54 protein-coding genes (2 of these 54 only partly in view) are annotated in these 55,994 nt (G+C 70.2%); 20 read left to right on the forward strand and 34 right to left on the reverse strand.

The annotated features are described in order from the left end of the window. The 3 genes in view from allB to NLX83_RS20005 are tightly spaced (each overlapping or abutting the next) and all read left to right on the forward strand, a layout consistent with a single transcriptional unit that may run on beyond the window. Positions 1-1,068 carry the 3' portion of an allantoinase AllB gene (gene allB / locus NLX83_RS19995; protein WP_254236596.1) on the forward strand. Its footprint begins 240 nt before the window's first position, so the window shows 1,068 of its 1,308 coding nt (coding positions 241-1,308); its start codon lies beyond the left edge, outside the window; the stop codon is at positions 1,066-1,068. Beyond that, positions 1,065-2,183 carry an allantoicase gene (gene alc, locus NLX83_RS20000; RefSeq protein WP_254236597.1) on the forward strand — a complete coding sequence of 373 codons (1,119 nt, stop codon included), beginning with the start codon at positions 1,065-1,067 and terminating at the stop codon, positions 2,181-2,183. Before allB ends, alc begins: the two co-directional genes overlap by 4 nt. Further along, positions 2,180-2,749 carry a nucleotidyltransferase family protein gene (locus NLX83_RS20005; protein WP_254236598.1) on the forward strand — a complete coding sequence of 190 codons (570 nt, stop codon included), beginning with the start codon at positions 2,180-2,182 and terminating at the stop codon, positions 2,747-2,749. The genes alc and NLX83_RS20005 overlap by 4 nt, the downstream gene beginning before the upstream one ends. Before the next feature lie 140 nt (positions 2,750-2,889). On the opposite strand, the gene NLX83_RS20010 is transcribed toward NLX83_RS20005, so the two are convergent. Further along, complete coding sequence (locus NLX83_RS20010; RefSeq protein WP_254236599.1) at positions 2,890-3,222, reverse strand: DUF3817 domain-containing protein; 333 nt, start codon at positions 3,220-3,222, stop codon at positions 2,890-2,892. Beyond that, the gene (locus NLX83_RS20015) at positions 3,219-3,596 is read right to left on the reverse strand and encodes a hypothetical protein (RefSeq protein ID WP_254236600.1); all 378 of its coding nucleotides are present in this window, start codon (positions 3,594-3,596) and stop codon (positions 3,219-3,221) included. The genes NLX83_RS20010 and NLX83_RS20015 overlap by 4 nt, the downstream gene beginning before the upstream one ends. Before the next feature lie 241 nt (positions 3,597-3,837). Between NLX83_RS20015 and NLX83_RS20020 the strand changes: the two genes are divergently transcribed. Continuing rightward, a complete protein-coding gene (locus NLX83_RS20020) occupies positions 3,838-4,119 on the forward strand; it encodes a hypothetical protein (protein WP_254236601.1) in 282 nt (93 codons plus the stop codon). 206 nt (positions 4,120-4,325) lie between these two features. Here the strand turns inward: NLX83_RS20020 and NLX83_RS20025 are convergent, their stop codons facing one another. Next, positions 4,326-5,693, reverse strand: a complete 1,368-nt coding sequence (locus NLX83_RS20025; RefSeq protein ID WP_254236602.1) for an aminotransferase class I/II-fold pyridoxal phosphate-dependent enzyme — start codon at positions 5,691-5,693, stop codon at positions 4,326-4,328. A gap of 132 nt (positions 5,694-5,825) precedes the next feature. On the opposite strand from NLX83_RS20025, the gene NLX83_RS20030 reads away from it, so the two are divergent. The 6 genes from NLX83_RS20030 (at position 5,826) to NLX83_RS20055 (ending at position 13,632) form a co-directional block, all read left to right on the forward strand. Beyond that, positions 5,826-6,668 (forward strand): nitrilase-related carbon-nitrogen hydrolase, encoded by an 843-nt coding sequence (locus NLX83_RS20030; protein ID WP_254236603.1) that lies wholly within the window; start codon positions 5,826-5,828, stop codon positions 6,666-6,668. 5 nt (positions 6,669-6,673) lie between these two features. After that, positions 6,674-7,981 carry an aspartate aminotransferase family protein gene (locus tag NLX83_RS20035; protein ID WP_254236946.1) on the forward strand — a complete coding sequence of 436 codons (1,308 nt, stop codon included), beginning with the start codon at positions 6,674-6,676 and terminating at the stop codon, positions 7,979-7,981. Beyond that, positions 7,978-9,381 carry a dihydropyrimidinase gene (gene hydA / locus NLX83_RS20040; protein WP_254236604.1) on the forward strand — a complete coding sequence of 468 codons (1,404 nt, stop codon included), beginning with the start codon at positions 7,978-7,980 and terminating at the stop codon, positions 9,379-9,381. The genes NLX83_RS20035 and hydA overlap by 4 nt, the downstream gene beginning before the upstream one ends. 7 nt (positions 9,382-9,388) lie before the next feature. Further along, complete coding sequence (locus NLX83_RS20045) at positions 9,389-10,879, forward strand: CoA-acylating methylmalonate-semialdehyde dehydrogenase (RefSeq protein ID WP_256564026.1); 1,491 nt, start codon at positions 9,389-9,391, stop codon at positions 10,877-10,879. 9 nt (positions 10,880-10,888) lie between these two features. Further along, positions 10,889-11,887: a TIGR03842 family LLM class F420-dependent oxidoreductase gene (locus NLX83_RS20050; protein ID WP_254236606.1), complete on the forward strand. Its 999-nt coding sequence runs from the start codon at positions 10,889-10,891 to the stop codon at positions 11,885-11,887. A 479-nt stretch (positions 11,888-12,366) separates the two neighbouring features. Further along, entirely contained in the window at positions 12,367-13,632 is a 1,266-nt protein-coding gene (locus NLX83_RS20055; protein WP_254236607.1) for an MFS transporter, read from the forward strand. Here NLX83_RS20055 and NLX83_RS20060 read toward each other — a convergent pair. From NLX83_RS20060 to NLX83_RS20110, 11 genes are all read right to left on the reverse strand, one after another. Continuing rightward, on the reverse strand, positions 13,596-15,101 hold the full coding sequence (locus NLX83_RS20060; RefSeq protein WP_254236608.1) for an alkaline phosphatase D family protein: 1,506 nt from the start codon (positions 15,099-15,101) through the stop codon (positions 13,596-13,598). The genes NLX83_RS20055 and NLX83_RS20060 overlap by 37 nt on opposite strands. A 1-nt stretch (position 15,102) precedes the next feature. After that, positions 15,103-15,486 (reverse strand): peptidase inhibitor family I36 protein, encoded by a 384-nt coding sequence (locus NLX83_RS20065; protein WP_254236609.1) that lies wholly within the window; start codon positions 15,484-15,486, stop codon positions 15,103-15,105. A gap of 120 nt (positions 15,487-15,606) precedes the next feature. Then, positions 15,607-16,458, reverse strand: coding sequence for a M23 family metallopeptidase (locus NLX83_RS20070; RefSeq protein ID WP_254236610.1), 852 nt, complete (start codon positions 16,456-16,458; stop codon positions 15,607-15,609). Positions 16,459-16,758: 300 nt separating this feature from the next. Further along, positions 16,759-17,718 carry a sensor histidine kinase gene (locus tag NLX83_RS20075; protein WP_254236947.1) on the reverse strand — a complete coding sequence of 320 codons (960 nt, stop codon included), beginning with the start codon at positions 17,716-17,718 and terminating at the stop codon, positions 16,759-16,761. A gap of 26 nt (positions 17,719-17,744) precedes the next feature. Beyond that, on the reverse strand, positions 17,745-18,455 hold the full coding sequence (locus tag NLX83_RS20080) for a response regulator transcription factor (protein WP_254236948.1): 711 nt from the start codon (positions 18,453-18,455) through the stop codon (positions 17,745-17,747). 108 nt (positions 18,456-18,563) lie between these two features. Continuing rightward, positions 18,564-19,127 carry a carboxypeptidase gene (locus tag NLX83_RS20085; protein ID WP_254236611.1) on the reverse strand — a complete coding sequence of 188 codons (564 nt, stop codon included), beginning with the start codon at positions 19,125-19,127 and terminating at the stop codon, positions 18,564-18,566. Positions 19,128-19,150: 23 nt separating this feature from the next. Beyond that, complete coding sequence (locus NLX83_RS20090) at positions 19,151-21,721, reverse strand: sugar-binding protein (RefSeq protein WP_254236612.1); 2,571 nt, start codon at positions 21,719-21,721, stop codon at positions 19,151-19,153. A 61-nt stretch (positions 21,722-21,782) separates the two neighbouring features. Further along, entirely contained in the window at positions 21,783-22,589 is an 807-nt protein-coding gene (locus NLX83_RS20095) for a carbohydrate ABC transporter permease (protein WP_254236613.1), read from the reverse strand. Further along, positions 22,589-23,461, reverse strand: coding sequence for a carbohydrate ABC transporter permease (locus NLX83_RS20100; protein ID WP_254236614.1), 873 nt, complete (start codon positions 23,459-23,461; stop codon positions 22,589-22,591). The genes NLX83_RS20095 and NLX83_RS20100 overlap by 1 nt, the downstream gene beginning before the upstream one ends. Continuing rightward, on the reverse strand, positions 23,448-24,704 hold the full coding sequence (locus NLX83_RS20105; protein WP_254236615.1) for an extracellular solute-binding protein: 1,257 nt from the start codon (positions 24,702-24,704) through the stop codon (positions 23,448-23,450). Before NLX83_RS20105 ends, NLX83_RS20100 begins: the two co-directional genes overlap by 14 nt. Positions 24,705-24,790: 86 nt before the next feature. Beyond that, on the reverse strand, positions 24,791-25,918 hold the full coding sequence (locus tag NLX83_RS20110) for a carbohydrate kinase family protein (protein ID WP_308209341.1): 1,128 nt from the start codon (positions 25,916-25,918) through the stop codon (positions 24,791-24,793). Positions 25,919-26,062: 144 nt separating this feature from the next. On the opposite strand from NLX83_RS20110, the gene NLX83_RS20115 reads away from it, so the two are divergent. Further along, complete coding sequence (locus tag NLX83_RS20115) at positions 26,063-26,815, forward strand: DeoR/GlpR family DNA-binding transcription regulator (protein ID WP_254236616.1); 753 nt, start codon at positions 26,063-26,065, stop codon at positions 26,813-26,815. Beyond that, positions 26,812-28,149: a 6-phospho-beta-glucosidase gene (locus NLX83_RS20120; protein WP_254236617.1), complete on the forward strand. Its 1,338-nt coding sequence runs from the start codon at positions 26,812-26,814 to the stop codon at positions 28,147-28,149. Before NLX83_RS20115 ends, NLX83_RS20120 begins: the two co-directional genes overlap by 4 nt. A gap of 245 nt (positions 28,150-28,394) precedes the next feature. Here the strand turns inward: NLX83_RS20120 and NLX83_RS20125 are convergent, their stop codons facing one another. The 5 genes from NLX83_RS20125 to NLX83_RS20145 all read right to left on the reverse strand — a co-directional run bounded on the left by NLX83_RS20125 (position 28,395) and on the right by NLX83_RS20145 (position 35,365). Then, positions 28,395-30,557 carry a 3-hydroxyacyl-CoA dehydrogenase NAD-binding domain-containing protein gene (locus NLX83_RS20125; protein ID WP_254236618.1) on the reverse strand — a complete coding sequence of 721 codons (2,163 nt, stop codon included), beginning with the start codon at positions 30,555-30,557 and terminating at the stop codon, positions 28,395-28,397. Positions 30,558-30,579: 22 nt separating this feature from the next. Continuing rightward, positions 30,580-31,791 carry an acetyl-CoA C-acetyltransferase gene (locus tag NLX83_RS20130; protein ID WP_254236619.1) on the reverse strand — a complete coding sequence of 404 codons (1,212 nt, stop codon included), beginning with the start codon at positions 31,789-31,791 and terminating at the stop codon, positions 30,580-30,582. 234 nt (positions 31,792-32,025) lie between these two features. Beyond that, complete coding sequence (locus NLX83_RS20135) at positions 32,026-32,868, reverse strand: oxygenase MpaB family protein (RefSeq protein WP_254236620.1); 843 nt, start codon at positions 32,866-32,868, stop codon at positions 32,026-32,028. A 210-nt stretch (positions 32,869-33,078) separates the two neighbouring features. Then, positions 33,079-34,221 (reverse strand): acyl-CoA dehydrogenase family protein, encoded by a 1,143-nt coding sequence (locus NLX83_RS20140; RefSeq protein ID WP_254236621.1) that lies wholly within the window; start codon positions 34,219-34,221, stop codon positions 33,079-33,081. A gap of 1 nt (position 34,222) precedes the next feature. After that, on the reverse strand, positions 34,223-35,365 hold the full coding sequence (locus tag NLX83_RS20145) for a CaiB/BaiF CoA transferase family protein (protein WP_254236622.1): 1,143 nt from the start codon (positions 35,363-35,365) through the stop codon (positions 34,223-34,225). A gap of 79 nt (positions 35,366-35,444) precedes the next feature. Between NLX83_RS20145 and NLX83_RS20150 the strand changes: the two genes are divergently transcribed. Then, positions 35,445-36,164, forward strand: a complete 720-nt coding sequence (locus NLX83_RS20150) for a MerR family transcriptional regulator (protein WP_254236623.1) — start codon at positions 35,445-35,447, stop codon at positions 36,162-36,164. Here NLX83_RS20150 and NLX83_RS20155 read toward each other — a convergent pair. Continuing rightward, the gene (locus NLX83_RS20155; protein WP_254236624.1) at positions 36,161-36,781 is read right to left on the reverse strand and encodes a VC0807 family protein; all 621 of its coding nucleotides are present in this window, start codon (positions 36,779-36,781) and stop codon (positions 36,161-36,163) included. The two genes, NLX83_RS20150 and NLX83_RS20155, sit on opposite strands and share 4 nt — an antisense overlap. A 111-nt stretch (positions 36,782-36,892) precedes the next feature. Between NLX83_RS20155 and NLX83_RS20160 the strand changes: the two genes are divergently transcribed. After that, positions 36,893-37,354 (forward strand): hypothetical protein, encoded by a 462-nt coding sequence (locus NLX83_RS20160; protein ID WP_254236625.1) that lies wholly within the window; start codon positions 36,893-36,895, stop codon positions 37,352-37,354. Here NLX83_RS20160 and NLX83_RS20165 read toward each other — a convergent pair. The 5 genes from NLX83_RS20165 to NLX83_RS20185 all read right to left on the reverse strand — a co-directional run bounded on the left by NLX83_RS20165 (position 37,323) and on the right by NLX83_RS20185 (position 44,088). Continuing rightward, on the reverse strand, positions 37,323-38,321 hold the full coding sequence (locus NLX83_RS20165; protein ID WP_254236626.1) for a LacI family DNA-binding transcriptional regulator: 999 nt from the start codon (positions 38,319-38,321) through the stop codon (positions 37,323-37,325). The two genes, NLX83_RS20160 and NLX83_RS20165, sit on opposite strands and share 32 nt — an antisense overlap. 62 nt (positions 38,322-38,383) lie before the next feature. Then, complete coding sequence (locus NLX83_RS20170; RefSeq protein ID WP_254236627.1) at positions 38,384-39,871, reverse strand: FGGY-family carbohydrate kinase; 1,488 nt, start codon at positions 39,869-39,871, stop codon at positions 38,384-38,386. Beyond that, positions 39,868-41,142, reverse strand: coding sequence for a four-carbon acid sugar kinase family protein (locus tag NLX83_RS20175; protein ID WP_254236628.1), 1,275 nt, complete (start codon positions 41,140-41,142; stop codon positions 39,868-39,870). Before NLX83_RS20175 ends, NLX83_RS20170 begins: the two co-directional genes overlap by 4 nt. 354 nt (positions 41,143-41,496) lie before the next feature. Continuing rightward, positions 41,497-42,282 carry a response regulator transcription factor gene (locus NLX83_RS20180; protein ID WP_254236629.1) on the reverse strand — a complete coding sequence of 262 codons (786 nt, stop codon included), beginning with the start codon at positions 42,280-42,282 and terminating at the stop codon, positions 41,497-41,499. Between the two features lie 477 nt (positions 42,283-42,759). Then, positions 42,760-44,088 carry a helix-turn-helix domain-containing protein gene (locus NLX83_RS20185; protein WP_254236630.1) on the reverse strand — a complete coding sequence of 443 codons (1,329 nt, stop codon included), beginning with the start codon at positions 44,086-44,088 and terminating at the stop codon, positions 42,760-42,762. Between the two features lie 27 nt (positions 44,089-44,115). On the opposite strand from NLX83_RS20185, the gene NLX83_RS20190 reads away from it, so the two are divergent. Continuing rightward, positions 44,116-44,433: a hypothetical protein gene (locus NLX83_RS20190; protein WP_254236631.1), complete on the forward strand. Its 318-nt coding sequence runs from the start codon at positions 44,116-44,118 to the stop codon at positions 44,431-44,433. Between the two features lie 111 nt (positions 44,434-44,544). Here the strand turns inward: NLX83_RS20190 and NLX83_RS20195 are convergent, their stop codons facing one another. Beyond that, positions 44,545-45,210, reverse strand: coding sequence for a DedA family protein (locus NLX83_RS20195; RefSeq protein WP_254236632.1), 666 nt, complete (start codon positions 45,208-45,210; stop codon positions 44,545-44,547). 655 nt (positions 45,211-45,865) lie between these two features. Between NLX83_RS20195 and NLX83_RS20200 the strand changes: the two genes are divergently transcribed. After that, on the forward strand, positions 45,866-48,172 hold the full coding sequence (locus NLX83_RS20200) for a SulP family inorganic anion transporter (protein ID WP_254236633.1): 2,307 nt from the start codon (positions 45,866-45,868) through the stop codon (positions 48,170-48,172). Positions 48,173-48,218: 46 nt separating this feature from the next. Here the strand turns inward: NLX83_RS20200 and NLX83_RS20205 are convergent, their stop codons facing one another. From NLX83_RS20205 to NLX83_RS20230, 6 genes are read right to left on the reverse strand one after another with little or no spacing between them, the layout of a single operon-like run. Further along, positions 48,219-49,091, reverse strand: coding sequence for an alpha/beta fold hydrolase (locus tag NLX83_RS20205; RefSeq protein ID WP_254236634.1), 873 nt, complete (start codon positions 49,089-49,091; stop codon positions 48,219-48,221). Beyond that, positions 49,091-49,828, reverse strand: a complete 738-nt coding sequence (locus tag NLX83_RS20210) for a metallophosphoesterase family protein (protein WP_254236635.1) — start codon at positions 49,826-49,828, stop codon at positions 49,091-49,093. The genes NLX83_RS20205 and NLX83_RS20210 overlap by 1 nt, the downstream gene beginning before the upstream one ends. Next, complete coding sequence (locus tag NLX83_RS20215) at positions 49,825-50,085, reverse strand: BON domain-containing protein (RefSeq protein WP_254236636.1); 261 nt, start codon at positions 50,083-50,085, stop codon at positions 49,825-49,827. Before NLX83_RS20215 ends, NLX83_RS20210 begins: the two co-directional genes overlap by 4 nt. Beyond that, complete coding sequence (locus NLX83_RS20220) at positions 50,024-50,659, reverse strand: nucleotidyltransferase family protein (RefSeq protein WP_254236637.1); 636 nt, start codon at positions 50,657-50,659, stop codon at positions 50,024-50,026. Before NLX83_RS20220 ends, NLX83_RS20215 begins: the two co-directional genes overlap by 62 nt. Before the next feature lie 10 nt (positions 50,660-50,669). Beyond that, complete coding sequence (locus NLX83_RS20225; protein WP_254236638.1) at positions 50,670-51,062, reverse strand: hypothetical protein; 393 nt, start codon at positions 51,060-51,062, stop codon at positions 50,670-50,672. Continuing rightward, the gene (locus NLX83_RS20230) at positions 51,059-52,033 is read right to left on the reverse strand and encodes a TIGR03557 family F420-dependent LLM class oxidoreductase (protein ID WP_254236639.1); all 975 of its coding nucleotides are present in this window, start codon (positions 52,031-52,033) and stop codon (positions 51,059-51,061) included. Before NLX83_RS20230 ends, NLX83_RS20225 begins: the two co-directional genes overlap by 4 nt. Positions 52,034-52,120: 87 nt before the next feature. On the opposite strand from NLX83_RS20230, the gene NLX83_RS20235 reads away from it, so the two are divergent. After that, entirely contained in the window at positions 52,121-53,056 is a 936-nt protein-coding gene (locus tag NLX83_RS20235) for a baeRF2 domain-containing protein (protein WP_254236640.1), read from the forward strand. On the opposite strand, the gene hisS is transcribed toward NLX83_RS20235, so the two are convergent. Next, positions 53,053-54,321 carry a histidine--tRNA ligase gene (hisS, locus tag NLX83_RS20240; RefSeq protein ID WP_254236641.1) on the reverse strand — a complete coding sequence of 423 codons (1,269 nt, stop codon included), beginning with the start codon at positions 54,319-54,321 and terminating at the stop codon, positions 53,053-53,055. The genes NLX83_RS20235 and hisS overlap by 4 nt on opposite strands. A gap of 134 nt (positions 54,322-54,455) precedes the next feature. Between hisS and NLX83_RS20245 the strand changes: the two genes are divergently transcribed. Both NLX83_RS20245 and NLX83_RS20250 read left to right on the forward strand, forming a co-directional pair. After that, complete coding sequence (locus tag NLX83_RS20245; RefSeq protein WP_254236642.1) at positions 54,456-54,983, forward strand: GNAT family N-acetyltransferase; 528 nt, start codon at positions 54,456-54,458, stop codon at positions 54,981-54,983. Between the two features lie 24 nt (positions 54,984-55,007). Next, on the forward strand, positions 55,008-55,424 hold the full coding sequence (locus NLX83_RS20250; RefSeq protein WP_254236643.1) for a hypothetical protein: 417 nt from the start codon (positions 55,008-55,010) through the stop codon (positions 55,422-55,424). Between the two features lie 98 nt (positions 55,425-55,522). On the opposite strand, the gene NLX83_RS20255 is transcribed toward NLX83_RS20250, so the two are convergent. Beyond that, positions 55,523-55,789 carry a DUF3039 domain-containing protein gene (locus NLX83_RS20255; RefSeq protein WP_254236644.1) on the reverse strand — a complete coding sequence of 89 codons (267 nt, stop codon included), beginning with the start codon at positions 55,787-55,789 and terminating at the stop codon, positions 55,523-55,525. A 62-nt stretch (positions 55,790-55,851) separates the two neighbouring features. On the opposite strand from NLX83_RS20255, the gene NLX83_RS20260 reads away from it, so the two are divergent. Next, positions 55,852-55,994, forward strand: partial view of a pseudouridine-5'-phosphate glycosidase gene (locus NLX83_RS20260; protein ID WP_254236645.1) — the 5' portion only. 778 nt of this gene lie beyond the right edge of the window; the window shows 143 of its 921 coding nt (coding positions 1-143); its start codon is at positions 55,852-55,854; its stop codon lies beyond the right edge, outside the window.

Here is a 55,994-nt window from a genome sequence, read left to right on the forward strand (position 1 = left end):
ACGCGAGCGGCGGCGGCAGGCGGTGTCACCACGCTGATCGACATGCCGCTGAACTCGTTACCGCCCACGGTGAGCGCCGCGGCGTTGGAAACCAAACGTGCTGCCGCACAAGGGAAGTGCTACGTCGACGTGGGCTTCTGGGGCGGAGCGATCCCGGGCAACACCCACCACCTCGCCGACCTGCACGAGGCCGGGGTCTTCGGCTTCAAGTGCTTCACCTCACCGTCCGGAGTGGACGAGTTCCCCCCGCTGTCCTGGGCAGAGCTGCCCGAAGTGCTCGCGGAGCTGCGGCGGATGGACGCGCTGCTCATCGTGCACGCCGAAGATCCCGCCGAGCTGGCCGAAGCCCCGGACAGCGACGACTACGCGGGATTCCTCGCGTCGCGCCCACCCCGCGCGGAGGACAGGGCGATCGCCCGGCTCGCGGGGTTGGCCGAGCGGGCGCGGGCGCGCGTGCACGTGCTGCACCTGTCGTCGGCGTCCGCGCTGGCGGAGATCCGCTCGTCCTCGATCACCGCGGAGAGCTGCCCGCACTACCTGACCCTCGACGCCAAGGAAATCCCGGACGGCGCAACGGCTTTCAAGTGCTGTCCGCCGATCCGCGGCCGGGACAACGCCGACGAGCTGTGGCGTGCGCTGGCCGACGGCACGATCACCTGCGTCGTGTCCGACCACTCCCCCTGCACCACGAGCTTGAAGGAAGGCAGCTTCGGCACGGCGTGGGGCGGGATCTCCTCGCTCCAGCTCGGGCTGCCGGTGATGTGGACCGAGGCCCGGCGGCGCGGCCACGAGCTGGCCGACGTCGTGCGGTGGATGAGCTCGGGCCCCGCCGAGCTGGCCGGGCTGACCGGCCGCAAGGGCGCCATCGCGGTGGGCGCCGACGCCGACCTCGTCGCGTTCGACCCCGAAGCGGAGTTCACTGTGGACGCCGGGGAACTGTTGCACCGCAACCCTGTCACGCCGTACGCGGGCCGAACCCTGCGCGGTGTGGTGACCGAGACCTGGCTGCGCGGCACCCCGGCAGGCCAGGAACCCGCTGGAGAACTGCTCAGGAGGGACACCAGGTGACCGACCAGCCAGACCTCCCCGACCTCGCCGCCCGCTCGCTCGGCGGTTCGGTGATCGCGGCCAACGACGAGTTCTTCGCGGAGAAGGAGAACCTGATCAAGTCGGAGCCGCCGACCTTCCGGCCGCACACCTTCACCCCCAAGGGGCAGGAGTACGACGGCTGGGAGACCCGGCGGCGGCGCGGAGAACCCGGCTCCGACTGGGTGATCGTGCGGCTCGGGGCGCCCGGTGTGATCCGGTCCGTGGTGGTGGACACCGCGTTCTTCGTCGGCAACTTCCCGGAGAGCTGCACGGTCGAGGCCACGGCGATCGAGGGCTACCCGGCGCCTGGGGAGCTGGACAGGCACACCTGGGTCGAGCTGGTGCCGCGCAGTCCGCTCCAGGGCGGCACCGCGAACACGTTCCAGGTGTCGGACCCTCAGCGCTTCACCCACGTGCGGCTGACCATCCACCCGGACGGCGGCGTCGCGCGGTTGCGCGTGCTCGGCGAACCGCTTCCCGACCCGCGCGAGCTGGTCGACATGCCGCTGGACCTGGTGGCGCTGCTCAACGGCGGCCGGACCACGGCGTGCAGCGACAGCTTCTTCTCCCCGCCCAACAACATGTTGCAGCCCGGCGAGTCCAAGTTCATGAGCGACGGCTGGGAAACCGCGCGGCGGCGGGGCGAGGGCAACGACTGGGCGGTGTTGCGCCTGGCCGGGGCGGCCGTGCCGAAGGTGGCCGAACTGTCCACATTGCACTACAAGGGCAATCCCCCGCACGCGATCACCTTGTCGGGAAGCGAGGACGGCATCTCGTGGTTCCCGTTGCTGGAGCGGACCGAGGTTCAACCGGACACCCGGCATCGCTTCCGGCTCACCGGAAACGCCCCCGTGACGCACGTCCGGCTGGACATCCACCCCGATGGCGGGGTGGCGCGGTTCCGGTTGTGGGGCAAGCTGACCGAGGACGCCGGGACCGGTCTGGCGTTGAGCTGGTTCAACCTGCTGCCCGCCGAACACGCGGTCGCGGTGCTGACCGGCGACTGTGGACTGACGGAGGCGGCGGCCGCCGAGGTGGTCGCGGCCCGCCCCGTCGCGGAGCTACCGGAGGAACTGGCGTTGATCCTGCGATGAACCAGGCGGCCGGGATCGTGTTGGCCGCGGGCGCGGGCGTGCGGTACGGCGGGCCCAAGGCGCTCGTCGAGCTGCACGGCGAGCTGCTCGTGGAGCGCGCGGTGCGGACGCTGCGCGAGGCCGGCGTCGACCCGGTGGTCGTGGTGGTCGGGGCGCGGGGCGACGAGGTCCGCGCCCGCGCTTCGCTCGACGGCGCGCTGCTCGTGCACAACCCGGAGTGGGCCAGCGGTATGGGCTCCTCGCTGCGCGCCGGGCTGATGGGCCTGATCTCCTGCCGGGCGGCCGCGGTGCTCGTGCTCCCGGTGGACATGCCGGGCGTCACCCCCGCCGCCGTCCGCCGGGTGACCGAGCTGTCCACGCCCGACGTGCTAGCCGCGGCGTCCTTCGACGGCGTCCGGGGCCACCCCGTCCTCCTCGGCCGAGCCCACTGGGCCGCTGTGGCCACCTCCGCGACCGGCGACCAGGGCGCCCGCACCTACCTGCGCGAACACCCGCCCGTGCTCGTGGCCTGCGACGACGTCGCCTCCGGCGCCGATGTCGACCGCCCCGAGGACCTGCCCACCTAACGCCCCAGCCGCTTTTCCCGTTTCGTACTCTTACCGGCCTTTTGGAGCGCGCCAATTCCCGCTATGAGTACGAAACGGGATTGGTTTGGACCACGCCGGCCCACGATGAGGGGCACGCGGGTGTGGCGCATGGACACATCTTAGAGCTTCTCGCCCGCGTTGACGCGGCGCACGACCTGCTTCTCGGCGTAGAAGGAGACGAAGGGGATCGTGCCCGCGATGAGCACCAGCAGCGTGCCCTTGGCCGACCACTTGCAGCGCTGCGCGAGGTCGAAGGCGGCCACCAGGTAGATCATGTAGAGGAAGCCGTGCGCGGGCGCGACGATCGCCGACGGCGCGGTGATCTCGGTGGTCAGCCGCAGCACCATCGCCGCCAGCAGCGCCAGCAGCGCGAAACCGACGATGTACGCCATCACCCGGTACCGCACGAGCGCCTTGGCGTGGGTCGGCTGCGTTTCCTGCTGCTGCGTCATCTCGTCTCCTGGTCGCGGAGTTCGCGGAGGTAGCGGTTGTACTCGTCCAGCTCGGGGTCGGCCTCGTCCGGCGCCGCGGTCACCACGGGCCGTCTCCCGTAGCTCGTCGGCTTCGCCGGGGCGGGCTCGGCGGGCTCCTGCGGGGCCTCCCCGCGGTCCTCGGCCAGCTGCATCCGCACCGTGCGCACCCACATGTAGACGCCGAAGAGCGCGAAGAGCGGCCACTGCAGGGCGTAGCCGAGGTTGAGGTAGCTGCCGCCCGCGGACTGCGAGCGTTCCCACTGCCACCAGCCGAGCGCGCAGCAGATGACCACCCAGAGCACGGCCAGCACATGCAGCACCAACCAGCGGGGAGTCAACAGCCTGGCGAGCACAGGTCGACGGTACACCGCCCCATCGGGGGAACGCGTGACGGTGTGCTGCCACCGCGACTCCCGTCCGGTGACGATCCACCCCACGATCGGCCCAGCGCCGCACACAGCGTCGAGATCGGCACCCCGCGCGTACCCCCACGGCGGCGTGAAGAACTCCTGCGGGGTGCACTTCGTTGCGGCACAAGGATTCCCGGGGTGAGCTGGAAGAGATCGAACCCGCTGACCGCAGGAGGTCCCCGTCGTGTCCCGCACCTCACGAGTGGCCCAGCTCACCGTCGCCGCGCTCGCCGCGCTCGCGTTGCCCGTCGCGATCGCCCCCTCGGCGTCGGCGGATGTCGGGCACTGCCTGAAGTACCTGGAGCGCGTGGGGATCGACACCGGCCGCACCCACGACAACGCGTGCTGGCACGGCGAGCGCGGATTCGACTCCGACTACCACTTCGAGCGCTGCGTGGACGAACTGCTGGAGATCGGCGTCAAGGCGTACGACGCCCGAAGAGCTTGTGAGCGTGCGACATGGTGACCGAATGCGTTCGCGCGGGGGCTGAACACACCGCATCGATGACGACAGCGCCCGCGCCGCGGTGGATCCGGCCGTGGCCCCGAGACCCCTTACCCGCGCGGTGAAGCACCACTCGACCCCGCGGCCGCCCCGCGTTGAACGCGGACGAGCGGCCCTCGCAGCGGCGGGCGGCCAAGCCACTCCTCACGTGGTGCCGCCCGCCGCTTTCACATTGCTGTCGGGGTGTACGGGGGATAGGGGCGGGCGGCCTCGGCCAAGGCGTCGGCGACCACGTCCACTTCGGACAGTGGGAGCACCGCCGTGGTGATCCGCAGGTGGTTCGACCCGGTGGGGCGGACCAGGAACGGCGAGCCGGGGGCGGCGCCGATGCCCTGTGCGGCGAGGACGACGAGAGCTTCTCGTTCCCGCTCCACCTCGACCCACAGGTTGATGCCGTCAGCCCCGATCGACCGCACTCCCCGAGCCTCCAGGGCCGCGCGCAGTGCCTCCCGGCGCGCCGCGTAGGCCGCCCGCGCCCGCGCCACCGCAGCGATGCTGCCCGGATCGGTGAGCATGCCGACCAAGATCTCCTGGAGCAGCCTGCTCGACCACGCCGCGCCCAGGTGCCGCCGCGCGACGAGGGGCCCGACGAGCGCAGCAGGACCTCCCAGAGCGGCTAACCGCAGGTCAGGACCATGGGACTTGGAGAAGCTCTGGATGCGCACCACGCGCTCCGGCAGGGCCGTGGCGAGGCTCACCGGCGCGGCCATCGCGACGTCACCGACGTGGTCGTCCTCGATCACCACCACTCCGGGGGCCTCCGCGAGCAACGCGGCGAGTTCGGCTGCCCGGCGGGCGGAGGTGCTGGTGCCGGTCGGGTTCTGCGCGCGGGGCTGCATCAGCAACGCGGTGGGCTCCTCGGCCAGCGCGGCGCGCAACCCGTCCGGGCACATCCCCTCGGCGTCCATGGGCACGGGCAGCGGGGTGGCGCCGACCGCGTCCAGCAGGTCCAGGAACGGCGGGAACGTCGGGTTCTCCACGATCACCCGGTCGCCGAGCGCGACGAGCTGGCTGAGCGCCCGGTCGATGCCGTCCAGCGAGCCGTTGACGATGGTCAGCTCCTGCGGCTCGCAGAAGCCTCGCCACGACTCCCGGACCAGCCGCTCCAGCTCGGGCAGCACCGGCGTGTCCAGGTACCCCGACAGCGGCGGCTGGCCGTCGATGCGGGCCAGCGCCGGGCCGAGCGGGGGCAGCAGGCCGGGGTCCGGGACGCCTGCGGAAAGGTCCCTGGTGAAGCGGCCGGTGGCCCCGGCGAGCCGCCAGAACCGGGCGGGCTCGGCGCGGCGCTGCCGCCCGGTCACGAACGTGCCGTTGCGGCCCCTGGTCTCGATCGCCCCGATCCGGGTCAGCGAGCGCCACGACTCGCTGACCGTGGTCGGGCTGACGCCGATCGCGCGGGCCAGCGCGCGCACCGTGGGCAGCTTGCCGCCGATCGCCAGCTCACCGGCCCTGATCAGCCGGTTCACCGAGGCGGCGATGCCCTCGGCCGAGGTGTTCTCGATCTTCTCCGCGAGCCAGCTGAGATCAACGTCCATGGTCATCCCGTCAGAGGGCCACCGGCAGCCGGGTGAAAAGTTTGTCCGGTAACAAACTACGTATTGCACCAGTGTGTTCCGGTTCATAGGTTCTACACCCTCTACCGCCCATCCCCGCAGGGAGCTTCTGGCATGGCCAACGTGGTGCGCGCGGCGCTCGTCCAGACCAAGTGGACCGGCGACGCCGAGTCGATGATCGAGCTGCACGAGAAGTACGCCCGTGACGCCGCCGCGCAGGGCGCGAAGATCATGGGCTTCCAGGAGGTCTTCAACGCCCCGTACTTCTGCCAGGTGCAGGAGCCGGAGCACTACAGGTGGGCCGAGCCGGTGCCGGACGGCCCCACCGTGAAGCGGATGCAGGCGCTGGCCAAGGAGACCGGCATGGTGCTGGTCGTGCCGATCTACGAGGTCGAGCAGGCGGGCTTCTACTACAACACCGCCGCGGTGATCGACGCCGACGGCTCCTACCTCGGCAAGTACCGCAAGCACCACATCCCGCAGGTCAAGGGCTTCTGGGAGAAGTACTACTTCAAGCCGGGCAACCTGGGCTGGCCGGTGTTCGACACCGCGGTCGGCAAGGTCGGCGTCTACATCTGCTACGACCGGCACTTCCCGGAGGGCTGGCGCGCGCTGGGCCTGGCGGGCGCGCAGATCGTCTACAACCCCTCCGCCACCCACCGCGGCCTCTCCTCGTACCTGTGGAAGCTGGAGCAGCCCGCCGCGGCCGTGGCCAACGAGTACTTCGTGGCCGCGATCAACCGGGTCGGCGTCGAGGAGTACGGCGACAACGACTTCTACGGCACCAGCTACTTCGTGGACCCGCGCGGCCAGTTCGTCGGCGAGCCCGCCAGCGCGCACGACGAGGAGCTGGTCGTGCGCGACCTGGACCTGGACCTCATCGACGAAGTGCGTCAGCAGTGGGCGTTCTACCGCGACCGCCGCCCGGACGCCTACGGCCCGCTGACGGAGGCGTGATCGACATGGGGACGCACGCCGACCTGTACAAGCGGCACCAGGCGGTCATGCCGAGCTGGATCGCCACCTACTACGACCCGCCCATCGAGCTGGACCGCGGCGAGGGCCGCCACGTCTGGGACGCCGAGGGCAACCGCTACCTGGACTTCTTCGGCGGCATCCTGACCACGATGACGGCGCACGCGCTGCCCGAGGTCACCAAGGCCATCACCGAGCAGGCCGGGAAGATCCTGCACACCTCCACGGTCTACATGAGCCGCCAGATGATCGAGCTGGCGGAGCAGATCGCGGCGGTGTCGGGCATCCCGGACGCGCGGGTCTTCTTCACCACCAGCGGCACCGAGGCCAACGACGCCGCGCTGCTGCTGGCCACCAGCTACCGCCGGTCCAACCAGGTGCTGGCGATGCGCAACAGCTACCACGGCCGGTCGTTCTCGGCGGTGTCGATCACCGGGAACTCGGCGTGGTCGGCGACCAGCCTGTCGCCGTTCCAGACCTTCTACGTGCACGGCGCCAACAGCTTCCGCAGCCCGTTCAAGGACCTGCCGAAGGGCGAGTACATCGCCGCGTGCGTCGCGGACCTGCGCGAGGTGCTGGACCAGACCGCGAAGAACGTCGCGTGCCTGATCGCCGAGCCGATCCAGGGCGTCGGCGGGTTCAGCGTGCCGCCGGACGGCCTCTACGGCGCCTTCAAGGAGGTGCTGGACGAGCACGGCATCCTGTGGATCAGCGATGAGGTGCAGACCGGGTGGGGCCGCACCGGCGAGAACTTCTGGGGCTGGCAGGCCCATGCGCCGGAGGGCGTCACGCCGGACATCGTGACCTTCGCCAAGGGCATCGGCAACGGCTCGTCCATCGGCGGCGTGATCGCGCGCGCCGACGTGATGAACTGCTTGCAGGCCAACTCGTTGTCCACCTTCGGCGGCAGCCCGATCACCATGGCGGCGGGCCTGGCGAACCTGAAGTACTTGCTGGACAACGACCTTCCGGCGAACTCGCGTGAGGTCGGCGGCTGGCTGATCGAACAGTTGCGCGCGGTCGGTGCTGAGCTGCCGGTTGTCGCCGATGTGCGCGGCAAGGGCCTGATGATCGGCGTCGAACTGGTCAAGCCGGGCACACTCGACCCGGCTCCGGCCGCCGCGACCGCCGCTTTGAACGCGGCGCGCGAGGGCGGTCTGCTGATCGGCAAGGGTGGCTTGCACGGCAACGTGTTGCGCCTCGCACCGCCGCTGTCGCTGACGCGCGCTGAGGCCGAAGAGGGCCTGCGGGTTCTGACGCACGCCCTCACCGTCGCGCAGGAGGTGTCGGCATGAGGACGGTCATCCAGAACGGCCTCGTGATCAACTCCTCCGACGAGCTGCGCGCAGACGTGCTGATCGAGGACGACAAGGTCGTGGCGCTCGCGGTCACCGGCTCCGAGCTGGCGTCCTCGTGGACTGCCAATGCGGACAAGGTGATCGACGCGACCGGCAAGTACGTGCTGCCCGGCGGCGTCGACGCGCACACGCACATGGAGATGCCGTTCGGTGGCACAGTCGCCGCGGACACCTTCGAGACCGGCACGCGCGCGGCGGCGTGGGGCGGCACCACGACGATCGTGGACTTCGCCATCCAGCAGAAGGGTTCCTCGCTGCGCGAGGGCCTGGACGCGTGGCACGCCAAGGCCGAGAGCCAGTGCGCCATCGACTACGCGTTCCACATGATCGTCAGCGACGTGAACGACCAGTCGCTGAAGGAGATGGACACCCTCGTCGGCGAGGGCGTGACCAGCTTCAAGCTGTTCATGGCCTATCCGGGCGTGCTCTACAGCGACGACGGCCAGATCCTCCGCGCGATGCAGCGCGCCGGGGACAACGGCGGCCTGATCATGATGCACGCCGAGAACGGCATCGCGATCGACGTCCTTGCCGCGCAAGCACTTGAGCGCGGTCAGACCGATCCGAAGTACCACGGTGTCGTGCGCCGCGAGCTGCTGGAGTCCGAGGCGACGCACCGCGCCATCCAGCTCGCCCGCGTGGCCGGATCGCCGCTCTACATCGTGCACCTCTCGGCGTCACAGGCCCTGGACGAGGTCGCGGGCGCGCGGAACATGGGGCTCAACGTCTTCGCCGAGACGTGCCCGCAGTACCTGTATCTGTCCACTGAGGACTTGGCGAAGCCGGGCTTCGAGGGTTCGAAGTACGTGTGCTCGACCCCGCTGCGGCCGATGGAGCACCAGGCCCAGCTGTGGAAGGGCTTGCGCACCAACGACCTGTCGGTCGTGTCCACCGACCACTGCCCCTTCTGCTTCAACGACCAGAAGGTGCTCGGCATCGGGGACTTCACCAAGATCCCCAACGGGTTGCCGGGCGTGGAGAACCGAATGGACCTGCTCCACCAGGGCGTCGTCGACGGCCACATCAGCCGCCGCCGGTGGGTCGAGATCGCCTGCGCCACCCCGGCGCGGATGTTCGGCCTGTACGGGCGCAAGGGCGTGCTGGCCCCCGGCGCCGACGCCGATGTGGTGATCTACGACCCGAAGGCGGAGCAGGTGCTGTCCGCCGAGACGCACCACATGGCCGTCGACTACTCCTGCTACGAGGGCAAGCGGATCACCGGCAAGGTCGAGACCGTGCTGTCCAGGGGCCGCGTGCTGATCGAGGGCAACGCCTACCACGGCCGCAAGGGCGACGGCGCGTACGTGCCGCGCGAGACCTGCCAGTACCTGACCTAGGAGCTCGTTGGTGAAGACGATCAACCACTGGATCGGCGGCAAGCTCAGCGAGGGCACCTCGGGGCGCTTCGGTCCGGTGACGAACCCGGCGACCGGTGAGCAGACGGGACAGGTCGCGCTCGCATCTGTGTCCGATGTGGACACTGCCGTCGCGACGGCGAAGAAGGCTTTCGCGTCGTGGCGCAACGCCTCGCTGGCGAAGCGCTCGCAGATCCTGTTCGCCTACCGGGAACTGCTGCACCGCAACCGCGACGAGATCGCGACGCTGCTGACCTCGGAGCACGGCAAGGTGCACTCCGACGCGCTCGGCGAGGTCGCGCGCGGCCTTGAGGTCGTGGAATTCGCTTGCGGCATCCCGCAGTTGCTGAAGGGCGGGTACTCCGAGGGCGCTTCCACCTCGGTGGACGTGTACTCGCTGCGCCAGCCGCTCGGTGTGGTCGCGGGCATCACGCCGTTCAACTTCCCGGCGATGGTTCCACTGTGGATGTTCCCGATCGCCATCGCCTGCGGCAACACCTTCGTGCTCAAGCCGAGCGAGAAGGACCCGTCGGCGGCGCTGCGCGTGGCGGAGCTGTTCGGCGAGGCCGGATTGCCCGCGGGCGTGCTGAACGTCGTGCACGGCGACGCCACGGCGGTGAACGCGCTGCTGGACCACTCCGACGTGAAGGCGGTGTCGTTCGTCGGCTCCACGCCGATCGCGCAGCACGTGTACTCGCGTGGAACCACTGCGGGCAAACGGGTTCAGGCCCTCGGCGGCGCGAAGAACCACATGATCGTGCTGCCGGACGCGGACATGGACCTGGCCGCGGACGCCGCTGTCTCGGCCGCCTACGGCTCGGCGGGCGAGCGCTGCATGGCGGTCTCCGTGCTCGTCGCGGTCGGCGCGGCGGGCGATGAGCTGGTCCCGAGGATCACCGAGCGGATCGCGAACCTGCGCATCGGCCCCGGTGACGACCCGAAGTCCGAGATGGGTCCGCTGATCACTCGCGAACACCGCGACAAGGTGGCGTCCTATGTGGACGCAGGTGCCGCCGCAGGCGCTTCGGTCGTTGTGGACGGTCGTGAGCTTTCCGTTGACGGGGACGGGTTCTTCCTCGGCGTGAGCCTGATCGACAACGTCACGCCGGAGATGAGCGTCTACACCGACGAGATCTTCGGCCCGGTGCTGTCGGTGGTCCGGGCGGACAGCTACGACGAGGCCGTCGAGCTGATCAACTCCAACCAGTGGGGCAACGGCGCGGCGATCTTCACCAGGGACGGTGGGGCGGCGCGGAAGTTCCAGAACGAGGTGGAGGCGGGCATGGTCGGCGTGAACGTGCCGATCCCGGTGCCGGTGTCCTACTACTCCTTCGGTGGCTGGAAAGCGTCGCTTTTCGGTGACAGCCACGCGTACGGGCCGGAGGGTGTGCACTTCTACACCCGTGGCAAGGTCGTCACGTCGCGCTGGCCCAACCCGGCCGACCGCGGCATCGATCTCGGTTTCCCGCAGAACCGCTAGGAGAACGTCATGGACTTCGGCATGGTGTTGCAGACCGATCCCCCCGCGTCCGGGGTGATCGAGCTGATGAAGCGGTCCGAGGACGCCGGGTTCGGCTACGGCTGGACCTTCGACTCCTGCATCCTCTGGCAGGAGCCGTTCGTGATCTACAGCCAGATCCTGGCGCAGACCTCGTCCATGGTCGTCGGGCCGATGGTGACCAACCCGGGCACCCGGGACTGGTCGGTGACGGCCTCGCTGTTCGCCACCCTCAACGACATGTACGGCAACCGCACGGTCTGCGGGATCGGCCGCGGCGACTCCGCGATGCGCGTTGTCGGCAACAAGCCGAACACCTTGGCGCGCCTCGGCGAGGCCATGCACGTGATCAAGGAGCTGGCGGAGGGCCGCTCGGTCCACATCAACGACAAGGACGTCCAGATCCCCTGGGTTCGCGATGGTTCGCTGCCCGTGTGGATGGCGGCGTACGGGCCGAAGGCGTTGGAGCTGACCGGAAAGCAGGCCGACGGCTTCATCCTCCAGCTCGCCGACCCGTACCTCACCGAGTGGATGGTCAAGGCCGTGCGCTCCGCCGCGGCTTCTGCTGGGCGCGACCCTTCGTCGGTCAAGGTCTGCGTGGCCGCGCCCGCGTACGTCAGCGAGGACCTCGACCACGCGCGGTCGCAGTGCCGGTGGTTCGGCGGCATGGTCGGCAACCACGTCGCGGACCTGGTGTCGCGCTATGGCGAGCACTCGGAGATGGTTCCGGAGGCGCTGACCGCGTACATCAAGGAGCGGCAGGGCTACGACTACAGCCACCACGGCAAGGCGGGCAACCCGAGCACCGACTTCGTGCCCGACGAGATCGTGGACCGCTTCTGCCTCATCGGCCCGCCCGAGCGCCACATCGAGAAGCTGGAACACCTGCGCTCGCTCGGCGTCGACCAGTTCGCCGTCTACAACATGCACGACGCCAAGGAGGCCACCATCGCCGCCTACGGCACCAAGATCATCCCCGCTCTCTCCTGACCCAGCGCGGGTTGGGCGGTCTTCAAGTACCACGCACCCCCGCCCCACCCACCTATAACGACAGCTAACCCCCGTGCCTCGGCTGGGGGTTAGCTGCCGTTAGAGACCGTTTCAGGTGGGGTCTGCCGTACTTGAAGACGCCCCTTCTCGGCGGGCTTACGTACCCAATGCGGCATTCGTTACGTCTGACGTAACCGATGCCACATTGGGTACGTCAACGGGGGCGGAGATCGCTCGGATGTGCGCGCTTTCCTTGGCTGAGCCCGGGTTCGCCGGTCTTCAAGTCCTCCGAACCCCACCTCCACGCGTCTCAAACCGCCCCCAACCCCGCGCTCCGCCAACGCCGCCTTTGGGGCGTTGGGTTCCCTGAACGGGTCGTTCGGGGCGTTCAGTGCCCTCAACGACCCGTTCAGGGCATAACCCCACGCGGTGGCGGGAGCGCGGGCGCGGAATGGAACAGTGGTGTACCGTTTTGGGCTGTGGGGGTTCCTGGGAGGGTGAAGGGCACCGAGCGCGGGCGTGCGGCGGTGTGGTGCCTGCTCGGCGCGACCGGGTTGTCGGTGATGGGCAACTCGGTGGTGGCGATGGCGCTGCCGTGGCTGATCCTGCAACGCACGGGCAGCGCGACGGCGGCGGGGCTCGTGGCCTCCGCGGCGGTGCTGCCGGGCGTGCTGTCGGCGATGTTCGGCAGCGCGTTGATCGACCGCGTCGGCCGCAAGCTGATCAGCAACGGGGCGGATGTGCTCAGCGCGCTGGCGGTGGCGGCGGTGCCGATCGTCGACGCGCTGTTCGGGCTGAACGCGGCGATCGTGGCGTTGTTGGTGGCGATCGGCGCGACCTTCGACGGCCCGGGCATGGCCGCGCGCGAGTCACTGCGCCCGGACGTGGCCAAGCACTGCGGCGTCCCGCTGGTGAAGCTCAACGCGTGGGGCGAGACGATCGACAGCCTCGGCGCGTTCGGCGGCCCCGCGGTCGCGGGCGTGCTGATCGGCTTCGTCGGACCGGCGAACACGCTGTGGGTGACGGTCGGCATGTTCCTGGTGGCCGTCGCGCTGGTGTGGTTCGGCGTGCCGAGGGTGCCGCCGCGCCCGCAGGCCCGCGAGGAGTCCTACCTCCGGTCGGTGCGCACCGGGCTGGTGTTCGTGCTGCGCGATCCCGTGCTGCGCTCGGTCACCGTGATGTCGGTGATCGCGATGATCTTCCTGAGCTCGATCGACCCGGTGTTCTTCCCGGCCTACCTCCAGGGCGAGGCGGTCCCGCCCGCGCTGGCCGGGCTCGTGCTGGCGGCGTTCCCGATCGGCACGGTGATCGGCGCGCTGGGCTACGGCATGGTCGCGGAGCGGCTGAACATGCGGCTCACCCTGACCGGCGGGCTGCTGCTGGCCGGGGTCGGACTCTCGCTGTACGTGTTCACGCCGCCGGTCTACGGCATGATCGCGCTCGCCGTGGCGATCGGGATCGTGGCGGGCCCGCTGAACCCGATCGTCGCGACGGCGCACCAGCAGCGCACGCCGGACCACCTGCGCGGGCGCGTGATCGGCACGGTCGTCGCGCTGAGCACGGCGCTCACCCCGGTCGGCCTGCTCGCCGCGGGCCCGGTGGTCGACGGGTTCGGCGCGCCGTTCGGCTTCGTGGTGATCGGGGCCGGATGCGCCCTCACCGCCCTGTACTGCTTCTTCAGCAAGGGAATCCGGGCGATCGACTCCCCTCAGCCCAGCCCCGCCTTGCCGTCGGCGACCGTGTAGGTCTTCGCCACGCTCCTGGTGACCTTGGCCGGATTGGGTTCCAGGGCGTTGGAAATGGTGAAGTACTGCGTCGTCAGCTTCTCCGGTGTGACGGTGGTGTGCGCGTAGCCGCGGCGCTGGCTGACGAAGCGCAGGTGCGGGTTGGCTTTCAGGTACGCCGCGCTCGGCACCCCGTCGTTGGGCGAGGTGATCGAGCCGACCACGAACTCGGTGCCGACGACGGGAGCGTTGGCGGCGAAGTAGTCCTGCTTGATGTTGGCCGCCCAGTGCCGGTGCACGTCACCGGTCAGCACGACGGGATTGCGCACCTGGCGGTCCAGCCAGCCCTGGACGATCCGGTCGCGGGAGTGCGGGTAGCCGTCCCACGCATCGGTGCTGACGTCGCAGGTCGCGGGTTTGCCGTCGTCGTCGCGCTGCGCGAAGAACACTTGCTGCCCAAGGAAATCCCACCGCGCCGAGCGCTCGGCGAGCCCGTCGAGCAGCCACTTCTCCTGCACGTCCCCGGTCAGCGTGCGGCGGGGGTCGCGGATCACTCCGCAGTCCTTCTCCGGCGCCTGCTTCCACCGGTACTGGCGCGTGTCGAGCATGTGGAACCGCGCCAGCCCACCCCAGGAAACCCTGCGGTACAAGGGAATCGCGGTCCCATTGGGACGCTGTGCTGCACGCAGCGGCATGTTCTCGTAGAACGCCCGCAGCGCGGCGGTCTTGCGCACCTTGAAGTCCCCGGCGGGGCTGTTGTCGTTGCGCTGGTCGGCGGCCCAGTTGTTCTCCACCTCGTGGTCGTCGAACACCACGAGCCACGGAGCCGCCGCGTGCGCGGCCTGGAGGTTGGGGTCCATCCGATGCTGGGCGTAGCGCAGGCGGTACTCAGCGAGCGTCGTGACTTCCTTGCGTGGCGCGTACTTCCGCGGCGGACTGGCCACTTTGGACGGTGACTCGTAGATGTAGTCGCCGAGGAAGAGCACGAGGTCGGGCTTGTCCTGCGCCATGTACCGGTAGGCGTGGAAGAAGCCGTGCTCGTAGTGCGCGCACGAGCCGAACGCGAAGGTCAGCTTCGCCGCCAAACCGGAAGGAGCGGTTCCGGCGGTCCCATGTGGAGACTCGTGGCCATCGGAGAGGAAGCGGTAGAAGTACTTCGCCCCGGCCTTCAACCCGCCGACCTCCACGTGCACGGTGTGCGCGTCGGCGGGGCGGGCGAGCACGGCGCCGGAAGCGGCGAGCGGGACGAAGGACTCGTTTTCCGAGACCTCCCAACGGACTTCGACGTCGCGGTTGGGCATGCCGCCGAGCCCGTCACCGTTCAAGGGCGCGACCGCGAGCCGTGTCCACAGCACGAATCCGTCCGTGCTCGGTTCTCCGGACGCGACGCCGAGGGTGAACGGCGAAGCGCTGAGGTGCCGGGCGGGCGCGGCGCCGGTCGCGGCCACGAGGCCACCGAGCAGGAAGATGCGGCGGTTCAGCTGGGCCATGTCAGCACGCCGTCCACTTGTGCGAGCTGGCCAGGTTGTCCAGCAGCCGCAGGTTCGACACGGCCGACCGCGGGCCGATGGTGATCATCGGCTTGGCGTGGCTGATGTCCTGGTACAGCGTCACGCAGCGCGCCGGATCGTTGTTGACCACCGAGGTGGCCCGGTTGTCGAGCGTGTAGGTCGTCCCGTGGAAGACGTCGCCGTTGGTGTAGTTCGCGTCGTCACCCACGAAGTCCAGAAGTCCGCCGGTGTAGTTGGCCAGCCGGTACACGCACAGCTCGCCTGACTCGCACTTGCCGTTCTTGCTCGCCGCCGACGCCGTCCCTCCGGTCGCCAGCACGAGCAGCAAGGCGCTCGCCAACACCGCCACAGTTCGCCTGACCATGCGTCCCCCAGTCAGTCTCTGACGTGCAACGCGAAGACCTTGTCAGGATCTGTCAGGCTGTCGTACCGCCGAATGCCGAAAAACCCCGGCACCTGGCCGGGGTTTCGGGAACGGGCGGAATCAGACGAAGATGCCGCGCTGGGCGAGCCACGCCTTCGGGTCGACGTCGCGACCGCCGGGCAGCTGCACCTCGAAGTGCAGGTGCGGGCCGGTGGACTGGCCGCGGTTGCCGATGGTGGCGATCTGGTCGCCCGCCTTCACCTGCGCGCCGAGGCGGGTGAGGATCTTGTCCATGTGGCCGTAGGTGGTGATGGTGCCGTCCGCGTGCTGGACGCGCACCCACAGGCCGAAGCCGCTGGCCGGACCGGCGTCGATGACCACGCCCGCCGCGGCGGCCCGGATCGGGGTGCCGATGGCGTTGGCGATGTCGATGCCGCGGTGGCTGCCGCCCCAGCGGGCGCCGAAGCCGGACGTGAGCCTGCCCTCGGCGGGCTTGGCGAAGGCTCCGCGCACGGAGCTCTTCTTGTCCTCGGCGGCCTTGCGGACGTCCTCGGCGGCCTTCACGGCCTTCTTGGCGGCCTCCTCGGCCGCGGTGCGCGCCTGGTTCTCGGCGGCGGAGCGCTCGTCCTGCGCCCGCAGGCCCAGGCTCAGCTTGGTGAGCTCCGCGGAGGGGTCGCTCTGCGCCAGGTTCGGCAGCATCTCCACTGCCTTGGGCGGCGCGGCGTAGCGGGCCTTGAAGAGGTTGGCCTCGGCCGCGGAGGAATCGGTGCTGCCCGCGGCGGATGCTCCCTGGTAACCGATGACGATCAGGGCGCCCGCCGCGACCGCTGCGACCGCCGCTTTACCGGCGGGAGCGGGCTTGGTTCCGGAGGGGCGGCGGACCCGCTTGGGGCCGGCGATCCTGCCTGCGCGTTGTAAAGCTTCTTCCAGAGCCGGGGAGGTTGCCCCACCCGGAGAACGATGTCGAGCCACTACCAGCCCTTTCACTCACGTCGGGGAGTCCGGACAGGACGCCCGGCGGGGGATCCGGGTGACACCGGCTGGGCCGCCGCTGTCGTGTCCGTGCTGCTGTTCGGACCGTGATGTGCAGCGGCGAAGCTAACGGGGGGTTACCAGTAGGGGCAACCCTCACCCGCCTGGCGGGTGAGCTATCCCACAAACAACTACGTTTAGTTAACGCAACCTTGAGCTGGTCCGCAGCTCGCCGACCGCGGACCTGGACACTCGACCACATGCGCCGAATCCGGAAAGTCACCACGCAGATGGCGGCGGTCATTGCTGCGAACGCGCGCTTGACCGCGCCGCGCGCGGCACGGTAACCCGGAACCGGCAACCGGTTCCGTGGTTCGACACGGCGATGGCGCCGCCGAGCGCCTTGATCAATCCCTGCGCGATCGGCAGCCCGAGACCGGCCCCCGACTCCCCCGGCGTCCGCGCGGAACCACCCCGGAAAGCGACGTCGAACACGCGCTCAAGGTCCTCCGCCGGGATGCCGCCGCATTCGTCATCAACCGTCACCCAGGCGTGGCTGTCGGTCACACCCGCGCGAACCGTGACCGTCCCGCCCCTAGGGGTGTGCCGGAGCGCGTTGTCGAGCAGGTTCCGCAGTGCTCGGCCGAGCTCACGCTCCCCGCCGAGCACCACCGGCCACTCCGTCACCTCCACGCGCACAGAAGAGGAGCCGACCGCGTCCTCTACAACGTCGCGCAGCGGCACCGGCTCGCGTCGAGGCCGCACTTCGCCCGCGTTGATCCGAGACAGCTCGAAGAGGTCGTCGACCATCCCGGACAGGCGGTCGGTCTCGCCGCGAACGCGGAGGGCGTACTCGCGCGCCTCCGCGGGATCGGACACGACCCCGTCCGCGAGGGCCTCGGTCATGACCCGGATGCCCGCGAGCGGAGTGCGCAGGTCGTGGCTGATCCAGGAGACGAGTTCGCGGCGGGCGCGTTCGGCCTCGCGCTCCCACACGCTGTGCCTGCTGATCGAGCGGCCGAGGAGCAGCGCCACCGGCACGGTGATCAGCGTGACGAGCCCGCACACCACGAGCGCGGCCTGCGTCTGCTGGGTGTACATGAAGCCGCAGATGCCGATGATCCCGGCCAGCGTGGCGGCGAGCGGGACCAGGACGAGCACCCCCATCGACACGGTCAGCGAGCCGCGCCGCAGGCGGTGCAGTAATACAGTGCCGAGCGCCGCGACCGGCACCGCGCAGGCGAGCCCGATCAGCGCCATCTTCGGCAGGTCGGCGAGCACCGGGCTCACCCTGACGGGTCGTAGCGGTAGCCGACGCCCCACACGGTCGCGATCCGCACCGGGTTCGCCGGGTCGGACTCGACCTTTTCCCGCAGCCGCCGCACGTGCACCGTGACCGTGGACTGGTCGCCGAACTCCCAGCCCCACACCTCCGACAGCAGGTCGGCGCGGCTGAACGCGCGGCCGGGGTGCTCCATGAAGAAGGCGAGCAGGTCGAACTCGCGGCCGGTCAAGGTCAGCTCGCGGCCGTCGCGCTCGGCGCGCCGCGCGGTCAGGTCGAGCCGGAGCGAGCCGTCGCTGAGGCCAGCGGCGGCGGCGACCGGGCGGGGCCCGACCCGCCGCAGCACCGAGGAGACCCGCAGCGCGAGCTCGCGGGCGCTGAACGGCTTGCTGACGTAGTCGTCGGCGCCGAGGGACAGGCCGAGGACGCGGTCCTCCTCGTCACCGCGCGCGGTGAGCATGATGACCGGGACAGCGCTGTGCTCGCGCAGGCGACGGCACACCTCCAGGCCGTCGAGGCCGGGCAGCATGAGGTCGAGCACGACGAGGTCCGGCTCGCGCGCGGCGGCCATGCGCAACGCCTGCTCACCGTCACCTGCCAGCTCCACCTGGTGCCCGGCGAGTTCGAGGTAGCGGCGGACCACGTCGCGCACGGTGAGGTCGTCGTCGACGACCAGCACCCGGCCGGTGACCTCGGCCTTCGGCAGTTCCTCCATCGACGTGGTGTAACAGATCAACGCCGCTCCCTGGAAGTCAGGACACCTGTCTGGCTTCCAGGGAACGGCATGCAGGGGATCTGTGGTCTTACGAAGTGCTTACGGGACTCAGCGCGGCCACGCGCAGTGGATGTGCCCGCTGTGCCCGGCGTTGCCCGGACCGAGCACCTCGGTCGCCCCGTACGCGCGGCACTTGTTCATGAACGCCCGGTAGCTCGGGTGACTGGAGCTGACGCCGCGCCCGTTGATCTGGTCGACGTCGAAGGCCAGCCCCGCGTAGTGCCGGGAGTTGCTGCTGTGGTCGCCGCCGACGATCGTGGTCACCCGGAACTTGTAGCCGGCCGTGCGCATTTTCAGCATGCCGTTGAGCATGCGGGTGGTCAGGGTGACCTTCTTGACTCCGACGTCGCTCCACGGGCTGGTGCTGGCTTTGCGGCCCGCCGCGGCGTCGGCGATGTTCGTGCGCGCGGTAGACGCCGGGTGGTGCCTGCCGCTGACGTGGGAGTTGAGCAGGTTGATGCCCGCGTTGTCCCTGATCTTCTTCGCGGTGTCCGCGCTGGCCAGCTCGGCGTCCGGGGCCGCTTCAGGTGTCGCCGAAGCGGTCCCCGAAGCACCGAGCACGACGGCCATCGCGCAGACTGCGCCACTCAACACAAGTTTTGTTCGCGTCATGCCAGCAGGCTGGCAGCGGACGGTTAAGGCTCGCTTTCGATCCGCCCAACGGCGGCCGCGGTGGCGCCCCGTTGGTCTTCAAGACCCACGAACACCTTCACCGGGGTTCCGCTCAGCTCGAAACGCAGGCGTGGTGCGCCCGGCCGCACGTCCTGTACCTGTTTGCCCACAACGCGTCCAACCGCGTCGACCGCGAACACGTGCACCTTGCCCGGCCCGGTCACCGCCAATCGAACGTCCACAGTGGACTCCTTGGCCGTCGCGCGGAGCACGTGCACCGCGGACCGCGACTTCGCCGAGCCGCCGAGCGGGACGCCGATGCGCACTGACTGCTCGATCGACTGCGGAGAGTCCACGGAGGACAGTGCGATCAGCGGCAGCACCGGCGGCGTGACAGGAGGGCATTCAGAGGACGGCGAAAGCCTGTGCTGATGCTCGACCCCGCAAGCGGGTCTTCGGTCAAGCGTCGCTCGCCCCCATCGGTACGGATCGCCCTGCACACCGCCCCAGGTCGACCAGCCGATGCGGGTCTGCCCGGTCTTGTTCTGCGTGTCCGAGTCGTAGACCAGCACGTTCAGCCCGAGGTTGGCCGGATCGACGGCGGCGGGCAGTGCGGCCAACGGGATCGCGACCTCGACGGTGTAGCCGGACTGCTCGATCTTGCTGGCCACCTTCACGCTCGGCGCTGCACCCTGGTGGTTGTCGGCGTCCCGGAACGCGCACGCGGGCCCCTCCGTCGTCCTGGGGAACACGGCGAGCTTGAACGTGTCGGACGTGTTCTCCGAACGCCCGCGCGGGTCCAGGGTGATCTCCACGGAGTCGGTTCGCCAGTGCCGCTTGCAATCCGAGGCTGGCAGCGTGCTGCCCGGCTTGTCATCGGTGACCTTGACCAGGGCGTAGAGCGTGTCTCCGTGCCAGTTCAGCCGCGCCGTGGCGGAACAGTCCGCTTTGGACTCGCAGTTGTCTCCTTCCCAGCGCGCCGAAACGTCCAGTTCAGGCCCGGAGTACTCGTTCGGACCCGCCGTTCCGTCCACAGTGGGTGGTGCCGCAGCCTTCTCGATCGTGGTCGCCGGGACCAGCTCCAGCGCCTGCTTTGAAGTGCTGGTCGGACCGTTCTGCGGGCGCACGGTGAGGGTGTACGCGTAGTCGCCGCCCTTCATGCCGGTCGGCAGGGCGGGATCGGTGTTGCGAACGGTGAAGCGGACCGTCTTACTCTCCGCGGTGAACGGCTTGCTCGGCGCGTCAGCTGTGAATCCCTTGGGCAGAGCCATGTCGACGGTTCCCGACTGAGCGGTGCCACCGTGGTTGACGATCTGGACGTCGATGTCGCGGGCTCCACCGGAAGGCAGGGTCAGCACCGGTGGCACCATGTCGGCCAGGGCCGGAGTGCCCGCTTTGCGCGCCCACTCCTGGAACTCCGCGACCTGTGGCAGCGCCTGCTGTGCGGCCCGCACCGGCTCCGTCACCTCGACCACCGTCGCTCCGAAACCACGTTTGTCCACACTGGACAGTTCGACCGGTAGCCGGAATCTTCCTACCTCGGCGCCGACCTTGACGGTGAACTCCGCCGTGCCTGGGCGTCCGGCGACGACGGTGCCCAGCTCGCCGCGTCCGGTGACAGTCCAGCCCTGCGGCACCTTCAGCGCGACCTTCGCGTCCGGCAGCACGCGATCCGTGGTCGCCGTGACGCGCACCTTCACGGAGGCGCCGGGCACCACGGCGAAACGGTCCAGCTCCACGGAGAGACCAGTCCGCAGCGGCAGTGCGCCTTGCAGCACCGCACCTTCGAGCATGCTCGCGGTGCCGGGAACGCGGCTGGCCACCTCGGTGAAGTAGTCACATCCGAGCTTGGCCGGATCAGTTGGCACATCAGGGAAACCGGCCCAGCCCTGGCTGATGTACTCGCGTTGTGCCTTGCGCTCAACCTGCGCCCACGTGGTGCCGGTGCCCGGCGCGGGAACACCGCTCCACACGCCGTACTGACCGGCCGGTAGACCGTCCACACAGGACGGACCGAGCTTGCGCTCCCCGGTGGTCCCGGTGATGAAGACCTTCGCGACCGACCACGGCCGCAGTCCTTCCTCGCTGAGCTGCTTGGGATAGGCGCCCGGATCGGCCGCGGCCCGGTATGCCTCGACCGCGAGCCGCGCGGAGTACTGGTGGTTGCCGTGGTTCCCCGGCGTGGGCGCGGGATCCATGGTCACCACGACCTCGGGCCTGGTCTGCCGGATCAGCCGCACCAGGCGACCGAGCGTGTCCTCCTGGCCCCACGCCTGGCGGGTCAGCGGCGAGCTGACCGAGTAGTAGAAGTCGGCCTTGTCCAGGTTGAAGACCTCGGTGATCCCGGCGGCGGCGACCGCGCGCCGCTCCTCGGCCTCCCGGATGCGGCCCAGGTCCGGTCCTTCCTCCGGCCCGGCCGCGTTGCCGCCGCCCTCGCCCCTGGTGATCGTGACGACCCCGGTGCGCACACCGTGCTCGGCCTTCCACCTGCCGAAGGTCGACAGCGCGCCGGACTCGTCATCAGGGTGCGCGCCAACGAAAAGCGCGCCGAGGTCGACGGGGCCGGATTGTTCGGCGGTCACGGGATCGTCCATCCCGAACACCACCGCGGCAGCGGCCGCTAACGGTAACAACGCAGTGATTCGCAAGGCGAACTCACCCCTTCACAGCACCGTCAAGCATTCCTCGAATGAAGTGTCGTTGCAGGAACAGGTAAACCAGCACCACCGGCAGCGCGACGAGCACCGACGCGGCGGCGAGCAGGGGAACGCTGGTCACCGCGCGCCCGGAGAAGAACCGCAGCCCGAGCGGGGCGGTGCGCAGCGCTTCGTCGGTCACCATGACCAACGCGAGCAGGAACTCGTTCCAGGTCCACATGAAGACCATGACGATCAGCGTGACCAGCGCGGGACGGCCCATCGGCAGCAGCACGCGCCACAGCGTCTGCCAGTGCCCCGCGCCGTCGAGCCGGGCCGCCTCCACCACCGACCGCGAGGCCGAGCTGAAGTAGGTGCGCATCCAGAACGCGCCGAACGCGACCGACTGCGCGACCTGAGGCCCGATGAGCGCGAGGTAGGAGTTGGTCAGCCCGAGGTCGCGCAGGTCGAAGTACAGCGGGACGACGATCGCTTCCGCGGGCACCATGATTCCGAGCAGCATCAGGTAGAACAGCGCCTGGTGCCCGCGGAACCGCATGGTGCCGAAGGCGTATCCGGCGAGCACGGACAGCACCACGGAGATGGCCACGACGCTGCCGCTGACGATCGCGCTGGTGCCGAGGTAGCTGCCGAAGTTGCCTTCGTGCCAAGCCTTGGCGAAGTTCTCCCAGTGCACTCCGCCCTGCCCGACGACCTCCGGCCGCAGCGCGGTGAACAGGATCGCCAGCACCGGGTAGAGCGCGTAGGCGGTGAAAACGGCCAACACCGCGTACGTGCCAACGCGTTCCAGTCGGGAAGCCCTCATCAGCGATCCCTCCCGGTGACCTTCGTGATGCCGAAGGTGATCAAAAACGCGAGCGCGGTCAGCGTGATCCCGATGGCCGCGGCGGAGCCGACCTGTCCACTGTGGAACGCGCGGTGGTAGATCTCGTAGGACGGCACGGTCGTCGACCCGCCGGGGCCGCCCTGCGGTGTCATCACGTAAACCAGGTCGAACGTGCGCAGCGCCGCGATGACGGTCAGCGTCAGCGCCACCCCGATCTCGGCGCGCAGCGCGGGCAGCACGACGGTGCGGAACTCCCGGACCACGCCGCCCCCGTCGAGGCGCACGGCGTCGAACAGCTCGCCGGAGATCTTGCCGATACCGCCGAGGAAAAGCACCACCGCGAGGCCGGTCTGCACCCAAGTCCCCACGAGCCCGACCGCGATCAGCGCGGTGCCCGATTCGCCGAGCCACGCGGTGACCAGGCCGTCGAGCCCGACGAGGCGCAGCAGGTCGTTGAGCGCGCCGTCCGGGGCGAAGATCCGCTGCCACGCGATCGCGACGACGACCATCGCCACGACCTGCGGCAGGAACAAGGCCGTCCGGAAGAACGCCATACCGCGAATCCTGGTGCGGGACAACGCGGTCGCGAGCACGAGACCGATGCTCACCGGCAGCACCGCGAAGAACACCAGCAGCACCGCGACGTGCCCGAAGGCGGCGAGGAACCCGACGTCCGCGGCCAGCGCCGCGTAGTTGTCCAGCCCGACGAACGTGCCGACGGTCAACCCGTCCCAGGAGAACAGCGAGATCCATCCGCTGTGCAGCAAGGGGAACAGCAGGAACAGCCCGTAGACCAGCAGCGCCGGGAGGATGTAGAGGTAACCGACGCGCCTCGGCTCAGCGACCGCCACGACCCTTGTCCAGGTCGTCCTGCAACACCGTCAGGAACTGGTCGACGGTGTGCCGCTTGGCCAGCAGCTGTTCGATCGCGCCGGTCACCGTGTCGTAGGCGGTCACCGTCGCGTAGTCCAGGTACGGCACCAGCTGCGTCGAGCGCGAGGCGGTCTGCCACGCGGTGAAAACATCCTTGGTGAGACCGGTCGCCGCCTGCTTGTCAGCCTCGGTCGCGGGCAGGTTCCCGTTGTCCGCCAACACCTTCATCGCATCGGCGTTGCTGATGAAGTCGATGTAGGCGGCCGCGGCGTCCGGGTTCTTGCTGCGCCCGCTGACCGCGAACGGCAGCCCGGTCCCGCCGGTGACCGTCTGGCCGGGAGGCAGCTGGAATCCGACCTTGTCGCCCATGGCCGCCTGGATGTCCGCGGTCAGCCACGTGCCGCTGATGTGGAACAGGCCCTCGCCACGGGCGAACGCCGCCCACGAGTCGTCGGACTTGATGCCCGCGTAGCCCTGCGGGAAGTAGCCGTTGTCCGCCCAGGACAACAACAATCGCGCGGCCTGCTTGTTGGCCTCGGTGTTCCACGAGACGCCGTCGCGGCCGGTGGCGAGCCGCGTCTCCTCCTCCGCCTTGCCGTAGCGGTGCATGGCGAGGCTGAACAGGTAGTTGCCGCTGCTCTTCTCCAGGTTGCCGAACTGGATCGGCAGCTCGCCCGCGCGCTTGGCCGCGGCCAGCGCCTTGTCGAAGTCCTCCCAGGTCGTCGGCGGCTGGATGCCGAGCCTGGCGAGCTTCTCCTTGTTGTAGAACAGGCCGACCAGCTCACCGGTCTGCGGGACGCCGTAGAGCTTGCCCTCACCGAGCACCGCGCCGCTGTCCGGGTACTTCGCCAGCCGCAGCACGGACTCGGGCATGCGCTCGGTCCACTTGTGCGCCGTCGCGTAGCCGTCGAGTGGTTGCAGCAGACCGGCTTTCACGAACGAGCCCATGTCCTGCTTGCCGTTGTTGACCTGCACCACATCGGGTGCCTCGGCACCGGTCAGGCCGAGCTTCACGGTGCTGCGCAGGTCGTCGAAGGACCGGGCGACGCGCTTGATCGTGATGTTGGGGTACTTGCGCTGGAAGGCGTCGTTCAGCGCGGAGATCTGCTTCTCCTGGCCACCGCGGACCTCCTGGTCCCAGACGGTCAGCGTCACCTTGCCCATGGTGGCCGGATCGGTGCGCACCTCCCCGGCCGGACGATCGGTGGGCCGTTCGCCCACCGAACCCGACCCCGGGGCGCACGCCCCCAGCGTCACAGCTATCAGAGACAGAACCGCCAGGCGCGAGAGCACAGGGAACTCCTCCTCTAGGGATTACCGCGCAGTCCGATGGTGGGGCTGGCCCTGCGCACGGTGGCGCACCCGTGGCTGGGCAGCAGGTCGTCGAGGAAGTGGTAGCCGCGCAGGCAGTCGTCGGGGCGGCAGCTCAGCGCCCGCCACCACATGGCGATGTCGCACCAGCCCGGCGCCGACAGCGACCCGCCGAAGTGCTGCACGGACAACGCCGCGCAGAGGTTGGCGAAGTGCACCCGGTCGGCCAGCGGCCACCCGGCCAGCGTGCCGAACACGAAGCCCGCGCCGAAGACGTCGCCCGCGCCGGTCGGGTCGAGCGCGTTCACGTTGAGCCCGACGACCTCGGCCTCCTCGCCGGTGCGCGAGTCCACCGCGACCGCGCCGTCCCCGCCGCGGGTCACCACGACGACCGGGACGATCTCGGCGAGGGCGCGCGCCGCCGCCTTCGGGTCCTCGGTGCGGGTGTAGCGGGTGGCCTCGACGGAGTTGGGCAGGAACACGTCGTAGCCGTCGAGCAGTTCGCGCAGCATCGACGGCGCCCACTTCTCGCTCGGGTCCCAGCCGACGTCGGCGAACAGCAGCGAACCGTCCTGCTTGGCCTGCTTGACCCAGTTGTCGCTGTGCAGGTCCACGTGCACGAAGCAGGCCCGCGTCCGCGGCGGCGGGCTGAGCAGCTCGTCCGCGCCGGTCGGTGCGGGGTGCCCGTGGGTGACCATGCTGCGGTCCTTGTTGACCGCCATGGAAACCGTCAGCGGTGAGTGCCAGCCGTAGAAGCGGCGGGAGTGCGCGAGGTCGACCTTCTCCTGGTTGGCCAGCACGTCCCAGCAGAAGTCGCCGTAGACGTCCTCGCCGAAGGCGGCGGCCAGCCCGGTGTTGAGCTGGAGCCTGCTCAGCGCGACCGCGAGGTTGGCGATCCCGCCGGGGCTGGAGCCCAGGCCGCTCGACCAGATCTCCGTTCCCGTCCTGGGCAGGTGCGGCAGGCCGGTGAAGATGATGTCGAGGAACACCGTGCCGGAGAGCAGCACGTCCAGGGCCGGGGGTTCACCGGGGAACTTCGCGCCCGCGCCGAGGTCCACCTCGATCTCGACGTGATCATGATCGTGGCGCTCGTCGTGTGGGCCATGGGGCGGCTGATGATCCACCGACACTCCTCCCCTGCGAATTCGTGGAGTCTGCACCTGCGTGCAGATATGTGACAAGACATGAGCATGCCATTTGACGTGGACTGGACATACCACGCCAAATGATCACCGTCGTGCGCACTTTTGACTGATAGTGTTCGGATCGTGCTCCCTCAGCGGCGACACTCGGAGATCCTGCGCTGCCTGTCGCGGGACGGTTCGGCCACCGTCACCACCCTCGCGGAGCTGCTCGACGCCAGCCCGGCCACCATCCGCCGCGACCTGATCTGCCTGGAGCGCGACGGCGTGCTGACCAGGGTGCACGGCGGCGCGATGATCAGCCCGGACGCCGAGCCGCCCTTCGACTACGCCGCGGGCGAGGACCTGGCGGACAAGGACGCCGTCGCCAAGGCGGCCGCGGCCCTGGTCACCGACGGCGAGGTGCTGCTGCTGGACATCGGCACCACCACCCACCGCCTCGCCGCGCACCTGCACGGACGGGCGGTCACCGTCATGACGAGCAACCTCGCCGTCTACGAGGAACTGGCCGGTGACCACGCGGTGCAGCTGATCCTGCTCGGCGGTGTGGTGCGGCGGAACTACCGGTCGATGGTCGGATTCCTGACCGAGGACGCGCTGCGCCAGGTGCGCGCGAACCGTCTGTTCATGGGCACCGCGGGGGTGCGCCCGGACGGCTCCGTCATGGACGACACCGTCGTCGAGGTGCCGCAGAAGCGCGCCATGCTCGCCGCGGCGGACCAGGTGGTGCTGCTCGCCGACTCGGCGAAGTTCCCGGGTGCGGGGCTGGCCAGGATCTGCGGGCCTGACGAGGTGAACGTCCTGGTCACCAACGCCGGGGCGGACGAGCGGACGCTGAGCACGATGGGCGAGGCCGGGGTGGAGGTAGTGCGGGCATGAGACTGGTCGTGCTGGGCGGGGGCGGGTTCCGGGTCCCACTGGTGCATTCGAGCCTGCTGGGCGATCCGGCCCGGCTCGTCGACGAACTGGTGCTCTACGACGTCGATCCCTTGCGGCTCAAGGGAATTTCGGCGGTGCTCGATCGTCAGGCGGCCGCGTTCGACTGGCGGCCCCGGCTGCGGACCACCACCTCGTTGGAGGACGCGGTGCGCGGGGCCGACGTGGTGTTCTCCGCGATCCGGGTCGGCGGGCTGCGCGGGCGCACCCTGGACGAACGGGTGGCGCTCGGCGAAGGGCTGCTCGGCCAGGAGACCGTTGGCGCGGGCGGGATCTGCTACGCGCTGCGGACGATCCCGGTCGCCATGGAGATCGCGTCCACTGTGGACAGACTGGCCCCGGACGCGTGGTTGATCAACTTCACCAATCCGGCGGGCATGGTCACCGAGGCCATGTCGGCCGTGCTCGGCGACCGCGTCGTGGGCATCTGCGACTCCCCCGTCGGCCTGTGCCGCCGCGTGGCCCACGCCCTGGACGTTCCCTTTGACCGCGCGGGATTCGACTACGTCGGCCTGAACCACCTCGGGTGGCTGCGCGCCGTGCGGGTCAACGGCCACGACCGCCTGCCCGCGCTGTTCGACGATCCGGTTGCGCTGACGTCCTTCGAGGAGGGCAAGCTCTTCGGCGCTTCATGGCTGCGGACGCTGCGCGCGATCCCCAACGAGTACCTGCACTACTACTACTTCGCCCGCGAGACCCTGGCCGAGGTCGCTTCCTCGGCCACGACTCGCGGCGAATTCCTTCTCTCCCAACAGGATCAGTTCTACTCGCAGGTGTTGTCGGCACCCGATGCCCTCGCGTTGTGGGAAACCGTGCGCCTGGAGCGCGAGAGCACGTACATGGCCGAGGGTCGCGCCGTCGCCGACGTCGGTGAGCGCGATGCGTGTGACATGGACGGCGGCGGCTACGAGCAGGTCGCGCTCCGGCTGATGGCGTCGATCGGCGGCAACCACCCCGCGTCGCTGATCCTCAACGTGCGCAATCGCGGCGCCGTCCCCGGGCTGCCCTCCGACGCCGTCGTCGAGGTGCCGTGCGTCGTCGACGGCAACGGCCCCCGCCCCATCGCCACCGATCCGTTGCCCGAGCACGCCATCGGCTTGATGCGCCGCGTGAAGTCCTGCGAGCGCGCCGCCATCACCGCAGCGGTCGACCGCAGCCGCGACCACGCCCTGCTGGCCCTCGGCTCGCATCCCTTGGTCGACTCCGTAGCCGCCGCCGAACGCACCCTCGACGCCTACATCACCGCCTTCCCCACCCTCTCCGACCTCAAGCCTTAACCCACGCCGTTGTGCCCTGAACGGGTCGTTGAGGGCGTTAGATTCCCCGAACGACCCGTTCAGGGAATCTAACGCCCCAAACGCGGCGTTGGGTTCGCACGCTCATCCTGCCAACGCCTGCTGCCGCGCGCTCGGAGTACGCCCTGAACGGATCGTTTGGGGCGTTGGGTTCCCCGAACGACCCGTTCAGGGCAAAAACGGCCCCCCGACCGCGCTGGGGTCGGGGGGCCGTGTGCGGAGTCGGGCTAGTCGAACAGTGCGCCGGTGTCGGCCTTGGTGCGGAGCAGCGCGGGCGGGGTGAAGCGGTCCCCGTAGCGCTCCGCCAGCTCCTCGGCACGGGCCAGGAAGCCCTTCGGGCCACCCTCGTAGCCGTTGATGTACTGGAGCACGCCACCGGTCCACGGCGGGAAGCCGATGCCCATGATCGAGCCGATGTTCGCGTCCGGGACCGAGGTGATCACGCCTTCTTCGACGCAGCGCACGGTCTCCAGCGCCTCGATGAACAGCAGGCGCTCCACGAGGTCCTGGAACGGCACGTCCTCGGTGTGCAGCACCGGGAACGCGTCCTTGAGGCCCGCCCACAGACCGGCGCGCTTACCGTCCACATAGGAGTAGAAGCCCGCTCCGGCGGCACGGCCCTCGCGACCGAACTCCTCGACCATGCGGTCGATGACGGTCTCGGCGGGGTGCGAGGTCCAGGTCCCACCGGCGTCGATGACGGCCTGCTTCGCCTCGTTGCGGATCTTGCGCCCCAGGGTCAGCGTCAGCTCGTCCATCAGCTGCAGCACCGGCGCCGGGTAGCCCGCCTGCGAGGAGACCTGCTCGATCGTGGAGGCGCTGTAGCCCTCCGCGAGCATCGCGACACCCTCGTTGAGGAAGGTGCCGATGACCCGGCTGGTGAAGAAGCCCCGGCTGTCGTTGACCACGATCGGCGTCTTGCGGATCTGCCGGACCACGTCCACCGCGCGGGCCAGCGCCTCGTCGGAGGTCTGCTCGCCGACCACGATCTCCACCAGCGGCATCTTGTCCACCGGGGAGAAGAAGTGCAGGCCGACGAAGTCCTTGCGGCGCTTGACGCCCTCGGCCAGGCCGGTGATCGGCAGCGTCGAGGTGTTGGAGGCCAGCAGCGCGTGCGGCGCGACGACGTCCTGGATCTCGCTGAAGACCTTGTGCTTCAACGAGGTGTTCTCGAAGACGGCCTCGATCACCAGGTCGCAGCCGTCGAGGTCGGCGGCGTCGGCGGTGGGCCTGATCCGGGCCAGCACCTCGTCGCGAGCCGCAGGAGTGGACCGTCCACGCGCGACGGCCTTGTCGAGGATCTTCTGCGAGTACGCCTTGCCCTTCTCTGCGCTCTCCGCGGAGACGTCCTTGAGCACGACCTCCATGCCGGACTTGGCGCACACGTAAGCGATTCCGGCGCCCATCATGCCCGCGCCGAGCACCGCGACCTTGGTCGCCTGCCACGCGGGCACGTCCTTCGGCCTGCTGCCGCCGGAGTTGGCGTGCTGGAGGTCGAAGAAGAACGCCTTGATCATGTTCTTCGCCACCTGGCCGGTCGCCAGGTCGACGAAGTAGCGGGTCTCGATCCGCAGCGCGGTGTCGAAGTCGACCTGCGCGCCCTCCACCGCCGCGGCGAGGATGTTGCGCGGCGCCGGCATCGGGGCGCCCTTGAGCTGCTTGCGCAGGTTGGCCGGGAACGCGGGCAGGTTCGCCGCGAACTTCGGGTTGGACGGGGTGCCGCCGGGGATCTTGAAGCCCTTGACGTCCCAGGGCTGCACGGCCTCCGGGTTCGCCTTGATCCACTCGCGGGCCCGCGCCAGCATCTCCTCCGGCGTGGCCACGATCTCGTCGATGAGACCGGCTTCCTTGGCCTCCTGCGCGCGCATCTGCTTGCCCTGCAACAGGACCTTCATCAGCGCGTCGACGATGCCGAGCAGCCGCACGGTGCGCACGACGCCGCCACCACCGGGCAGCAGGCCCAGGGTGACCTCGGGCAGACCGAAGCGCGCCTTGGGGTTGTCCAGCGCGATGCGGTGGTGCGTGGCCAGCGCGATCTCCAGGCCACCGCCGAGCGCGGCGCCGTTGAGCGCGGCCACGACGGGACGGCCCAGCGTCTCCAGCTTGCGCAGCGCGTCCTTCACGCCCTGCGAGGCGTCGAACGCCTGCTGCGCGTTCTCCGGCTGGATGCGGCCGAGGTCCTTGAGGTCGCCGCCCGCGAAGAAGGTCTTCTTGGCGGAGGTCAGGATGACGCCGGTGATGTTCTCGCGCTCGGCGTAGAGCCGCTCGACGGTCTGGGCCATGGAGCGCTGGTAGCGCTCGTTCATGGTGTTGGCCTGCTGCTCCGGGTCGTCGAGGGTGAGGACGACGATGCCGTCCTCGCCTGACTCCCAGCGAATGGTCTCAGTCATTGTCCGTCTCGCTCCCGGGAATTCAGACGCGCTCGATGATCGTGGCGATGCCCATGCCGCCCCCGATGCACAGGGTGGCAAGGCCGTAGCGCGCCTCGCGGCGCTCCAGCTCGTCCAGCAGCGTTCCGGTGATCATCGCACCGGTCGCGCCGAGCGGGTGGCCCATGGCGATCGCGCCGCCGTTGACGTTGACCTTGTCGTGCGAGACGCCCATGTCCTGCATGAAGCGCAGCACCACGGCCGCGAACGCCTCGTTCATCTCGATCAGGTCGATGTCCTCGATGGACAGTCCGGCCTTGGCGAGTGCCTTGCGGGTGGCGGGCGCGGGCCCGGTCAGCATGATCGTCGGGTCGGCGCCGGAGAGCGCGGTGGCCACCACGCGGGCGCGCGGGGTCAGGCCGAGGTCCTTGCCGACCTGCTCGCTGCCGATGAGCACGAGCGCGGCGCCGTCGACGATGCCGGAGGAGTTGGCCGCCGTGTGCACGTGGTCGATCTTCTCGACCCAGTGGTACTTCTGCAGTGCCACCGCGTCGAAGCCGCCCATCTCGCCCATCGCGGCGAAGGAGGGCTTGAGCGCGCTGAGGCTCTGCACGGTGCTGTCGGGGCGGACCTGCTCGTCGCGGTCGAGCACGACGAGGCCGTTGCGGTCGCGCACCGGGATCACCGAGCGGTTGAAGTAGCCGTTGGTCCACGCCTTGCCCGCGCGCACCTGGGACTCCACGGCGTAGGCGTCGACGGCCTCGCGGTCCCAGCCGCCGAGCGTGGCGATCAGGTCCGCGCCGATGCCCTGCGGCACGAATCCCGTGCTGTAGCTGGTTTCCGGGTCCATCGCCCACGCGCCGCCGTCGGAGCCCATCGGCACCCGCGACATCGACTCGACGCCGCCGGCGATGACCAGGTCCTCCCAGCCGGAGCGCACCTTCTGGGCCGCGGTGTTGACCGCTTCGAGGCCGGAGGCGCAGAACCGGTTGAGCTGCACACCGGCGACGGTGTCGGGCAGCCCGGCCGCGAGCGCCGCGGTCTTGGCGATCACCGAACCCTGGTCGCCGACCGGGGAGACGACGCCGAGCACGACGTCCTCGACCCGCTGCGGGTCCAGGTTCGGGTTGCGGCGGCGCAGCTCGTCGATCAGGCCCACCACCAGCGAGATCGGCTTGACCTCGTGCAGCGATCCGGTCTTCTTGCCGCGCCCCCGCGGGGTTCGGATCGCGTCGTAGATAAACGCTTCAGACATATCGGCCGTGCCCTTCAGCCTCGAATCGCTACCGGCGCGTAACAAGCTCACCGCAAGTGTTACACCAGCGCTGTCACATGGGTCAAACTTGTGGCCCCAGCCACAGCGGGTTCGCCGGTCTTCAAGTACACCCAACCCCACCCCCACCGGTCTCAAACAACAGCGAACCCCGGGGTTCCCCACCGTTTCCGGTGATCATCCGCGGGGTTCGCGGTACTTGAAGACCGCGGAAAGTCACGGGAGCAGAGCGGGGCGCGGGGTGGCGGAGCGCCCGAGGCGGGCGATCGCGTCGAGCAGGTGGCGGGACGGAACCGACCAGCGCAGCCGCTTCGGGATCGCCGACAACGCCAGCCGGAACGCCTGGGCCCCAGAGGTCGCGCCCGCCTCCGGGTACGCGGGACGGCCGTAGAGCCGGATCGCCCAGTCCGGCAGCAACGAGTACGACAGGTGCCCGAGCGGCCGATAACCCACCCGCATCGGCAGGCGCAGCCAGGGCGGCATCGGTGGGGCGTGCAGGAACTCGTAGACCAGGTCCGCGTCCGGGGTGCGCCGCAGCTGTGGCTTCATCGCGGAGAAGTAGTCCGCCATCTCCCCCACCGAGCCCGGAACGTCGTCCGCCGACAGGCCGACCAGCTCCGCCGACCGCCGCTGCTCGTGGAAGTACTGGTCCAAGTGCGCTCGGGTGGCAGGGAATCCGGCCCGCACGGTCGCCGACGCGAAGGACGCGACCTCGGCGCAGTGCACCCACAACAGCAGTTCCGGGTCGTCCACCGGGAACTTCTCCCCGGTGTCCTGGTCGCGCCCCTTCAGCGCCTGGTGGATCCGGCGCACGCGCGCCGCCGCCTCGTGCACATCGTCACGCGTGCCATAGGTCGAGAGCCCGACGAAGCTCGCGGTGCGCGACAGTCGGCCGAACGGGTCCTTGAGGAAGATCGAGTTCTGCACGACTCCGGCGACGGCACGGGGATGCAGCGCTTGCAGGTACAGGCTGCACACCCCGCCGAGCCACATCGCCGGGTCGCCGTGCAGGTTCCACGTCACCGAGTTCGGGCCGAACAGGCCGGGATCAACCGCCATGCGCGCCGACGTCCTCCATCCGCAAACGACCCCCACCCGAGGTGCGCACGTCTTCAAGTCCCCCAACCCCGCGCCTGATCACCGCCAACCGCAGCACACCCCGGCGGGGCGTCGACTCGGCCGGAGGTTGGGGGCGGTTTGAGACTTTGGCAGGGGTGGTTGGGGGTACTTGAAGACTGCCCGACCACGGTACGGGACGGGACCGCGGCGTCAGAGGCCCATCGAGCGGCCGACGATCTCCTTCATGATCTCAGTGGTGCCGCCGTAGATCGTCTGCACGCGGGAGTCCAGGTACGCCTTCGCGATCGGGTACTCCATCATGTAGCCGTAGCCGCCGTGCAGCTGCAGGCACCGGTCGACGACCTTCACCTGGAGCTCGGTGGTCCACCACTTCGCCATCGCGGCGTGCTCGACGGTGAGCTGCTCCGAGAGGTGCTCGGTGATGCAGCGGTCGACGAAGACCCGCGCGATCTGCACCTCCGTGGCCATCTCCGCCAGCTCGAACCGGGTGTTCTGGAACTTGCCGATGGGGCGGCCGAAAGCCTTGCGCTCCAAGCAGTACTGCTTCGTCTGCTCCAGGATGTGCTCAGCGGCGGCGACCGCGGCCACGGCGATGGACAGCCGCTCCCGGGGCAGGTTCTGCATGAGGTAGATGAACCCCATTCCCTCCTGCCCCAACAGGTTCGTGGCCGGAACGCGCACGTCGGAGAAGAACAGCTCGGCGGTGTCCTGGGCCTTCAGGCCGATCTTGTCCAGGTTGCGGCCCCGCTCGAAGCCCGGGGTGCCGCGCTCCACCACGAGCAGGCTGATGCCCTGGTGCCCGGCGTCCCGGTCGGTGCGCGCGACCACGATCACCAGGTCCGCGTGGATACCGTTGGAAATGAAGGTCTTCGAGCCGTTGATCACGTACTCGTCGCCGTCGCGCACGGCCGTGGTGGTGATCCCCTGGAGGTCCGAGCCGACCCCGGGCTCGGTCATCGCGATCGCCGCGATCAGCTCACCCGAGCAGAAACCCGGCAGCCACCGGCGTTTCTGCTCATCGGTGCCGAGCTTGAGCAGGTAGGGCGCGATGATGTCGTTGTGCACGGGGAAACCGACACCGCTCGCCCCGACCCGGACCAGCTCTTCGTCCAGGATCGCCTGGTAGCGGTAGTCATCCACGCCACCGCCGCCGAACTCCTCCGGCACGTCCATGCCGAGCAGGCCCTGTGCGCCCGCCTTCGTCCACACCTCGCGGCTGACGATGCCGTCGGCCTCCCACTGCGCGTGGTAGGGCTCGATCTCCTTGGCCACAAAGGTTCTCGCGGCATCGCGGAACGCGTCGTGGTCGGCGGTGAACAACTCACGCCGCATCTCAGTCCTCGTTTCTCTGGTGCGCAGCACCGGAATCGATGAGTTCGTCTACATCGGACAGACCCCACTCGGAGAGCACGGCCCTGGTGTGGCTGCCCGGCGCGGCCGGAACGCCGACCTGGGGAGCCGGAGTGGCGGAGAAGCGCGGCGCGGGCGCGGGTTGCACCACACCGCCCGGCGCCACGAAGACTCCACGAGCCTTGTTGTGCGGGTGTTCCGCGGCCTCGGTCATGCCGAGCACCGGGGAAACGCACGCGTCGGTGCCCTCGAAGACCTTTGCCCACTCGTCGCGGGTGCGGCTCGCGAAGATCTCCGCGATGCGCCGCCGCAGCTCCGGCCAGTTGGCGGGATCGTTGCGATCTGGAAGCCCTTCGGGTGCCAGCAACCGCACGAACTCGGCGTAGAACTGCGGCTCCAGCGCACCAACGGCCATGTGTCCGCCGTCCGCCGTCTCGTACACGTCGTAGAACGGGGCGCCGGTGTCGAGGAGGTTCACGCCGCGCCGGTCCTGCCAGCCACCCGCGGCGACCATCCCGTAGATCAGCGAGCTGAGGTGCGCGGTGCCGTCCACGATCGCGGCGTCCACGACCTGGCCCTGTCCGGTGCGCCCCGCCTGGATCACCGCGGAGAGCACGCCCACCGCGAGGTACATCGCCCCGCCGCCGAAGTCGCCGACGAGGTTCATCGGCACCTGCGGCGGTCCGCCCGCGCGCCCGAACGCGTGCAGCGCACCGGTGATCGCGATGTAGCCGATGTCGTGCCCGGCGGACGCGGCGAGCGGGCCGTCCTGGCCCCACCCCGTCATCCGGCCGTAGACGAGCCGGGGGTTGCGCGCCATGCACGGCTCCGGGCCGATGCCCAGCCGCTCCGCGACGCCCGGCCGGAAGCCCTCGATGAGCACGTCCGCCTTCTCCGCCAAGCGAAGCACGACCTCGGCGCCGCGCTCGTGCTTGAGGTCGACGACCACCTCGCGGCGGCCCCGGCCGAGCACGTCGTTGGCATCCCTCGGCAGCAGGCCGCCGCCACCGGGCCGGTCGACGCGGACGACCTCCGCGCCGAGGTCGGCCAGCAGCATGCCGCAGAACGGCGCGGGCCCGAGCCCCGCCAGCTCGACGACCCTGACTCCGGCAAGCGGACCGGACATGCGCACCGCCTTCGCACAGCAGACAACCTGAACGTGGCTAGTGTTACAGTCCTGGTGTCACATCAGTCAAGGAGAGATGATGACTGAGCCGGATGCCGAGTACACCGTGGACGAGCTGGCCGTACGGGCCGGGGTCACGGTGCGCACCGTGCGCTTCTACGCGGGCCGCTCCCTCCTGCCGCCGCCCAGGTTGCGCGGGCGCGTCGGCCTCTACGGCCCCGTGCACCTGGCCCGGCTGGAGCTGATCCGCGAGCTGCAGGCGCTCGGTTTCACCCTCGCCGCGGTCGAACGGCACCTCCAGCGCATCCCCGACGACGCCTCCGCCGAGGACCTGGCGTTGCAGCGCGCGCTGCTCACCCCGTGGGTGGCCGAGACGCGCGAGGAGGTCGAGCTGCACGAGCTGAGCCGCCGCGCGGGCCGCCAGCTCGACGAGGAGACGATCGAACAGCTGGTCTCCCTCGGCGTGCTGGAACGCACCGACGGCGCCGGGTTCACGTTGCTCAACCCGACGTTGCTGGCCAACGGACTGGAGATCATCGACCTCGGCATGCCGCCGGAAATGCTGCACGCGGCGAAGAAGATCGTCGAGCGGCACGTGGTGGCGATGGCCGCCGAACTCCAGGAACTGTTCGCGGACAACGTTTTGCGCCCCTACGTGGAGCAGGGCCGCCCCGCCGGGGAACGCGAGCGCGTCCGGCAGATCACCGACAAGCTCAAGCCGGTGACGATCCAGGCGTTGGTCAGCGGCTTCGAACGCGCCGTCAACCACACCCTGCGTCGCAAGGTCTCCGGCTCCTAACCGGCGTACCGCGCTCCGGCGCGCTTGCTGTACCAGGTCGTCCACATGAGCGTCGCGGCGATGATGACCGCGGGCATCACCGATGACACGCCGATCGCGACGTCCAGCGGCAGCAGGTAGGCCACCGGGATGCGCAGCGCCGCCTCACCGATCAGCGAGAGCGCCCACACGAGCGTGATCACCGTGAAGATCCGGCGGAATCCCGGCTCCTCGGCGTAGAGGGTGTCCCACCGCCGCATCAGCTCCACCTCACCGGCCCTGATCCGCTTGGCCGCGGTGAAAACCGCTGGCACACCGAACAAGCAGGTGCCGAGCAGGAACAACCCGAGCGCCGCGGTGGTCCCGGACTGGAGCACCAGCAGCATGCGCTCCTCACCGGTCACGAAGGACAGCCCGAGGCCGACACCGAACATCACCAGCATCACCATGGAGATGGCGTCGAAAGACTTGCGCCGCCAAGCCACGTAGCCGAGCCGAGCCCCCGCGACGAGCGTGGCGGCGAGCAACGCGTAGTACTCGGCCAGCCCGAACGCCCGCGCGCCGTAGTAGGCGCCGAGCGGCATCCCGACGTCGAGCAGCAACACCGGCACGATGGACTTCTTCGCTGCGTTGGGCACCTTCGCCTCCCCCTGCTTTCCCTGCACGGCAAGTAAACGCGGCTCACTCAGAGGTGTGCAATCGGCGCGGTCGACACTGCGGTGGCCGGAGCGCGGTGCGAGGGTCGCACCATGTATCGCCGCATGCCACCGCTGTTCCTCCTCGCCGCGCTCCTCACCACGACAGAGGCCACGAAGCCGGTCACCTACCGCGGCTACGAGATCGACGTGCCCGCCTCCTGGGAGGTGATCGACCTGGAGCACTCCCCCGACACGTGCGTCCGCTTCGACAGGCACGCGGTCTACCTCGGACACCCCAAGCCCGACCAGGACTGCCCGGCGCAGGAGACCGGCCGGACCGAGGCGCTCGTGCTGGAGCCGGTGGAGAACGCCAAGCCCACCACGGACATCGTCACCCGGCTGCCGTCCTACGTCGCCAAGCCGACGCAACTGCCGAACGCGCCCGAGTTCGCCATGGTGGTCAGCGCGGCGGGCGTGCTGGTCACCGTGAGCCGCGGCGAGGACAAGGCACCGATCGCCCGCGTCCTGAACAGCGGCCGCATCACCCCGGCCGACTCTCCCCAGAACCCCTGACGACGAGCGTGGCGGGCAGCAGCACCTCCCGGCTCGGCGAGTCGTCCCCGTCGAGCCGGGCGAAGAGCAGCCGCGCCGCCGTCGTCCCGATCTCCACCGGGTCCTGCGCGAGGACGGTCAGCGGCGGGGAGAGCCGGTCCGCGAGCACGATGTCGTCGAAGCCCACCACCGCCGTGCCCTCGCCGCACGCCGCCACCGCCCGCACCGCGCCGATGGTGATCAAGTCGTTCGCCGCGAACAACGCGGTCGGCGGGCGCGCCGAGCCCAGCAGCTCCACGGCGGCCTGCTCCGCCGACGCCGCATCACGCAGACCTTGCCGGACCAGCTCCGGGTCGAACGCCTCGCCCATCGCGTCGCGATAGCCCTGAAGTCGTTGCCGCGCAGTCCAAATCGAGGCGAGGTCGCCGAGGTAACCGATCCGGGAGTGGCCGTGCTCCAGCAGGTGCCGCACTCCGCGCGCCGCCGCGGTGCGGCCGTCGACGAGCACCGCGTCCACCGGCAGCCCGTTGGCGGGCCGGTCCACGAAAACGACCGCGACGCCGGTCAGCGCGTCCCGCCACATCTCCGTGTCGGTCGGCACCGCGATCAGCCCGTCCACGCGGTGCGCGGTGAACGCCGCGACCAGCTCCCGTTCCCGCAGCCGGTCTTCCTTGGCGCTGCCGAAGAGCACCGTGAAGCCGTGCCCGCGGGCCTCTTCCTCGACCGCCCCGGCGAGCGCCGCGTAGAACGGGTTCGCGATGTCGTCCACCAGCAACGCGATCACCATCGACCCGTGGTTGCGCCTGCGCAGCGTGCTGGCGGCGTGGTTGAGCTGGTAGCCGAGGCGGGTGATCGCCTCCCGCACCCGTTCCGCGGTGCTCGGCCGGACCCCGACGGCCCCGTTGATCACGCGGGACACCGTCATCACCCCGACCCCGGCGGCGTCGGCGACGTCCCGCATGGTCGGCCGGGACTTGCTTCGTGCCACGCTGGCTCCCGGTTCATGCACAATCATGAATCACGTCAGCCGGACGCTACCAAGCCCGCGGATCAGCGCCGCGCGGGGAACTGCTCACCGGTGGGCGGCAGGAATCTCCTGCGGTACAGCGCCTCGTAGCGGGCGGAGACCACCGGTCCCGAGGTGATCTCGGTCCGCTGCACGCCCGGGTCGACCGAGGCCAGCCCGGCGGCGGGCGCGGCCAGCAGCGCGGCGCCGACCAGCGTGGGGTCCCCGTTGACCGTGGTGGTCGGCCACGGGTTGACCGCGGCCTTGATCTGCGTCCAGCCGGGCAGCCGTTCCCCGCCGAGCACCGTGACCCGCGCGGGCAGCACGTTGGTGATCGCGGCGATCTCCTCCGACACCCAGCGCGCGTGGAACGCGGTGCCCTCCAGCACGGCGGCGGCCAGGTCGGCGAGGCTGTGCCGCTCGGTCACCCCGCGCAGCGCCAGCCTCCGGTGCGGGCGCGGCTGCGGCGCCGCGCAGCCGTGCAGGTACGGCTCGACCACGACCCCGGTCGGCCGCTCCGTGCTCTCGGCGACCAGGTCGAGGAACCGCTTCACCGCGTCCTTGCCGCCGTCCGGCTCGGCCAGCATCCGGCGCACGAACCACTCGGCCAGCCCGCTGCTGCTGGGCAGCTCGCCGATCATGCACCAGCGCGCGCCGTCCACGTAGCGCCCGGCGCTGGTCCCGGTGGCCACCAGCGCGGACGGGTCGGCGAGCCGGTCGGCGACGGCGATCACCGCCTCGGTCGAGCCCGCCGAGTCGGCCAGCTGGCCCGGTGCCCGCACCCCGGCCGCGTACGCGCCGACGAGGTGGTCGTGCCCGGCGATGACAACGGGCGTGCCCGCGTACAGGCCGGTGCCGACCGCGACGGACTCGGTGACCTGACCGGTGACCTCACCGCGGGCCAGCACCGGGGGCAGCTGGGAGCGGCGCAGTCCGGCGAGCGCCAGCAGGTCGGCGTCGAACTCGCCGTTGCGCACGTCGAAGGCCATCGTGCGCTGGGCGAGGGTGACGTTGGTGCTCAGTTCCCCGGTCAGTGCCAGGGCGACCAGGTCGGCGACGCTGACCCAGCACCGAGTCTTCCGCAGCACCCCGGCCGCGTGCTCGCGCAGCCACAACCACTTCGGCAGCGGGTGCCGCGCGTGCACGGGCAGCCCGGTGGTCGCGGCCAGCGACACCGCGCCGAGTTCCCGGTCCAGCCACGCCGTCTGCGCGGCGGCCCGCCCGTCGGCCCAGGAAAGCATGGGGTGCAACGGTTTCAGGTCCGCGTCGAGCGCGACCCCGGTCTCGGCCATGCTGGCGACGCCGATGGCCTCCGGGGCGGTGCCCGCCACGCTGACGCACTCCGCGAGGCAGTCCAGCACCACCTGGACGATCCGGTCGGCGTCGTAGTGCTGGCCGCCCTGCCCGCGCGGGGTGGGCCGGACCAGCCGCACGACCGGGACCCCGTCCACCCCGAACAGGCCGACCTTGATGTTGCCGCTGCCGACGTCGACCCCGGCGAGCAGGCGACGGGGAGCCGCCGCGCTGCTCATCCCGCGAACGCGCTGACGAGCCTGCGCAGCGCGTCGTCCTCGCCGACCGAGCCCGGCACCACCACGAAAGGCCGGTTCTCCAGCAGCCACAGGGGAACCCCGGGCATCAGCTGCCCGGCGACGGTGGCCGTCCGGGCCCGGAACCCGTCGGTGGCCACCCGGGAGGAGGTGATCCCGCCCTTGACGATCACGCTGTCCACGGTCGGTGCCACCACCGCGACGATCTCGGCGATCGAGTCCAGCAGCATCGCGGGCGTGTCCTGCCCGGTGTGCGCGGAGCGCTCCGTGCTGAGCACCGCGACCCCGTGCTCGGCCAGTTCGGCGGAGATCCGCGCGGTCAGCTCGCCCACCATGTCCGGGCAGCCGCCGATCGCGGCCGCCGTGGACATCTCGATCCTCCGGTTCGCGAGTTCGCCGAGCGCGGCGACCTGCCGGGTGCTGGTCTCGGTGACCGAACCGCACACCACCAGCAGCCTGCCCCGCCCCTTGAGCTTGGACTCGTCGATGGTCCGGGAGCGCAGGCAGGCGCGCACCGTCGCGAAGGAGACACCGGAGCGGACGACGACGGACTTGCCGGAGCGCTCGGCGGCGATCAGGCCCGCGGAGATCGTCTCCAGGTCGGAGTACTCGGTGGCGTCCGGCACGACGACCTCGTGCGGCCCCGCGTCGAAGAGCGCGTCCCGCACCGCGGTGGGACCGGCCTCGCGCAGCGCGTCCAGGCTGACCGTGCGGGCCTTCCACCGGCCCTGGGTGACCTCGTCGACCCAGTCGGCGATGGCGTGGCTGCGGTAGCCGAACACGCGGTCGCGGGCGAACTCGGTCTCGGCGGCGGGCACCGCCTGACCGTCCACGCTGATGTGGTGCACGCCGTCCCTGGTGAACCGGCCGCGCTCCAGGAACGCCGGGACGAACAGCCCCGAGGTGTTCTGCGAGACGGCTTCCATCTCCGGGAAGACGTGCCCGCGCAGCGCGGAGTCTCCGCGTAACAGGAAGGCGATCTCCTGGCCCGCGGCCTTCGCGGCCGTCCTGGCCTGCTCCGCGATCCCCGACACCATGGCGGCGGCGGTGGACCGGGGCAGTCCCCGGGTGTTGGACAACGCGAACACGGCCTTGCGGTGGCCGCGCAGGAACGCGTCGAAGGCGGCGGTGTCCGGGCGCAGGACGACGTCGATGTCGGAAGCCGTATGGGTTCCGGTGGGGTCGTCGTCGATGATGACGACCCTGCGGTGGTCGTCGGCGGCGGCGAACACCTCATGGGTGGCAGCAGTCAAGACCGGTCCTGCCGATGAGCGGTGAGCGGTGTGATGCAGGGCACTGCCGAACCTCTCGCATCGGGGCCTGGGCTGTCAACAATCTGACGACCCTTCGGGAATATTCGGGTGCATCGGTGGAGAACCACCGAAGAGGATCTTCGGTGGTCGACCTCGATTTCGGCGGCAGCCACGCCGGAGGGGACGAGACGGGCCTGGCCCGGTGGTGACTGGAGAAGGTCACCACCGGGCCAGGTCCCCACCGGCGCCACTCCGGCTGGTCGCCCAGCCGGTGCAGGGTCGTGGGCCGGATCGCCCCGACTGGCAGGTCTGGGCCGACCCCCGAAGCCGGCCCAGGCGATGCCGTGCGGCTGGCTAGCTCGCCGACCGGCGGGCGCCGGTCATCACGGGCTCGGCGTCCAGGACGCGCAGGCCCCCGCCGAAGCCCTCGGGCCCCGGCACGAGCAGCCCGTTGGACAGGGCGTTGGCCACGGCCGCCGCCCGGTCGCTGACGTGCAGCTTGGAGAAGACCCGCTGCAGGTGGGTCTTCACGGTGGTCTCGGCGACGAAGAGCCTGCGGCCGATCTCGGCGTTGGTCAGCCCCTCGGCGACCAGGCGGAGCACGTCCAGCTCGCGGCCGGAGAGCACCGAACGGCTCTCCTGCCTGCGCAGCCGCGGCATCCGGCCGGGGACGGGCAGCAGCTGCGACGGCATGGCCGCGACGCCGCTGCGGGCCTGGCGGACCGCGGAGATCAGCTCCTCCGGCGCGGCGGTCTTGAGCACGAAGCCCATCGCGCCCGCCTCCAGCGCCGCCCCGGCCCGCGCCTGGTTGTCGGAGAAGACGACGACCACGACGGGCAGGCGGGTGCGCAGGACGGCCTTGATGACCTCGATGCCGTCGACCTCGCCGAGGTCGATGTCCACCAGGACCACGTCCGGGCGCGCCGCGCAGACCTGGTCCACGACGCGGGCGCCACCACCGACGGCACCGACGAAGGCGAAGTCGGGGTGCCTGCCGAAACAGGCCCGCAACCCTTCAGCCACGACCGGGTGACGGTCGACGGCGAGCACGCGCAGCCTGGTGTCCTGCGGTTCCTCGCGCGAGCAGGTGCACGAAAGTTCGCGTGGCCGCAGGTCAGGCGGCGGAGTGTGCAGCGACATGACAGACCTTTCCACTGGCCCCCGGGACAGAGCTGACAACGTGGAATCGCAACTTGCCGCGAGTGTTGACAACTTCTGACAACCCGATCCTACTTAAGTAGGCCTCCGTCAGTCAACACGTGTGTCATCGGGATGGGCAGCGTCTTCCGCCCCGGCAACGCGCCGTTAACCTGCAAGTAGGTACGGCCGGAGTAGCCCGGACGCGTGTCGTTCGGCCAGAGTACGCCGCGGCGCCGCTTGTCAAACTGTTGACAACCCGTCCCGTACCACCGAGTCACGTTGACGGGCCCGGCTCGCCCTTTTACCCTTCTGCCCGTGAACACAGTGGGTGAGCACCACTGTGAACGGGCAGCACCATGGCGCGATGGACCTACCTTCGTAGCCACTCAGTCAGGGCCAACCATGACAGTGTGTGACAGGCGAGCGGGCGGCTCGCGGGACGGCGAGCCGGTCTCCCCAGGGGCAGGGGAGCGCCGGCTACGCGCGTGCGCGCTGATCGCGCAGGGTCTGCACGGACAACGAGGCCACCTCTTTGAGCAGCGCCGGGCGCACCTCGTCCGGATCGGCCGAGTCCAGGTGCTGCAGCAGCTCGTCCAGCGCGCTGAGCCGCCGCTCCTCCCGCCCCAGCTGGGCACTGAGCCGCACGATGGTCATCAGCGCCCGCATCTGGTCTGCGGTGTCCAGGGGTCCGGTCAGCGCGCTCTCCGCATGATCGAGAGCGCTTTCCAGCTGCCCCGAGCGAACCGCGACGGCCGCGCGCATCAGCGCGACCTGCGAGTCGACCTGGCTGTTGGCGGCCCGGCGCAGCTCGGTGACCTCTTCGAGCAGGGACTCGGGGGAGACCGGCAGCGGCAGCTCGAAGTTCAGCACCATGTAGACGGCGGTGAGCCGGACCCGGCACCACAGGTCGGTGCCGATGGCTCCCGCCGGGTGCGCCAGGGCGGCCTGGATCTGCTCGGCGGCCTGGTCCAGGAAGCCCGCCCGGGTCAGGGCGCCCGCGTAGGTCCAGTGCATGGTGACCGCGGCCTCGGTGAACGTGGAGCGGCCGCGCCAGTCCGGGACGTCCGGCGGTCCGGCGTTGACCAGCTCGATGCCCCGGGCGCACACCTGGAGCGCCTCGTCGATCCGGCGGGCCTCCGCCAGCGAGGACGCCAGCGAGACCGACGCGCGCAGGCGCAGCGGCCACGCCTGGCCCGGGGGGAATCCGGCGTTGGCCAGGCCCTCCGCCTCCAGCAACGCCTTCTGCGCCAGCTCGGCGGCCTCGCGGAAACGACCGAGGTTGCGCAGCGCGGCGGCGTTGAGCGTTTCGGTGACGACCTTGGCGGACGCGGGCAGACCCCGGTACATCGGCTCGATCGCCTCGAGCCGGTCCGCGACCTCCTGGGTGCGGCCGAGCTTGCTGGCGCACGCGGCGGCGACGTACTCGCAGAACCACCGGTCCTGCGGGTCGCGGACGTTCTCCCGCAGGGCGTCGAGCACCTCCAGCGCCGCGTCCGGCCTGCCCTCCAGGAGCAGGTCCATCACGCGGGCGCCGCCCACCATGAACTCACCACCGCTGACGCGGGTGCCGTTGTCGAGCCCGGCGAAGGACTCGGTCGGCACCCCCAGCCGCGCGGCGAGCTGTTCCACCACCTTGGGAGTCGGCGTGCGTTGCCCGGACTCCAGACGGGACAGGTAGCTGCTCGACAGCCCTTCACCGGCGAGGTCGCGTTGGGTCAGACCTCGGGAAACACGAAGAGCACGCAGTCGGTCACCGAACGTGGCAGGCAGCTCGCGTTCGGCGCTGACTCGATCGGCAGATGTCATGACAGGTAGCTACTCAAGGAGGCAGGCATGCTTGTTGCCTTTCTGATGACACTGTACGCGGGAATTCTTTCACCGCTAGACAGTGGCGTTCAATCCACCGATACCACTTCGACACTCAGCGCGCCGATGCAGCAGGTCCAGGCGCCTCCGAGTCACAAGCCATGCGACATCGCATGGCCGTTCTGCCAGCCTCCGAACCCGAAGTCCGCCGTCGCCGAACTTGCCATGGACCCGGGTGGCATCGGTAACCCCGGCGGGATCGAGTGGCCGGACTCACTCGGCACCACCCTCGCCAGCAGCAGGCCGCCGAAGACGGGGCCAGGCGTCGAGTGGCCGAACTCCTGACCGCCGGGGTCGAATAGCGCCGACATGACATGAGGGACGGGGTGCCAGCGAGGGCAGCATCCCGTCCCTTGTCATATCCGGGTCATGCCCGGGGACTGAAGAGCAGCGCGGTCAGTGCGCCTCCTCCAGCTGCTTCTCCTCCTCCGGAGGCGTCGCGGCGGCGGCCTTCTTGGCCTTGCTCTTGCGGACCAGCAGGAACACCGCGGCGGCGAGGACGACGGCGCCGAGCACGACGAAGCCGGCGGTGCTGAGCTTGTCCTCGATCTGCTTGGCGGCCTCACCGGCCATGGCGGCGATGCTGACGTGCAACGCGGCCCACGGTGCCGCGCCGCAGATCGAGGCGATCAGCAGCTTCGGGTAGGCCAGGCCCGCGGTACCGGCGGCGGCCGGGGTCAGCGAGCGGACGACGGGCAGCCACCTGGCGAAGAACACCGCCCACGCGCCGCGGCGGCGGATCAGCGCGGTGGCCTTGTCCCAGTTGTCCTGGCCCATCTTCTTGATGATCCGGGTCTCCCTGAGCTTGCCGCCGAAGCGCCTGCCGATCAGGTAACCGGTGGAGTCACCGGCGACGGCGGCCAGCGTGACGACGGCCCACATCACGATGCCGGTGCCGAGCGACTTGACGGTGCTCGCGGCGACCAGCAGCCCCACCTCGCCGGGCACGAAGATGCCGAGGCCGACGGTGGTCTCGCCGAAGGTGAAGGCCGCGGCGGCGGCGAGTACCAGCGGCTGCGGCAGCCCGGCGATGGACTCCAGGCCGTCAGTGATCAGTCCCACGGATCTACTTCCCCCAGATGCGGTGTGCGGGATCGGGTGCACGGGCCGTGATCGGCGTCCCCCGGCGGCCCAGCGGCCTACCCTATCCGGGCGATCATGGCCGCGAATCGGTATTGGGGGGTAATGTCCGTTCCGTCCGAAGATCGACGATCGGGGGGATCGGGACGGGGCAGGATCGGCAGTGCCGCTCGCGACCTACTCCCCTGACCGGCTGAATTCAAGTTCCCGGAGGTGGGAACTTGCTCCCCGTAGATCGTTTTCGGTACTGATGATGGGGACGCAGGTCACACCTGGGACCTCGCACGACAACTGACTCCCGACGCGGGTAGGGCCTGGAGGAGCCGTCATGGCAACGACCCGGTACCGCGCCGAAGCCGAGCCAGTGCTCGACGCCTTCTGCGCCGACCATGCCGATACGACGAACGACGCACGCCTGTGGCCGCCGGAGCCCGGCCGGACGCCCCGTTCGTTAACCGCGTGCCCCTCCCGGGCCGCCTTCACCCACTTCGGGTAACCCCCACACACCGCGCCCGGCCCCGAGTCCGGGTACCCCGCGGGCGGGACCCGCCGCACGAACCGCGGCGAGGCCCGCCGGCTTTGCTCACCCCAGCTCCGGGCAGCCCGCCCGGGGCACCGTCCTGGAGGCACGACAACCATGATCAACAGCCGCCGCGCGCGCACCTCGGCCGGGGAGCACGCCAGCACCGGACCGCCCGGCCCCGAGGCGGCCCAGCGGCAGTCCACGTTCGCCACCGTGCTCCGGCACGACCTGCCCGCCTCGCTGGTGGTGCTGCTGATCGCGATCCCGCTGTCGCTGGGCATCGCCGCCGCCTCCGGCGCCCCGATGATCTCCGGCCTGATCGCCGCGGTGGTCGGCGGTGTGGTCGCCGGAGCGCTGAGCGGGGCTCCGCTGCAGGTCAGCGGCCCGGCCGCCGGTCTGACAGTGATCGTCGCCGGGATGATCGCCCAGTACGGCTGGGCGGCGACGGCGTTCATCACCGTGTGCGGCGGTGCCGTGCAGCTCGTCCTGGGCATCACCCGGATGGGCAGGGCCGCCCTGTCCCTGTCCCCCGCCGTGGTGCACGGCATGCTCGCGGGCATCGGCGCGGTGATCGCGCTGAGCCAGATCCACGTCGTGCTCGGCGGTCAGGCGCAGAGCTCGGTGATCGCCAACCTGCGCGACCTGCCCGGCCAGATCGTCGGCCACCACGACGCGGCGTTCGGGATCGGCATCGTGACCTTCGCGGTGCTGCTGGTGTGGCCGAGGATTCCCAAGGTGTCGCTGATCCCCGCGCCCCTGGTCGCGGTCGCGGTCGCCACCGCGGTGTCCATCGGCTTCGGGCTCACCGTGCCCAGGGTGGACCTGCCGGACAACCCCCTCACCGGCCTGGCCCTGCCCACGCTGCCCGTGGGTGACCTCGGCGGCATCATCATCGCGATCTTCACCATCGCCGCCGTCGCCAGCGTCGAGTCGCTGCTGTCCGCGGTCGCGGTGGACAAGCTGCACTCCGGGGCGCGGGCGAACCTGGACAAGGAGCTCGTCGCGCAGGGCGCGGCCAACATGGCCTCCGGCGCGCTGGGCGGCCTGCCGGTCACCGGCGTCATCGTCCGCAGCTCCACCAACGTGGCCGCGGGCGCGCGGACCCGGGCGTCGGCGATCCTGCACGGCGTCTGGATCGCGCTGTTCGTGCTGTTCCTGGGCAGCACGCTGGAGCTGATCCCGATGGCCGCGCTGGCCTCGGTGCTGGTGCTCACCGGTATCCGCCTGGTCAGCCTCGCGCACATGCGGGAGCTGTGGCGGCACCGCGAGTTCCCGGTGTACGTGGTCACCTTCGCCGGTGTGGTGTTCTTGGACCTGGTCAAGGGCGTGCTGCTGGGCATCGCGGTGGCGCTGCTGCTGGCGCTGTGGCGGCTGACCAGGGCGACCGTGGAGGTCGTCGAGGACTCGGCCGAGGAATGGCGCGTCGTCGTGCGCGGGTCGCTGATCTTCCTGGGGGTCGCGAACCTGATCAACGAGCTGCGTCGGGTCCCGGAGGGCAGGAACGTCGTGCTGGAGCTGCACGTGGACTTCATGGACCACGCGGGCTACGAGGCGATCCACGACTGGCGCTCCGGCTACGAGCGGACCGGCGGCGCGGTTCGCGTCGACGAGGTGCACGACACCTGGTACCAGCGGGCCCGCCAGGGCAAGCCGGAGCAGCACAAGAGCCTGCCCGGCCAGCTGCCGAGGTGGTTCGCGCCGTGGTCGTACTGGCAGAACATGCACTCCGACGGCGGCGAACCGGACGCGGGCACGATCGTTCCGGAGCCGCGTCCCGGTGCCGACCCGATGATGCTCGGCATGCACGAGTTCCAGCGCAGCGCGGCGCCGCTGGTGCGGCCGTTCCTGTCGGAGCTGGCCGAGCGGGGGCAGAAGCCCAGCCAGTTCTTCATCAGCTGCGCCGACTCGCGCGTGGTGCCGAACATGATCACCAGCAGCGGTCCCGGTGACCTGTTCACCACTCGCAACGTCGGGAACCTGGTGCCGCGCAACGACATCCCGAGCATCGGCTCCTCGGTGGGCGCGTCGATCGAGTTCGCCGTCGAGGCGCTGGAGGTGCCCAACATCGTGGTCTGCGGGCACTCGCACTGCGGTGCCATGAAAGCCTCGTTGCACGGCGGGGTCCGCGAGGGCACGCACCTCGCGTCCTGGTTGCGGCACGCGGAGCCGAGCCTGGAGCGCTACCACGCCCGCGAGGACGACGGCCACGACGCCGACATGACCCCGGCGGACCGGCTGAGCGTGCTCAACGTGGTGCAGCAGCTGGAGAACCTGATGACCTACCCCTCGGTGCGCGAGGCGGTGGAGGAGGGCCGGCTGACCCTGGTCGGGCTGTACTTCGACATCTCCGACGCTCGTGTCCACGTGGTGGACCCGGAGACCGGGCGACTGTCCCCTGTGGACCCCGCGACCGTGCTCTGACCGTCCGGCAATCCGGCCCCCTTCTTCGCGAAGGGGGCCGTTTTGCTTACCTGGAAAGAAAATCCTGAATCCGGGCGGCCAGTTCGTCGGGCGCGTCCTCGGCGAGGTGGTGCCCGCTGGTGATCGGGGCGCCCTCGACGTCCTCGGCCCAGTCCCGCCACGCTTCGACCACGTCGCCGTAGAGCTCCGGCAGGTCGTCGCCGTCCGCCCAGAGCACGAGGGCCGGGCAGCGCACGCGCCTGCGCGCCGCGCGGTCGGCGTCGTCGGCGATCCGGTCGACGCCGAGCCCCGCGCGGTAGTCCTCGCACATCGCGTGCACGGTCTCCGGATCGTTGATCGCGAGTTGGAAGTCCGCGAAGTTGGCTTCCCCCATGGCTTCCGCGCGATCGTTGTAACGGGCGCGGTACCACGAGACCGGATCGGCGTTGATCACCCGCTCCGGCAGGTCCGTCTCCTGGCCGAGGAAGAACCAGTGCCACCAGCTCGCGGCGAAGCGCGCGTCGCAGCGGGCAAGAGCCTCGCCGATGGGGACCACGTCGAGCGCGACCAGCGCCGTCACGCGATCCGGGTGGTCGACGGCGAGGCGATGCGCGACGTAGCCACCCCGGTCGTGACCGACCACCGCAAACTGCTTGTGGCCCAACGCTTCCATCAGCTTCACGCAGTCGTTGGCCACGGCGCGCTTCGACTGCTGGGAGTGATCCGGCTCGGTCTGCGGCTTCGAGGACTGGCCGTACCCACGCATGTCCGGGCACACCACCGAATACCGCCGTGCCAGCAGTGGCGCGACCCTGTGCCACGTGGTGTGCGTCCTGGGATGCCCGTGCAGCAACAGGATCGGCGGCCCCGAGCCGCCGCGCCGGACGCTCAGCCGCACTTCGCCGACGTCGATCTGCTCCAGCGCGAAGCCCTCGAACATCAGCTGGCGGCCTGTTCCAGCTCGGCGGGCTCCAGGCAGTAGACCTTGTAGGCGGACCGGATGACCGGCTGCGCGACGTTGCGCACGCGCACGCCACCCGCGGTCATGCCGTGCTCGGTTCCCGCGTGGGCGTGGCCGTGGAAGGCGATGTCGGCGCGCGCCTTGTCGATCGCCTCCGCCAACAGGTAGGAACCGAGGAACGGGTAGATCTCCAGCGGTTCTCCGCGCAGGGTCTCCTTCACCGGCGAGTAGTGGGTCAGGGCCACGCGGACGTCCGCGTCGAGTTCTTCGAGCGCCTTGCCCAACTGATCCGAGACCTCGGCGGTGTGGTTGATGAACGCCTTCATCTCCTGCTCGCCGAACGCGCTCGCGCACTTGCCCGCGAAGCCGCCGCCGAAGCCCTTCACCCCGGCGATGCCGACCCGCCTGCCGTTGACGTCGAGCACGATCCCGTCGCCCTCCAGCACGGTGATCCCGGCTTCTCCGAGCACAGTGGACAGTTCTTCGCCCTGATCGCTGTGGTGGTCGTGGTTTCCGAGCACGGCGACGACCGGCACGTCCAGGCCGCCGAACTCGCGCGCCACGACCTCGGCCTCCTCCACCGTGCCGTGCTTGGTGAGGTCCCCGGCGAGCAGCAGCACGTCCGAGCAGTCGCCCAGCTCCTCCAGCGCGGGGCGGAGGTGGCCGCTGGCGTCCGGCGCGAGGTGCACGTCCCCGACCGCGGCGATCCTGATCATCGCAGCTCCTCCTGTCCGACCGGCGCCTTCGCCTCGACCACGCGGACATCGTTGTGCACCTTGAGGTTCGCGGCGATGTCGTGCACGACCTGGTCGAGCGTGCGCTTGCGCTCCTCGCTCGCCACGTCGCCGCTGAGGTAGACCTGCTCACCGCGCAGGTCCACGCGCACGCCCTGTTCGGCGGTCCGGGGATCCTCAGCCAGCGCGCGACGCAGGCGGGCCACCGCGTACTGCGGCGGCTCCTGATCGGTTGTCATGGGCTTGCCTCCCTGATTGCTGTGCGAGTTCGGCGATGCCGAGGCGGTGCGCCAACAACAGCAACGCCTCCGCGTACGGCGAGCCCGCCGTCCGGCGCGCCGCCTCGCCCCAGTCGATCTGTTCTCTCAGCGCGCGCAGGATCGGCAGCAGCACCGCGAAGTCGCAGCGGTGCTCGTCCAGCACGAGCATCTTGTCCACCACCAGATCCGTCGCGGGCGCGACCGGGGCCTTCACCGAGCCGACCCGCATCCATTCCGCGCGGGCCAGGGTCTCTTCCGTCACCGGGGACTCGACCGGCTCGTGGATGAGGTCCACCAGGTGACTTCGGTCGTAGACCTTGGTGAGCCACTGTTCCGGGGGTTCCGCGGCGCGCATCCCCGCGGCCACGAGCACGCGCACGGCGTTCGCGCTGTCCTCCGCGCGCACGAGCACGTCGACGTCGTGTTCGGACTCGGGACCGCCACGCGCCCACACCGCAATGCCTCCGGTCAGCGCGAACGGGACCTCTGCCTCGCGCAGCGCACTGACCACCCGCACCGTGGTGCGGACGAGTTCGTCGAAGTCGTCAGCCATTCGGTCACCATCACCAGCGCTCGACGCGTTCAGCGCGTTCTTCCGGCGCCTGCGAACCGTAGGAAGCCACCTGGCCGTCCGTGTGGTTGTCGCTCACCAGGACGGGATTCTCTTGTGGCGCAGGCTCTTCGTCGGCTGGAGGTTCGTCGTCGATCGTCTCGTCCAGCTCGCTGTCCGGGGTCGCCGCGCGCGGGCGCTCGGGAACCTCGTCCGGCTCGACGTCGGGACGCTCCTCCGCGAGGCGCTCGTCCAGGGGCTCGCCCTCGCGCTGCTCGTTGGGGGTCGTGCCGTGCTGGTCGACGCCGCTCCAGTGCTCCGGCGGCTCCATGCCCTCCTCCAGCGGGTCGACGCCGATGCGGTCCTCGTCCAGCTGTTCGGAGACATCTTCCCTGGGTGTGCTCATGACCTCTCGCTCCCCGCGTGCTCGAACCGGGGCAGCACGTGCGCCGCCCACGCCTTGAAGAACGCGTCCTGGTTCGGCCCGATCTGCTGCACGTAAACCTCGTCGTACCCGGCGTCGACGTATTTCCTCAGCGCGGCAACGTGTTTCTCCGGGTCCGGTCCACAGGGGACCGCCTCCCGCACGGTGTCCTCGGTGACCAGCTCCGAAGCCTGCTCGAAGTGCCGCGGCGTCGGCAGGACCTGCGCCAGCTCGCCGGGGAGGTGCTCGTTGGGCCAGAGCCGGTGCGCGGTGCGCGCGCCCTCGATCTCGGTGTCCGCCCAGCACACCTTGAACCCCGCCTGCGCGGGCAGGTCTCCGCCGCCGGACTCGCGGAAGGTGGAGATCAGCTCGCTGTCCGGGATGGTGCTCATGAAGCCGTCGCCGATGCGCCCGGCCAGTTTCGCCGATTTGGGGCCGAAAGCGGAGACGTAGATCGGAACCGGCTGCTCCGGCAACGTGTAGATGCGTGCGTTCTCCACTGTGTAGTGCTCGCCGTGGTAGCTGACCTCGTCGCCGCGGTGCAGGGCGCGGATGAGCTCGACGGACTCCTCCAGCATGCTCAGGCGGACCCCGGCGGGCGGCCAGTGGTCGCCGAGCACGTGCTCGTTGAGCGCCTCCCCGCTGCCGACGCCGAGGGTGAACCCGCCGCGGCACTGCACTGCGGCGGTCGCGGCGGCCTGGGCGACGATCGCCGGGTGCATGCGCACGGTCGGGCAGGTCACCGCAGTGGTGACGGGCAGGCTCGTGACCTCCGACAGCGCGCCGATGACCGACCACACGAACGGGCTGTGCCCCTGCTGGCCGTTCCACGGGTGGAAGTGGTCGGAGATCCACAACCGCTCGAACCCCGCGTCCTCGGCCAGCCGGGCCTGCCGGACCAGCTCGCGCGGACCGAACTCCTCGCAGGACAGGAAGTATCCGATGCTGACCATGCACTCCGGCTACCCACCTGCCGGGCGGCCAATCCCCGGTTGACCGGGGCCGGACCGGGTAGCCCGGCGGGGAGGAGGTGGGCGGAGATGGATCTGACGCAGCTGCGCGGGCTCGTCGCCGCGTCGGGCCCGTTCGCGTCCGTGTACCTGGACGACTCGCCCGTGCGCTGGCGCGAGGTGCGGGCGACGCTGGCCGAGGCGGGCGCCGACGAGGCCACGCTGTCCAGTGTGGACAGAGCGGTCGAGGACGGTCGCACCGGGCGCGCGCTGATCGCGGCGGGTGGACGGGTGCTGCTGGACCGGAGCCTGCCGGAGCCACCCGCGCAGCCGCTCGCGCGCTGGTCGGCGCTGCCGTACCTGACGCCGCTGCTGGAGCACACCGAGGCCGACCTGTCGCACGTCGTCGTGTTGGGCGAAGAGATTCTGGGATACGACGGCGGCGGCAGGTTGGTGGAGAACACCAAGCAGGACAACGCGATCGCGCTCGCCGAGACCGCGGATCGGATGGTGCGGCGGCTCGGCGCGGGGCTGCTCGTGCTCGCCGGGGAGGTCCAGGCCAGGACGGCGGTGCGCGCGGCGCTCCCGGAGCACTCGGCCGCCATCACCGAGGAGATCCCCGGCACCGATCGGTCCACTGTGGACGAAGCAGTGCACAAGCTGATGGAGCAGCGGGCGGATGCGTTGGGGCACAACGCGGTGGACCGCTTCCGGGTCGAGCTGAACCGGAAGGGCGCTGCGGCGCAGGGGCTGCACGCCGTCGCCGCGGCGCTGCGCGAGGGCCGGGTCGACACCCTGCTGCTCGACGTCGCCGCCATGGCGGACCACACGATCTGGATCGGTTCGGAGCCGACCCAGATCGCTGTCGACGAGGCGGAGCTGCGCTCGCTGGGCGTGCCCCACCTCGCCCGCGAGCGCGCCGACTCCGCGCTGGTCATGGCCGCCGTGGCGACCGGGGCACGGCTGCACCTCGTCGCCGGTGAACCGGAGCTGGCCGACGGCGTCGGCGCGCTGCTGCGGGGCTAGCGGGCGCCCAGCGGGCGCTCCTCCAGCGGGGCACCCGGCTCGGCGTCGGCGCGGAGGTGGACGAAGGAGGTGAAGCCCCACTCCTCCAGCCTGCCGAGCTGCGCGCCGAACTTGCCGCGCCGCCCGAGAACGGTGGCGGTGCGGCCCTCCTGGCGCAGCTCGCGGGCCGCCGCCATGGCCCGCGCCGTCGGCACGTCCTTCTCGAACAGCACCGCGACCGAGTCCTGGGCCGGGGCGTCGCCGAGCAGGTCCACGATCCGCTCGAAGCCGATGCTGAACCCGCAGGCCGGGACGTCCTTGCCGAGGCTGCGGCCGATGAGCTTGTCGTAGCGGCCGCCACCGGCGATGGAGGAGTTCATGCCGGGGTGCACGACCTCGAAGATCTGGCCGGTGTAGTAGCCCATGCCCCTGACCAGCGTCGGGTCGAACTCCCAGCTCACCGCGCTGGCCTCGGCCAGGCTCGCGGTGGTGGTGGCGAGGTCGGCGATGACGTCCTCGGCCAGCGTGGGCACGGCGTCGGCGAGAGCGTCGGCGATGGAGCTCGCGGGCAGCTCGCGCAGCTTCTGGATGCGCTCCAGGGCGTCGCCGACCTTGTCAGCGGGCAGGCCCTTGGCCTCCAGCTCGGTGCGGACGCCGTCCCAACCGATCTTGTCGAGCTTGTCCAGGCCGATGAAGAACGCGGGCCAGACCGCCTCGTTCAAACCGGCAGCCTGCGCGAGCGCGGCGACGAAGCGGCGGTCGGAGACGCGGACGGTGGCCCCGGTCAGCCCCACGGCGGCCAGCGCCTGGGTGGTGGCCTCGATCAGCTCGGCCTCGGCGAGCACCGACTCCTCGCCGATCATGTCGATGTCGCACTGGACGAACTGGCGGTAGCGCCCCTTCTGCGGCCGCTCCGCGCGCCACACCGGGCCGTACTGGAGGCTGCGGAACGGCGAGGGCAGCGTGGCGTGGTTGGCGCCGTAGAACCGGGTCAGCGGCACGGTGAGGTCGTAGCGCAGCGCCAGGTCGGCGAGGTCGCTGACGCGCGTACCCGGCTCGGCCTCCTCCGGAAGGCCCCTGCGCATGATCTTGAAGAGCAGCTTCTCGTTCTCGCCGCCCTGGCCGGAGGTGAGCCGGTCCAGGTTCTCCAGCGCGGGCGTCTCGATCCGCCGGTAACCGAACCGGTGGTAGACCTCGACAATCGCCGCGAGTACATGATCGCGCCGGGCGACGGTCGCCGGGAGCAGGTCGCGGGTGCCCCTCGCGGGGCTGTTGTCGATCTTCACCGTGGTCCTCTTGTAGGCGGGCTTTGACCGGCCCAAACTACCCGTCACCCGATCACGCCCGCGATCCGGTTTATTCGCTGGGCGCGCGGATTATTCGCTGGGCGCGTAGAGAAGCCGCCTGGTAGGAACCAGGCATGCCCACTGGTGAGCTGGTCCGCCTGCGCGCGTTCGAACCGTCCGAGGCCGAGGCGTTGTGGCGGTGGAACCACGACGCGGAGGTCATGCGCTGGATGGATGACGGTTACCCCGACTCCCTCGCGCAGGTGACGAAGCGGATGTCGGAGTGGAAGGCCAACTCCTACGAGAAGGTCGTGCTGGCCGTGGAGACGCTGGCCGACGCACAGCTGATCGGCGTGGTGGTGCTGCGCGACGTGCAGCCGGAGACCGGGCACGCGGAGCTGGACATCTACATCGGCGAGAAGGACCACTGGGGCTCGGGCTACGCCACCGACGCCATGCGCACGGCCTGCCGGTTCGGCTTCGAGAAGATGCGCCTGCACCGGATCACGTTGTGGGTGGTCGCGGACAACGTGGCGGCGCGGCGCGTCTACGAGAAGGCCGGCTTCGTCGAGGAGGGCCGCCAGCGCGAGTCCTTCCGCCGCGACGGGCGGTGGCACGACATGGTCATGATGGGCCTTTTGGAGGGCGAGCTACGCGGCTGAACGGGTGATGCCAGGATGACCGGCGTGTTCAACCGACTCCTCTTCATCCTGCCCGTGGCCGCGCTCCTGCTCAGCGGCTGCGGCGACAAGACCCAGCCCCCCGCCGGGGCGGCTCCTGAGACCACGAGCGCCGCGGCGCCCACGTCGAAGGCCAAGCCCGGCGTCGACGTCAAGGCCGACGTGAAGATCACCTCGTGCGCGGCGAACGCGTGGACGCAGGACGTGGTCATCGAGGTCACCAACAGCTCGGCCGAGCCGGCCAAGTACGTGGTGGGCGTCGACATCAGCGGCCCGGACGGCAAGCCGTCCAGCGAGGCTCGCTTCGTGGAGAACCGCATCGAGGCGGGCAAGACCCACACCGAGAAGATCCCCGGCGACACCCCGATCAAGGGCGCCGTCACCTGCGCGGTCGGCGAAGCTCGCCGCCTCCCCGCCCAGTAGCACGCCACTACCCCGTTTCGTACTCTTGCCGGGAAAGAGAGCGCTCCCAAATCCCGTTATGAGTACGAAACGGGGAAAGCCGGGCCGGAGTGGGCCGGTCAGTCGTTGTCGTCGCCGCCGGGGCGGAGCGACTCGTAGACCTTCTTGCACTCCGGGCACACGGGGGCGCCGGGCTTCGGGGAGCGCGTGACAGGGAACACCTCTCCGCACAGCGCCACCACGTGCGTGCCCATGACCGCGCTCTCGGCGATCTTGGATTTCCGCACGTAGTGGAACATCTTCGGGTCGTCGTCACCCGACTGGTCGGTGCTCTCGGGGCGCGTTCCGGTGTCCGGCAGCGTCTGCGTCAAGCTCACGTACACCATGATGCCTCACGGATGATGCCAACCGGACAGCAAGTTCGGATGCGCGAAGCGAGGAGGATCGGGTGGCTGACAGGCTGCGACTGGGCGACGAGGTGGCGAACGCCCTCTCCGAGGGGCGAGCGGTGGTCGCACTGGAGAGCACGCTGCTGTCGCACGGCCTGCCCGCCCCGTCCAACCTGGCGGTGGGGCGGGAGCTGGAGCGCAT

Origin of the sequence: Allokutzneria sp. A3M-2-11 16, assembly GCF_024213555.1 — a bacterium.
GTDB lineage: Bacteria > Actinomycetota > Actinomycetes > Mycobacteriales > Pseudonocardiaceae > Allokutzneria.

Bases quoted from the DNA above. Each gene is read 5' to 3' on its own strand.
- NLX83_RS20005 (WP_254236598.1), top strand. From the start codon at position 2,180: ATGAACCAGGCGGCCGGGATCGTGTTGGCCGCGGGCGCGGGCGTGCGG.
- NLX83_RS20010 (WP_254236599.1), bottom strand. From the start codon at position 3,222: ATGACGCAGCAGCAGGAAACGCAGCCGACCCACGCCAAGGCGCTCGTG.
- NLX83_RS20025 (WP_254236602.1), bottom strand. From the start codon at position 5,693: ATGGACGTTGATCTCAGCTGGCTCGCGGAGAAGATCGAGAACACCTCG.
- NLX83_RS20030 (WP_254236603.1), top strand. From the start codon at position 5,826: ATGGCCAACGTGGTGCGCGCGGCGCTCGTCCAGACCAAGTGGACCGGC.
- NLX83_RS20035 (WP_254236946.1), top strand. From the start codon at position 6,674: ATGGGGACGCACGCCGACCTGTACAAGCGGCACCAGGCGGTCATGCCG.
- hydA (WP_254236604.1), top strand. From the start codon at position 7,978: ATGAGGACGGTCATCCAGAACGGCCTCGTGATCAACTCCTCCGACGAG.
- NLX83_RS20050 (WP_254236606.1), top strand. From the start codon at position 10,889: ATGGACTTCGGCATGGTGTTGCAGACCGATCCCCCCGCGTCCGGGGTG.
- NLX83_RS20060 (WP_254236608.1), bottom strand. From the start codon at position 15,101: ATGGCCCAGCTGAACCGCCGCATCTTCCTGCTCGGTGGCCTCGTGGCC.
- NLX83_RS20065 (WP_254236609.1), bottom strand. From the start codon at position 15,486: ATGGTCAGGCGAACTGTGGCGGTGTTGGCGAGCGCCTTGCTGCTCGTG.
- NLX83_RS20075 (WP_254236947.1), bottom strand. From the start codon at position 17,718: ATGGCGCTGATCGGGCTCGCCTGCGCGGTGCCGGTCGCGGCGCTCGGC.
- NLX83_RS20080 (WP_254236948.1), bottom strand. From the start codon at position 18,455: ATGGAGGAACTGCCGAAGGCCGAGGTCACCGGCCGGGTGCTGGTCGTC.
- NLX83_RS20085 (WP_254236611.1), bottom strand. From the start codon at position 19,127: ATGACGCGAACAAAACTTGTGTTGAGTGGCGCAGTCTGCGCGATGGCC.
- NLX83_RS20090 (WP_254236612.1), bottom strand. From the start codon at position 21,721: ATGGACGATCCCGTGACCGCCGAACAATCCGGCCCCGTCGACCTCGGC.
- NLX83_RS20095 (WP_254236613.1), bottom strand. From the start codon at position 22,589: ATGAGGGCTTCCCGACTGGAACGCGTTGGCACGTACGCGGTGTTGGCC.
- NLX83_RS20120 (WP_254236617.1), top strand. From the start codon at position 26,812: ATGAGACTGGTCGTGCTGGGCGGGGGCGGGTTCCGGGTCCCACTGGTG.
- NLX83_RS20125 (WP_254236618.1), bottom strand. From the start codon at position 30,557: ATGACTGAGACCATTCGCTGGGAGTCAGGCGAGGACGGCATCGTCGTC.
- NLX83_RS20130 (WP_254236619.1), bottom strand. From the start codon at position 31,791: ATGTCTGAAGCGTTTATCTACGACGCGATCCGAACCCCGCGGGGGCGC.
- NLX83_RS20135 (WP_254236620.1), bottom strand. From the start codon at position 32,868: ATGGCGGTTGATCCCGGCCTGTTCGGCCCGAACTCGGTGACGTGGAAC.
- NLX83_RS20140 (WP_254236621.1), bottom strand. From the start codon at position 34,221: ATGCGGCGTGAGTTGTTCACCGCCGACCACGACGCGTTCCGCGATGCC.
- NLX83_RS20145 (WP_254236622.1), bottom strand. From the start codon at position 35,365: ATGTCCGGTCCGCTTGCCGGAGTCAGGGTCGTCGAGCTGGCGGGGCTC.
- NLX83_RS20150 (WP_254236623.1), top strand. From the start codon at position 35,445: ATGACTGAGCCGGATGCCGAGTACACCGTGGACGAGCTGGCCGTACGG.
- NLX83_RS20160 (WP_254236625.1), top strand. From the start codon at position 36,893: ATGTATCGCCGCATGCCACCGCTGTTCCTCCTCGCCGCGCTCCTCACC.
- NLX83_RS20170 (WP_254236627.1), bottom strand. From the start codon at position 39,871: ATGAGCAGCGCGGCGGCTCCCCGTCGCCTGCTCGCCGGGGTCGACGTC.
- NLX83_RS20180 (WP_254236629.1), bottom strand. From the start codon at position 42,282: ATGTCGCTGCACACTCCGCCGCCTGACCTGCGGCCACGCGAACTTTCG.
- NLX83_RS20185 (WP_254236630.1), bottom strand. From the start codon at position 44,088: ATGACATCTGCCGATCGAGTCAGCGCCGAACGCGAGCTGCCTGCCACG.
- NLX83_RS20190 (WP_254236631.1), top strand. From the start codon at position 44,116: ATGCTTGTTGCCTTTCTGATGACACTGTACGCGGGAATTCTTTCACCG.
- NLX83_RS20200 (WP_254236633.1), top strand. From the start codon at position 45,866: ATGATCAACAGCCGCCGCGCGCGCACCTCGGCCGGGGAGCACGCCAGC.
- NLX83_RS20205 (WP_254236634.1), bottom strand. From the start codon at position 49,091: ATGTTCGAGGGCTTCGCGCTGGAGCAGATCGACGTCGGCGAAGTGCGG.
- NLX83_RS20210 (WP_254236635.1), bottom strand. From the start codon at position 49,828: ATGATCAGGATCGCCGCGGTCGGGGACGTGCACCTCGCGCCGGACGCC.
- NLX83_RS20215 (WP_254236636.1), bottom strand. From the start codon at position 50,085: ATGACAACCGATCAGGAGCCGCCGCAGTACGCGGTGGCCCGCCTGCGT.
- NLX83_RS20220 (WP_254236637.1), bottom strand. From the start codon at position 50,659: ATGGCTGACGACTTCGACGAACTCGTCCGCACCACGGTGCGGGTGGTC.
- NLX83_RS20225 (WP_254236638.1), bottom strand. From the start codon at position 51,062: ATGAGCACACCCAGGGAAGATGTCTCCGAACAGCTGGACGAGGACCGC.
- NLX83_RS20230 (WP_254236639.1), bottom strand. From the start codon at position 52,033: ATGGTCAGCATCGGATACTTCCTGTCCTGCGAGGAGTTCGGTCCGCGC.
- NLX83_RS20235 (WP_254236640.1), top strand. From the start codon at position 52,121: ATGGATCTGACGCAGCTGCGCGGGCTCGTCGCCGCGTCGGGCCCGTTC.
- NLX83_RS20245 (WP_254236642.1), top strand. From the start codon at position 54,456: ATGCCCACTGGTGAGCTGGTCCGCCTGCGCGCGTTCGAACCGTCCGAG.
- NLX83_RS20255 (WP_254236644.1), bottom strand. From the start codon at position 55,789: ATGGTGTACGTGAGCTTGACGCAGACGCTGCCGGACACCGGAACGCGC.